Source organism: Chitinibacter bivalviorum, assembly GCF_013403565.1.
GTDB lineage: Bacteria > Pseudomonadota > Gammaproteobacteria > Burkholderiales > Chitinibacteraceae > Chitinibacter > Chitinibacter bivalviorum.
In genome coordinates, this window is the sequence record NZ_CP058627.1 from 1612522 (window position 1) to 1670192 (window position 57671).

Sequence of the window (57671 nt, forward strand, 5' to 3'; positions counted from 1 at the left end):
TCTTTTCTATGGCCGCCTACGCCGGTGATAGCGAAGATATCCAGCAGCTCATTCGTGCCAAGCAGTTTCCACAAGCACTCGAGCGCGCCGACAAAGCGTTAAGCAAATCACCCAAAGATGCGCAATTGCGTTTTTTGCGTGGGATTGCATTGAGTGAATTGGGCCGCACAGACGAAGCGATTAAAGTATTTACTAAATTGTCGGAAGACTATCCGCAATTGCCCGAGCCTTATAATAATTTAGCGGTGCTTTACGCCAATAAAGGCCAGCTCGACAAATCTCGCGCCGCCTTGCAAATGGCGATTCAAACCAACCCAAGCTACGCGATTGCCCATGAAAATCTGGGTGATTTATATGCGCGCTTGGCGTCACAGGCTTACGACAAGGCTTTGCAACTTGAAGGCGCTAACTCGCAAGTACAAACCAAGCTCAAACTCGTTGATTCTCTATTTAGCCAGCAAGGAAATCGATCACCGATCGCTCCTGTTGCCGCGCCAGTTGCGCCAAGCCCAGTAGCGAAGCCTGCGCCAACGACGGCGGTAGTCAGCAAACCCGCGCCAACTGCCACACCAACAGCAGTGGTCACCGCCAAACCAACGGCGGCACCGAAAGCGACTGCAACGCCAAAACCAACAGCCGCACCGACAACAGCCCCAACAGCCAAGGCGACAGCGGCACCAACCGCGACGCCGAAAGCCAGCCCAGCACCAAGCGAAGCGCCAAAAACGGATAACGCAGCTCGCCAGCAGGTCATTGCCAGCGTCGAAGGTTGGGCCAGCGCGTGGAGTCGTCAGAATGTGAATGGCTATATCAATAGCTATTCGAAAAACTTCAAAGCACCAGGCGGCCGTGCGGCATGGAAAAAAGATCGCCAAGCCAAAATCAGCGCGCCCAAGTCGATTGACGTGAATGTGCGTGACATCAAAGTAGACATGGTGGACGACAATACGGCGAAAGTTCGTTTGCGTCAGGACTACAAATCAGATCGACTCTCAACAAGTACGACCAAAACCCTGATTCTAGAAAAATCAGGCGGCCGCTGGCTCATTCGTGAAGAACGAATCGGTGGTTAAACAGATGTCTGCACCTAATCGAACGCCAGTGGTCAATTGAATGTTGAGAATCACCCGCCGCACCAAGCGCCTGATCTGCTTGGTGACTTTGCTTTTGCTCGCCCCTGCGGCTCGACCTCTCTTTGTTGACTCAGGCAACCCCTACTTTACGCTCACACCAGAAAAAGTGGGCACGGCCGCGGTCGGCACGCCTGAAGAGCGCATTCTGGCGGCACTGGATGCAATACGCGCAGGTAAAATGGCCGACGCGCGTGCCACCGTCGACGCCCTACTCCATGAGCATCCAAATTATCGCTTAGCACATTTACTCAGTGCCGATCTGTATGCCATGCGCGCCATGCCGCTCGATACGATTGGCGGCGGCGCAGATGCTGCATTTGCCGAAAAGCTCGCCGATTTGCGCAAAGAGGCCTTGGTGCGGATGAATTACCGCAATATGCCGACGCCGCCCAACCTGCTTCCGGCCAATATTCTGCGATTTGACGAGCAGCAGAAATTTGCCGTCTTGGTCGATGCTGAAACATCGCGCCTTTACTTATTTAGCAATGACAATGGCGTACCCAAAATGGTCAAGGATCATTACGTCACCGTCGGCAAGCTCGGGATAGGCAAGCAATACGAAGGTGATCAGCGCACGCCGATTGGTGTGTATTTTGTCAACAATCACCTGTCACGCCCAGCGCTCGATAAAACCTATGGTGCATTGGCTGATTTATATGGAGTGGGCGCTTGGCCGATTTCCTACCCCAATGAGTGGGATAAGAGCAAAAAGAAAACAGGCCACGGCATTTGGCTGCACGGGAGCCCCGCTGCGACCTACTCGCGCCCGCCACAAGCGTCCAACGGCTGCGTCGTTCTCACCAATGAAGAAATGCTCGATGTCGCGCAGTATTTGGACATTGGCCGCACCCCTGTCATCGTCACGCCCAAAGTTGAATGGCTGACTCGTGAACAATGGCAAACCCGCCATGAGCAAGCGAGCCAAACCATCACGCAATGGAAAACAGCGTGGGAATCACTCGATAACGAGCAATATCTTAATTTCTATGGCAATGATTTTGTCAGCGGCGAAGGTCAGAACATTACAAGCTGGCGCACCCAGAAATCAGCCGTGAATGCGAGTAAAAAATGGTCCAAAATCGAGCTGACTGAGCTGTCGATCTTTGCCGTCACGGGCGGGGAAAAAACACAAATGGTCGCGACATTCGTGCAAGATTACCGCAGTAATAATCTCGACAATAAAATGCGCAAACGTCAGTATTGGCATAATGAAGCGGGCAACTGGAAACTAAGCTGGGAAGGCAATGCCAGCAACTAATACCCTCCAGACGTATTGGCTCAAACTACTCTATTTTGAAAAATTTCAGACATATACCCAATAAAAAACCCGCCGCAGCGGGTTTTTTTATGCGCTAATTTGCAATTACAAGGTTAAACCACCCGTCACTTCAATGGCCGCACCGTTGATATAGCTAGCGTCATCGGAGGCCAAGAACGCATATACGCTGGCGATTTCCGAAGGCTGTGCCAGACGTTTCATTGGCACTTTCTCTTCCATGCCTTGCAATACTTTTTCAGGCATGGCTTTAACCATAGGCGTTGCGACAAAGCCTGGGCATACCGCGTTGGCGCGAATGCCTTTTTTGCCTAATTCTTTCGCCCAAGTTTTCACAAAACCGATGACGCCAAATTTAGTGGCGGCATAGTTAGTTTGGCCAAAGTTACCGTATACACCCACCACGGAAGAGGCATTGAGGATCACACCTGAGTTTTGCTCAATCATCGTATCAACCACCGCTTTGGTGCAGTTGTAAACGCCCTTCAGATTGATATCAATCACTCGATCAAATTGATCATCGGTCATTTTATACAGCTGAGCATCCTGCGTAATGCCTGCGTTATTGACCAGAATATCAATGCGACCAAACTGGGCCTTAACCGCATCCACCATGGCAACAATCGATTCTTTATTTGTTACATCCACCACAAAACCAGCTGCCACCGCGCCAGTTGCCACCAAATCAGCGACAACACGGTCAACACCTGCTTGGTTCACATCACAGACCACCACTTTTGCACCATCAGCAGCAAAGCGAATTGCAGTCGCTTCACCAATACCACTAGCCGAACCAGTAATGATTGCTACTTTATCTTTGAGTTTCATGGTATTCCCCTAGACAAGAAAAAGCTGAACCCAAGTTGGGCATCCCAGTAAGAGAATAGGCTCTTTGCTGCATTGCAGCAACTTTATTAGTACATATTCACTGACAATAGTTACAAAAAAGCCAATCGGATAGTAGGCTATCGGATTGGCTAGATTGGCAGGGGTGAATTCGCTTAGCGCTGCACGCCCTGAATCAGTGAACGGCAATCAACAACTTGCAAATCGTTATCACGCGCAAAAGTCATAATGAATTCAAATACCCGGGGATCGATCTTTTCCAGTTGCTTGTCGACCGCCACACAGCGCACATTGTTATGCACCATCGGGCGTACATAGGGCGCATAAGAGAGTTTTTGATCGACGCCAAAAGTGGAAAGAATGCCAGACAGACGCTCCGCCCAGTCACTAGGGCGAAATTCACGTCCAGAACTCGTAATGCCCTGAATGATAATTTCGTATGGATTGCAGATCATAAGCGGGTGCCAAGCGTAAATAATGAATACGGCGACCAGTACGCGATCACCAATATGGGCGATTATAGCATTGAGCAGGCACTTGCCGCGCACAAATGTAGCGCCGCTTGACTTAGTACAAGTCACTATTGCGATTTAAGGCAGAATGAACAGCACTTGCCAGAAATGGGTAAAACACTGAATAATGTTCGTTTTTTCAGCCATTTGAGCCACGTATATAAAATACGGCTCGGGACCCAATCCGATGCGCCATTATTTGAAGTTCAGCGATTTCACCCTAGAAGAATACCAATACCTGTTCGAACGTGCGGCCAAGCTCAAAGCACGCTTGCGATCTGGCCAACTGTATCAGCCTTTGCCTGGCAAAGTGCTGGGTATGATTTTTGAAAAATCGTCGACCCGAACTCGCGTTTCGTTTGAAGCTGGTATGTTCCAGCTCGGCGGCCACGCCATGTTCCTTCAATCTAAAGACACCCAATTGGGTCGTGGTGAACCGATCGAAGACGTTGCCAAAGTCATCAGCCGCATGGTTGATATTGTCATGGTGCGCACTTACGAGCAGTCGATTATCGAGCGCTTTGCCGATAACTCCTTGGTGCCCGTCATCAATGGCCTGACCAATGAATACCACCCTTGCCAGATCATGGCCGACATCTTTACCTATATCGAGCGTTTTGGCTCTATCGAAGGTAAAACCGTCTGCTGGATTGGCGACTCAAACAATGTTTCGCGCACGTGGCTGCAAGCAGCAAAAACCTTTAATTTCAAGCTCAATCTGGCCTGCCCTGCTGGCTATGAAATGACGGTATTGGATGGTGAAACCTACAGCAGTGATAACTTCGAAACCTTCCGCGATATTTACCAAGCAGCACGCGATGCCGATATCGTAACGACGGACGTTTGCACCTCGATGGGTTATGAGCGCGAAACACTGCAACGCAAGAAAGACTTCTTAAATTACAAAGTTTCTGAAAAAGTCATGTTGCAAGCCAAAGCCAATGCCCTATTTATGCATTGCTTGCCTGCGCACCGTGGCGAAGAAGTCGATCCAGAAGTAATCGATGGCCCACAATCAGTGGTCTGGGAAGAAGCAGAAAATCGTATGCATGTGCAAAAAGCCGTCATCGAATTCTTGCTGCTTGGCCGCATTGACGATTAATCCAGTGTACACCGCATGTTTGGCATAACTGATCTTTGGGCGTATTTACTGGGCACGGTGCTGATTATTTTGGCACCTGGCCCCAACTCGCTCTTTGCGCTGACCACGGCCGCGACTCGCGGCCGGAAAGCCGGTTTTGCCGCAGCAGCAGGAATTGTGGTGGGTGATTTTATCTTGATGCTGGCGGCCGTGTTGGGTGTTGCATCTTTGATGAAAACCCATCCAGTCGCTTTTGATGCAGTCCGCTATCTGGGTGCGGGGTATTTACTCTGGATCGGTGTAAAGGCTTTATTTGCACGCAATACCCCCAAGGCCACCACGGAAGTTGCGAAAGGCAACCCTGCCCATGCATTCCGTTCGGCGCTGGGGATTTCACTGATTAATGTGAAAGCCATTTTGTTTTTTATGGCCTTTTTTCCGCAATTTGTCGACCCGAGCTACCCGCATGTTTGGCACAGCTTTGCTGCGCTGGGTTTGATCGTACAAATTGTCAGTATCAGCTATTTAACGACGCTGATTTTGGCGGGCAGCGCACTCTCGCGCCGCCTCGCTGGCGTCACTTGGTTGAAAACAATATTGAATAAACTGATCGGGACGCTATTTGTGAGCTTTGGCTTACGATTAGCACTGGACTAATCGACGAACAACTATCGACTAGTCACGCTCGACATATCCTAGTAATTGATTACGTAATCGAGGATCTTTATGTCTGATGTAAAAAAAGTAGTTCTGGCTTATTCCGGTGGTTTAGATACTTCCGTAATTCTGAAATGGTTGCAAGACACTTACCAATGTGAAGTAGTGACCTTCACTGCCGACTTGGGCCAAGGTGAAGAGCTGGAGCCAGCACGCCAAAAAGCGCTGAAATTTGGCATCAAACCAGAAAACATTTACATCGACGACCTGCGTGAAGAGTTCGTGCGCGATTTCGTATTCCCAATGTTCCGCGCCAATACCGTCTACGAAGGCGAATACCTGCTCGGCACATCAATTGCTCGTCCATTGATCGCGAAACGCTTGATCGACATCGCACGTGAAACGGGTGCCGACACGATCAGCCACGGTGCAACGGGTAAAGGTAACGACCAAGTTCGTTTCGAATTGGGCGCTTATGCCTTGATGCCAGAAGTTAAAGTGATCGCGCCATGGCGCGAATGGGATCTGCTGAGCCGCGAAAAACTGATGGCGTACGCTGAAGCCAACGGTATTGAAGTGGACATGAAGCACAAAAATGGTGGCGCACCGTACTCGATGGATGCCAACCTGCTGCACATCTCTTACGAAGGTCGCCACCTTGAAAACCCATCTGCTGAAGCTGAAGAAAGCATGTGGCGCTGGACGGTGAGCCCAGAGCAAGCACCTGACGCCCCAGAATATCTCGACGTTGAGTTTGAAAAAGGCGACATCGTGGCGCTCAATGGCGTTCGTTTGTCACCAGCTCAAGTGTTGACTCAATTGAACCAATTAGGCGGCAAACACGGCATTGGCCGCTTGGATCTGGTTGAAAACCGTTATGTCGGCATGAAATCACGCGGCTGCTACGAAACCCCGGGCGGCACGATTATTCTGAAAGCGCACCGCGCCATCGAATCAATCACCCTCGACCGCGAAGTAGCGCACTTGAAAGACGATTTGATGCCACGCTACGCCAGCATGATTTACAACGGCTACTGGTGGGCGCCTGAGCGTAAAGTATTGCAGACACTGATCGACGAAACGCAAAAAACCGTGAATGGCTGGGTACGTCTGAAGCTGTACAAAGGCAATGTCATCGTTGTGAGCCGTGACTCGAAAACGAATTCATTGTTCGATATGAATATCGCCACATTTGATGATGACGGCGGCGCATACAACCAAGTTGATGCGGGCGGCTTTATCAAACTGAACGCATTGCGCATGCGCATTGCGGGTCGTTTGAATAAGTAATTGTGTATTAACACTGGCTCAAGCTCACCAGCTTGAGCCGCTAATTGATAAGCGATATGTTAGAAGCCTTTATTAATATGGATGAAGAGACGTTTACCACGCTCTCGACCAGTATTTTATGTACCGGCCTTATTCTGTATATGGGCTTTATTATCTACAACCTCGCCAAAGAATCTAAAGCGGGTAAATATGGCACCTTAGTGCTTTTTTTTACTTTAGGCTTTGGCATGGTTGGATTTATCGCCAAAACGATTTTGACCGAAGTTCTACAAAAATAGGATATTGACCTGATGAGCCAATTTAATAATGTTTCGGTACTGAAACAAGGTAATGTTTATTTTGACGGTAAATGTGTGAGCCACACCGTTGTGTTTGCTGATGGCACAAAAAAAACCGTTGGTGTTATTTTGCCTTCTACGCTGACTTTCAACACTGGTGCACCAGAAATCATGGAAGTGGTTGCCGGGGTATGTCGCGTTAAACTGGCTGGTGAAAGCACTGCAACCGAATACGGTGCAGGTGTATCTTTCAACGTACCCGGCAATTCTAGCTTTGAAATTGAAACCGTAGAAACATTGCACTACGTTTGCCATTTCGGCTAATTCACAAGCAAAATTGAATTTATTTTAAAAGGCAGCGATAGTTTATCGCCTGCCTTTTTGTCTTTTATTATCCAGCGAGGAGTTAAGCATGCCTTCCTTTGACATCACTTCAGAAACAGATATGGTTGCATTGAAAAATGCCATCGACATCGCTGAACGCACCATCGTTAATCGCTACGACTTTAAAGGCACCAGCGCCAAAGTTGAACTCAATGAAAAAGATAAACTGATCACCATTCATGGCGATTCAGAGTTTCAACTCGACCAGATTAAAGACATTGTTTTTCCTGCGCTGGAGAAAAAAGAGCCCGATAGTAGCAAGCGCTTAGAGCAAGGCGATGTGCAAAAAGTCTCTGGCAATAAAGCCAAGCAAGTCTTAACCATCAAAGATGGTATTGATCGCGAATTAGCCGCCAAGATTATTAAAGAGATTAAAGATTCAAAACTGAAAGTTCAAAGTGCGATTCAAGGTGAAGAACTGAGAATTTCAGGAAAGGATAGAGACATACTGCAGCAAGTCATTGCTTTGGTGCGTTCAAAAATTGATTTTCCGTTGCAATTCCAGAACTTTCGCGACTAATCTTCGGTGCAATTGGTGGCAAACAGCTACTATATACATTAGTAAAAGCTGCTAATCCATGTAAAAACCATGCGCTGGACACCACGCAAAACCTCACTGATTACGCTACTGGCTCTGATTTTTGGCTTGGGAATGATTTTCCTGCTCGCCTTTCAGGTCAGTAGCTCGTACAACGCCGAAGTCCGACGCGCGCGCAGCGAAAGCGAGAATCTTGCACGTGTACTCGAAGGACAAATCAGCAGTGCGTTACGGGAAGTTGATCTGGTTCTTTTCGATCTGGGCGATCGAATCAATAGCAGCGATCTAGCTATTAGCAATGCCAATGATGCACAAAAACAAACCATTCAAGGCTTGCTGCTCGATAAGCTGCAACGCATCCGACAAGCAGAGAATATCGGTCTAGTTAGCCCCGATGCGATCATCACGCATCGTGCGCTAGATATCCCCGGCAATCTACTGGAACGCGATTACTTTGCGCTCATCAGTAATAATCCATTCCGCGAGCGAGTTTATTCGCGACTCGTCACGACCAGCCGCGCCCAACATCAGGGACTAGTTATTGCCCGTCGACTTGAAAACGACTCAGGAGAATTTAAGGGACTGATCGTTGCCAGTATTACCAGTAATTATTTTGAGCAGTTACTCGATCAAATTGATCTTGGCCCACATGGCTCAGTCTTTGTGATTGATGATGAGCTCAATGTCATTACACGTTTTCCCAAAACAGCGAAAGCAATCGATTTTGATGCCAAGTTGGTCAATAAACTCGAATCCGAACCAGTTGCCACGGTCACAATCAATACCAAAGCCCAATTTGGTAGCAATCTGGTTAGCTATCGCTCGATTCCTGGTACTCCATTTCTAGTGATTACCAGTAATGCCTCCATCGACTACCTCGCTGGCTGGCAAAGAAATATCGTCTACTACCTCATTGGCGGCGGCTTAATGCTGGGGCTGACCCTCTTGATGACTTACCATTTTTGGCGCGCGCAGCGACTAACCAAAAACCTAAGCGCAAAAGAATTAAAGCTTTCTGCCAGTGAAGCTCGATTCCGGCAAATGATTGAAACCACCCCCGTTGGCCTTGTTTTAGCCCGGATGCCTGATTTTTATATCACCTACATCAATCAGCATGCCGCCCGCATGTTTGGACTCCCCCAAGCGGCCGCCCTTTCAAAACGCGCTTTTGAACTTTATTATGATCGTCTTGATTTCATGAACCAATCGGAAGACGCACTGACTGGCAAGCCGATCAATAACGTCGAATGCATGCTCAAACATAAGGAAGGCACACCATTCTGGGCTAATGTCTCAATGTCTTCGGCCAGCGTTAGCGATGATAAAACGCTAGTCATCGGTATCAGTGACATCACACAACGCAAACGACTCGAAGAAGAATTAAAGCGCAGGGCAACCACTGACAGCCTGACAGGACTCGCTAATCGAGCCTACTTTATGGAATCAGCGACGCAGGAAATCCAAAGAGCCAAAAGATATCAGCGCAAAGTCTGCATCTTGATGCTGGACATTGATTTTTTCAAGCGAGTCAATGATACCTATGGCCACCATGTCGGCGATCAGGTTATTCAGGCCATGGCTTATGTGTGTAAAAACACCTTACGTGATATTGATATTCTTGGCCGTATCGGTGGTGAAGAATTTACAGCATTACTACCAGAAACAAGACTCGATCAAGCTTATGAAGTGGCAGAACGATTACGCTGCAATATTGAAAAACACGTTGTCGTACTCACTGATGGACGTGAAATTTATTTCACAAGCAGTATTGGTGTTAGCGAGATTCGCAATGACGATTTAGCCGTAGATAGCTTGTTAAAGCGTGCGGATGAAGCGCTCTATGAGTCAAAACATGCAGGCCGAAATCGCGTAACCTGCTTTGAGCATATGCTACACCCAAACTAAGTCAAAACAAGTTTGACCTCTATCAAGACTGATTATCCATTTAGCTCTTACATTGAAGTGAACCACTTCGATGGAGATGAAAAATGGAAAACACACCACTCAGCACCCTACTGACATCCGAAATCGGATTACTCAGCCTGTTCACTATTGGCTTTATCCTGTGCATGGCAGTCTATATATTTATGTTTGTACGCAGGCATGTCAAAGCTGATACAGAAGCCAATCAACAAAAAAATTAATAAAAAATGGTGCAGTTTATGCACCATTTTTTTATTTTGCGTAAATCAGAAACTTCTCTTTACTCTCCCCTGATCGATTCGCTTCACCTATGACAGTCCACCCTGAACGTGGAGGATCTTGCCTTAAACGAATCGCGACTTCACACTCGTCAGGATTCATGGTCTTGATAGGATAATCACTGAAGTAGACCATTGCACCCAAGGGCGCTGATGGAATACCTTGGGCATCAATGCAATGGGCTTGGATTTGACTCGCGGCAGAATGCAGTTGCACACCAACGGGGCGATATGATTTACCGCTATCAACCCAATCTTGAAATAGACCGACAAACAAACCCATAACTAGAATTAGCCCACAACTCCAATTCGTTAACGCTTTGCGACCTATCGCACGCGGGCGCAACAAAATCCCACCCCACAATACGGTGACGATCAAAGCAAAACCAAACCCAAGTGGAGAAAATTGCATCAATGATGAGCTGTGGCGGCTTAAACGTAAAAAGAGCTGGGATTGACCTCCCCACATCAAAATACCCCACACCACCCAAATACCGATTGCAGTCAAACCAAAGGTTAAAACTGAGAAAGAATTTAAAGCAGAGGCTGCTCCACGACGCAGATCATCAACACCAGCAACAGCGATTAGACCCAATACAATGAGCAGCGGCAAAACAATAACTTCTGTAGGCTGCCCAGATATAACAATATAGGCGGTAATCGCGACTAAAAACCAAAGTAGGGGCTGCCAAGCAAAGTCTGATTTAAGTTCATTGCGATTAATCCACAACGACCAGGCCGCCAGCGGCAGCACTGGCCATGCAAACCAGACCAAGGTTGCCGGCAAGAAACCCGGTTCATGCAACCATTGAATCGCTGCAGCTCCCCCATATGGACCCCACGCATATTGCTGCCACCATAGCTGAAACATGGCAGGCGAATATTCATTGAGCGCATAGCCCCATAAAGCCGCGAGCGGCAGTGCGATAACAAGTGCGGTGACAAGGGCAACTAAATAACATGACCTGCGCCAGGCAGCAAAACCCAATAAGCCTGCAGCAATGACCATGACCAGTGCAGCATCAGCCCAAGTTGCCCCCAACAACAAAACCAAGAGACTAACACCAAGAACGACTCCCGCTAGTATTGGCTTTCTTAAAGCAAGGATCAGCGCATAAAAAGCCCACGCATAACCTGTAAATGCTAACGCAGCTGGGGCAATGTGATGCCCCCACAACACCAAACCTAAACATCCCAAGATACTCACTACCGCAAGTCGGCCAAAACGCCGACCAAATAGCTCTCGCCCAGCTAGACCGCAACCCCATAATGCCAAAGCCATCCAGAACCCTGTACTCAATCTGGCGGCATCGTGTACAGCGAGTCCAAACCAAGCAAGTGCATTTGCAAATAATGCGGCAGTCCAATAATAAAGTGGCGCGGTATCAAGATATGGACGATCTGCCAGCCAAGTCATAACCCAATTATCTTGGCGCAGCAGATTTACAATCAGTGCTACATTTTCATTCTCTTGCGGCTTCCATGGATCATGCCCAATCAAACCAGGCAACAACCAGAACAAGCACAGTAAGAGAAGCAGCCAAGGTTTTTCTTGGTTTTTTTGCGGGGTAGGAGGTAGCTCAGAAGCTGGCGTATAGGTAAGCATAAGCAATCGTCAGAATTTTGAACAAGTGTGGCACAGCAAAATAAAAAAGGCAGCCTATAGCTGCCTTTTTTTGATTTGCACAGAAATTAACGTGCAAATTTCGCAAATTTAGAATTGAATTTCTCAATACGACCTGCGGTATCAACGATTTTTTGTTTGCCTGTGTAGAATGGGTGGCACTCAGAGCAAACCTCAACGTGCAGGCTTTTGCCCAGCGTAGAAGAAGTTTTGAATGCGCTACCGCATGAACAAGTCACGTCGATTTCGGTGTAATTTGGATGAGTATCAGCTTTCATGATTTTTCCTAAGGTGTCGGGCGCCGGGGTTTTGCCGACGCTACAAAAAGAGCATTATCGCTCAAGAGGCCTATTGCCGCAAGGCCAATTGCGATTGAAATCAACGACGCATTGAATCAAAAAAATCCAGATTCGATTTTGTCGCCTTGAGTTTATCCATCAAGAACTCCATCGCATCGAGATCATCCATTGGGTATAGCAGTTTACGTAAGACCCAAATGCGCTGCAGCTGCTCTTGCTTAATCAGCAATTCTTCACGACGAGTGCTTGATTTATTGATATTAATGGCTGGGAAAATCCGTTTTTCGGCCATTCGGCGATCTAATTGAATTTCGTTATTACCCGTGCCTTTAAATTCTTCATAAATTACATCATCCATGCGGCTACCCGTATCGATCAGTGCAGTCGCAATAATGGTCAAGCTACCGCCTTCTTCAATATTACGTGCAGCACCGAAGAATCGTTTTGGACGCTGCAATGCATTAGCATCCACACCACCAGTCAACACCTTACCTGAAGCAGGAATAACAGTATTGTATGCTCGGGCGAGACGCGTAATTGAATCGAGCAAAATAACGACGTCTTTTTTATGCTCAACCAGACGCTTCGCTTTTTCGATTACCATTTCAGCTACTTGAACGTGCCGCGTGGCAGGCTCATCAAATGTTGAGCTTAAAACTTCGCCTTTGACTGAACGCTGCATCTCGGTAACTTCTTCAGGACGCTCGTCAATGAGTAAAACGATCAGCACTACTTCAGGGTGATTAGCAGTGATCGCATGTGCAATATGTTGCAACATGACGGTTTTACCCGTTTTTGGCGGCGCAACCAATAGCGCACGTTGGCCTTTGCCTATCGGCGCCATTAAATCAATCACGCGCCCAGTAATATTTTCTTCAGCTTTAATGTCTCGCTCAAGATTAAGTCGCTCCGTAGGGAAAAGCGGTGTTAAATTCTCAAACAAGATTTTATTTTTCGCGGCCTCTGGCGCTTCGCCATTGACCTTATCGACTTTGACTAGTGCAAAGTAACGCTCGCCTTCTTTAGGAATTCGAATTTCGCCTTCAATCGTATCGCCGGTATGCAGATTGAAACGGCGAATTTGGCTGGGGCTAATGTAAATATCATCCGGCCCCGCCAAATAGGAAGTATCTGGACTGCGCAGGAAGCCAAACCCATCGGGCAAAACTTCTAATGTACCCTCGCCAAATATACTTTCCCCCTTCTTCGCTCTATTTTTGAGCAGCGCAAAAATGACGTCTTGTTTGCGCATACGACTGGCACCGTCAATCTCAGAAGCAATCGCCATGTCGACGAGCTGAGAAACGTGCAGATGTTTTAATTCGGACAAATGCATAATGATTACGCTTAGAAATAGTAAAGAGGGGAAATTCGAAAGGATAATGCAAGGGAAAAGTAGCAACGATGCTCAACGCACCGTTGCTATTGTACAGCAGCAGACTAAATCAAAAACAGCCAGAATGTCAAATATTACTATCCAAGAATGCGGTTAGTTGTGATTTTGACAAAGCACCTACTTTGGTTGATTTCACTTCACCATCCACAAACAACATCAGTGTTGGGATGCCACGAATACCAAATTTTGGTGGGGTAGCCTGATTTTCATCGATATTCAATTTAGCAATTTTAAGGCGTCCGGCGTATTCAGTGGCCACTTCGTCCAAAATTGGGGCAATCATTTTGCATGGACCGCACCATTCCGCCCAGTAATCAACCAATACAGGGCCAGCTGCTTGCAGTACTTCAGCATCAAAACTAGCATCAGTAACTTGGATAATATTTTCACTCATACTTTATCTCCGGGGTGGTTTGGGTGCGCTTAAGATCAAATGCTAACTAAAAACTGGCTTTGATAAAAGCTGAATATAACTAATAGATAGGGGCGACAAATTCTTTTTCAAGCATGTGAAGCATGGAATCCGTTTTTTTTTGCCTCACCAATTGCCAAAAAACCTGATCAAAACGCGGCATCAACCGCTTGATCCAATCGATCTACTGCCGTTACTGTCATTCCTTCAATTACTTGCCGGGGTCGATTAGCCTTTGGCACAATTGCATGGGTGAAACCTAATTTGGCAGCTTCTTTAAGTCGCTCCTGCCCGCGCTGAACGGGCCTTACTTCACCCGCCAAGCCGACTTCACCGAACACCACCATTTTGTTGGGCAGCGCTTTATTCTTTAACGAAGAAACGATCGCAATCAACATTGCCAAATCGGCAGCAGGTTCAACAATACGCACACCACCAACAGCGTTGATAAATACATCTTGATCAAAAGCGGCAATACCTGCGTGCCGATGCAATACAGCCAATAGCAAAGCGAGCCGATTCTGCTCCACACCTACAGCTAGACGTTTTACTTGAGCCGCATGCGCGTCATCCACTAAAGCTTGCACCTCAACCAACATGGGACGCGATCCTTCTTGCGTCACCATCACACAAGAACCAGGCACCGGCTCATCATGCTGACTTAAAAACAAGGCAGATGGGTTTGCAACCTCGCGCAAACCTTTATCTGTCATCGCAAACACCCCGAGCTCATTCACTGCCCCAAAGCGATTTTTAATGGCACGTATCAAGCGAAAACTCGAGTGGGTATCCCCTTCAAAATACAGTACAGCATCCACTATATGCTCAAGCACGCGCGGCCCTGCCAAAGCCCCTTCCTTGGTCACATGGCCAACCAATAAAATCGAAGTACCATGGCGTTTGGCAAATCGAGTTAATTGAGCAGAGCACTCCCTCACTTGAGCAACACTACCAGGAGCGCTGGTTAATGCCTCGGTATAAATGGTCTGAATCGAGTCAATTACCACGACTTTTGGCGCCTCACGCTCCAATGCATGCAGTATTTTCTCTAGGCTGATTTCGGGGTACAGCCTGACTTTGGCGGCAGGGACACCTAAGCGGCGAGCGCGTAATGCAATTTGCTGCGCCGATTCTTCACCACTGACATACAAAACAGCTAAAGACTCAGATAATTTTGCCAATGCTTGTAGTAACAGGGTCGATTTGCCAATACCTGGATCACCACCAATTAGCACCACACCACCCGGCACTAAGCCGCCACCCAACACTCGATCAAGCTCGGCCAAATTAGTCGGCGTGCGAGGCAACTCTTCAGCCTCAACATCGGATAAATTTTTAATGGCACCATCAGCCGCCAGACTTTGAAATCGTCCAGTTGTCACAGCAACCTGAGCCACTTGCTCTTCAAGGCTATTCCACTCCCCGCACTGCGGGCATTGACCTTGCCATTTAGGTGATAATCCACCACATAAACGGCATACAAACTGACTTTTAGCTTTACTCATACACACCCAATAAAAACGGCTCGCCTAGCGAGCCGTTATTTTGCCTCAAGTTGCGCAGTGAATTAAATATACTTAAACAGGCTTAAATCCTGAACTTGAGAAAATGATTTTCGCGCAGCATCGAGTACCATCTGATTTTGCGCGAAATCACTAATCGCCGAAGCATAATCCAAATCACGCAATCCGGATAAGGTCTTAGCATACTGTAGTTTCAAATCTTCAGTGGTGTCCTGCACCGAAGATGTTTCATTCATTCTGGCTCCCAAATAGGCTTGGGTAGTTACCACATTGCCAAGCGTATTGGAAAAATTTGATAACGCAGTATTGAGCTGGTTCTGAAAAACTGCAGCCCCCGTAGAGCCTGTCGCATAGCTATCCAGCGCAGTAGCAAAGGCGCCTATCGTCGAAAATAAATCAACATTGCTACTTGGTTTTAAAGAAAAGCTATCGCCTGCTGCAGGAGATCCTTTTACATTTGTTTTTACGCCGTAGTCCCAAGCTAGTACAGCAACTTCACCTGGCAGCTGTTTAAATTCGATATCTGCATTTTCACTATAGGTGCGAGGAAAAGGCGTACCCACAGCTCGCGGAATAGCCGCACCATCAATCAGTGACGTGTTAGTCGTTGAGTTCACTAAATCATAAGTGGTTATTGTTTTGTTGGGATCTGCAGGATTAGGTAATACCTGAAATTGCACCTTAAAATCTCGCGGCGTAGGAGCTGCAGCCCATTTTAAAGGATCGACCACCGTCCCGGGATCGACAATGCCAGCCCCAGTATTAGTTGGCGTTGCGGCAGTAACAAATGTGCCATTGCCATTTTTAACCCGTTGAAACACGTCTGCGCCCGATTCGGAAATAGGGATTTGGCGACCATCAGAAATCTGCACCAGACGCTGCCCATCATCACCGTTGTAAGTCACGTTACCAAATGCAGCTTCAGAAAAAGGCTTTGTGTCGCCTTTAAATCCTGAAAACAAATAGTTGCCATTCCCATCGGTGGTATTGGCCAATGCCAATAGCTCTTCATAGCGCCCTTTCAATTCAGCGCTCTTCATTTTCTTTTCTTCAGGGCCTAAAGCTGGGTTACCAGCGCTGACAGCCAGCTCCTGAATATTCTGAATAACGCCAACGACTTGATGTAGCGTGCTTTCGCTCGTGCGCATAAACGAATCTGCGGTCTCGCTATTTGTTTTATATTGCTCATTTGTCGCACGCGCCTGCTCAATCGTCAGAATACGTGCAGAGGCAATCGGGTCATCTGATGGCGTCAATATTTTTCGCATAGACGATAATTGACTTTGCAATTTCGCTTGATCGGAAATGTGGCTTTGCAAGCTATTGGCGCCAATATTAAAAATTGTGGTAGTGGCAATGCGCATAATTTAGTTACTCCTACAAACCACTGTCTTAGCGACCAATATTCAAGATTTCTTGAAATGCGCTTTGAGCAATTTGAATTACTTTACTTGAGGCTTGATACGCCTGCTGGTACCGCAACAAATTTGCAGCCTCTTCATCCAGATTCACGGCAGACACCGAGTCGCGACTATTTTGGGCATTCGTTAACAGTTGATTCTGTGCTTTACTCATAATGGTCGCTTCATTGGTTTGAGTACCAATGGTGCTGACCATACGACCATAAGATTCTTGATAGGTTGCCGATCCACCATCTAAAATCCGCGTGGATTGTAATTTACCCAGTGCCAGCGCATTACGGTTATCCGCATTCGATCCAATATTGGGGTTAACTGCGATCGAATCGCCTGCCGCAGGCACCCCATCTAATTTCATACTCCAACCGTTTACACTCAGAGTCATCCCCGCATTATAAGTTTGGGCGGCAGAGGTTACACCCGTCACTGTGTCGGTATAGGTAAAGCTTGAAGCTGACGTAAAATTAATCGTTACCGGATTACGAATAGCGGGATTGACCGCAGGATCAGTACTCGTCACTGACGGCGTATCGACCAGATGTTGGCTCACTTTCAGCGAGCCGGTATTAGCCGCTCCAACGGTCGCCAACATCGGGGCGGCAGCGGCGATTTCTTTCGGATCGGTAGTCCGCACCGCCATCGTATTGATCATGCCTTCCAGCGGCTTAATCACAAAGCGATCACCTGCATTCATCGCGCCAACATTGGGCGATAACTGCAAATTCATCCCATCCAGATTAATGCCTTGAGCCACCTGTGCGGCAGAATAAATCGTGCGTGCACCATCGCTTTGGCGGTACATCGTATAGTTTGTACCATCAAAACTAAATTCGTAATTACTGGTACTGAGCTTGCCAACATCAGTAATATATCCAGTTAGCTGTGCCGTCCCTGTGTTATTGGTATTTGAATTGATCGTACTCACGGCAGGTGGAAATGAAAAGCCGTTTTGGGTTGGTGGTACCGTACCAGCAGGCGCAGCAGCCAGAGTCAAACCGGTAATCGGATCGGTACTACCCAAATTCACCACCCCGCTGGTTAAGCCATCGGACAGGCGCTTAATGACAAAACCTGCCCCACTGGGCGTAATGGAAAAATCACTACTTTCACTGGTGCCATTGGGTGAAGTTACGCGGATATTCGTTCCGGGTGCAGTACCTACATTTAAGTCGACATAATTGCTGCGCTTAATATCAAACAGATTGCGCCCCATATTGCCGTACAGATCCTGACCCGCTTTATGCTGCTGATTAAACGTATCGACAAAGCCCAGCGCAGTGCGCTCTAGGCTATTTTGGGCCAGATCAAGCGATTGGCTGCGAAAATCTAGCAAAGCACCTAACTGACCGCCCGACAATTGGTTTTCAGGCAAAAAGATGGTTTGGTTATTCTGCGTAAAGCCAACAGTAATGCGCTGCGGATCAGCAGGGTTCGGGGCGGCAATCAGTTTATTGACGCTGCCGCCGACCACCAAACCTTGGCCGTTACCGATAAACACATTAATACTGCCATCCGACAGAGTCAGCGTATTGGCTTTGACCAATTTATTGAGGTCTTTCACCAGCAAATCGCGCTGATCGAGCAAGTCATTGGGCGGTTGACCAGAGGTTTGGGCGATCACAATTTTGCCGTTGAGATCGGCAATCTGTTGTGAATAGCTATTGATACTCGTAATCGTGTCAGTCACTTCGCCATTGAGCGAGTTGCGCTGCTCTTCCAGCCGTTGCGAGAAAACTTGAAAACGATTGACCAGCGTCTGAGCGCTCGAAATCATTGCCTGACGTGAGGGAGGATCGGCTGGATTGGTCGCCACATTTTGCACAGACTTGAAAAAATCTTGCAAAGCAGGCGACACGCCGGCACTGGGGTCGGCCACAATATTATCGATTTCGGATAGGTGCGATAAGCGGGTCGCTTGGTAACTAGCTTGAGATTGTGACACTTCAAGTGATTTAGTCAGAAACCGATCGTACATGCGGACAATTGAATCAACCTGAACGCCCAGACCATTAAAACCGCTACCCGACAATAATGGATATGGCGCGCTTTGCTTCATCACTTGGCGTGAAAAACCATCCGTGTTCACGTTGGCAATATTATGCCCCGTGGTTGTTAAACCCAAATTTGCTGCATTTAGGCCAGAAACGCCAATCCCAAAAACTGATGATGCCATGATTTAACCCCTTATTTGAATATCGGCATTACGCGCCAGTTCTTGAATTAGCCGAGATCAGCTGGTCTGCGACCCGTTCGGCGACTTTCGTTAACTTTTGCACGTATTGCGGATCGGTTGCATACCCTCCTGCAACCAGGGCTTTTGCAAAGCCCACTACATCATTGCCTTGTGATAACGCGCCACTAAAGCGACGTTTCACTAAGCTGGCATAATCAGCCATCGAATCGGCATACGAATCATAAGCACGAAATTTTTCGATTCGTTTTTGTGCTACACCATCGACATATTCAGTCGTCAGAACATCCACGGTTTTGCCCTGCCACTGACTACCAGCTTTAATACCAAACAAATTGAATGACTCATTGCCATTACTATCTTTAATCCCTTTTTTGCCCCAGCCCGTTTCCAGTGCGGCATGCGCCAGCAAGACATGGGGCGACACACCTAGGGTTTGGGCGGTTGCTTGCGCAGCTTGCCCCAACTTACTCACAAAATCGGTAACGCCATCACCCTTAGGGGCAACATTCGCGGCAACAGTCGCAACATCGGCGGCAGGTTTTGCCGCCACCGCGGCAGCATTCAGTGATAGCGGTTTAGTGGGCACACGATTCACGTCACGCCGCAAGGGCTGCTGCAACAGCGCAGGATTTTCAAGCACACTGAGCTGACGCTCGATCAGCTTGGCAAAACCAATGCCGCCACTTTGCGCCCAGTTTTGGGCAAGCTGTTGATCGCGCATGCCTTTGAAAGTCTCAATTGCAGGGCTTTGATCGAGCTCATTTTTCGGGCTGGCGTTACGCATCGAAGTGAGCATCTGCTGTAATAGCAAGGCTTCAAACTGCTGCGCAGCGCCTTGTGTTGCCGCCGCTTTATTGGTCGCCATGCTGGCACGCAGGCGATCCAAACTACGTGGATCAGCTGAAATGCTTTGCTGGTCATATTTGGCGAGTGGCAACATGGTCTTGCTCCGATTAAATTCAACTCTATTAAAGCAAGGTTCATGCCCAAATGAATAAAGCCCCATCAATGATGGGGCTTAGAAATACAACATCTGGGTATATGAGCAAAAATCAATCAATAAAAAGACTTCAGAGCAATACCCGCCAAGGTATAGTTAGGCTTAGATCACTTCCAATTCAGCATTCAGTGCGCCAGCGGTTTTCATCGCCTGCAGAATCGCCAACAAATCTTGGGGCGTGGCACCCACGGCATTCAAGGCACGCACCACTTGATTCAGATTTGTCGCTTTGGGCAATTTCACCACGGGGCCCTTGCCCATTTCAATATCGATCTCGGCATTTTGCACTTTGGTCGTACGGCCATTGGCGAGTGGTTTAGGCTGCTCGACTTTATTATCCGCCAAGATCGTCACCGTTAAATTGCCATGCGCAATGGCACAAGGCTCGATGGTGACCGCCTGATTCATCACCACCGAACCAGTACGGGCATTGATAATCACCTTGGGCGACACTTCACCTTGCGTGATATTGATACCTTCGAGCTTAGCCAAAAAAGCCACCCGTTGATTCGGGTCGAGTGGCGCACGAATCTGGATAACGCGACCATCAAGCGCCGCCGCTAGCGGCCCGATCTGACTATTAATCGCATTCACAACCCGCGTCGCGGTTGAAAAATCAGTTTTCAGCAATTCGAGCTGAACAAATTCACCATTCCCCAATAGCGTGGGCACAGCGCGCTCGACCGTCGCACCATTGGGAATACGACCCGTTGCCAGCTGATTAATTTGCGTACTTGAACCACCAGCCGATGCACCCGCTCCAGCCACAATCAAATTTCCCTGCGCCATCGCATAAATCTGACCATCCGCCCCCTTCAGTGGCGACATCAGCAAAGTGCCGCCGCGCAGGCTTTTGGCATTACCAATCGAAGACACCACGATATCTAGCGGTTGACCTGGTCGCGCAAACGGCGGCAGCGTGGCGGTGACAGTAACAGCGGCAACGTTCTTCAGCTGCATATTGCCGCCTACTGGAACTTGTACCCCCGAATTGGTCAGCATATTAATAATCGATTGCACAGTGAACGGTGTTTGCGTGGTTTGATCACCGCTACCATCCAGACCGACCACCAGGCCATAACCCACCAGCTGATTGTTACGTACGCCGGAAAAACTCGCCAAGTCTTTCAAACGCTCGGCATACACAGGCAGGGTATACACACAAAGTGCAATCATCAAAATCAATTTACGCATATACCCACCTATTAAAACGGCCATACCGATAGAAACACGCGCTGCATCCAGCCCATGGTGTTCGCATCACTGATCGCGCCCTGCCCAAGCTGCTCAATCCGCGCATCTGCAACGCGGGTTGAGGAGATTTTATTGCCTGCCGTAATATCATTGGGGTTCACAACACCAGTAAATCGCAGCACGGTGTTATAGCCATTGATCGCAATTTGTTTTTCGCCGCCAATCGCCAAATTGCCATTAGCAAAGACATCGGTCACCGTCACAGCAATCGAGCCCTTGAAGGTATTCGAGCTATTGGTTTCGCCTTTACCAGAGAATTTATTATTCGCACTCAAGCTAGCATCAGCACTAAACAATTTGTCCAACTGCGGTACATAGGGCAATGATCCCGAACCCGAGAGCGTTAGGCCACCATCACGATTGGTATTGCTATTGGCTTTATTGACCGCAGAAAGATTTTCTTCAATGGTTACGACCAGAATTTCACCAATGCGTCGCGCTACCGGTTCTTCAAACAGCATACGGGCTGTGCCTTGCTGGAAAATAGCGCCATTGTTTGCCGTGACCACGACCGTGGGTTGTGAGCGGGCAGTCGTAGGCTGCGTCACAATCGTTTGCGGTGCCACGCACGCACAAAGAGACAGCACCAGCAGACTAGCCAGAGCACGACACAGAGCTTTCATGCTTACATGGTCCCCAATTTGGCCAACATCTGATCTGATGTCGTCACGGCTTTTGAATTTAGCTCAAACGCACGCTGCGCCTGAATCATATTGATTAATTCTTCGGTGGCATTGACATTCGAAGTTTCAACATAACCCTGATCAACCGCACCCAGACCATTTGTCCCCGGAATACCGACTGTAGGTGCGCCACTGGCGGAAGTTTCTTTATAAATATTCCCCCCCATTGACTCCAAGCCTGGGGGATTAATAAAGGTCGCAGTTTGAATCTGCCCCAGCAAAATAGGCGCGGCAGCATCATTATTGACCACCGCCGAGACCGTACCATCCTTCGCTACGGTCAAGCTGGTCGTTCCTTGTGGCACTTGCAGTGCTGGCGATAATTCATAGCCACTGCTATTGACGATCGTACCCTGACTATTCACCTGAAATGCACCGTCACGCGTGTAACCGATCGTGCCATCCGGTAGATTAATCTGAAAAAAGCCTGCGCCATTAATGGCCATATCCAAAGGAGCATCGGTTTTTTGCAGATTACCCTGCGAAAAATTGCGTGCAGTCGCTACAACTGCCGTACCTGTACCGACATACAGCCCTGTAGGTAAGGACGTTTGCTGACTACTCGCCCCGCCAGCCTGACGCAGATTTTGGTACAGCAAATCTTCAAATACGGCGCGCTCGCGCTTATAGCCATTGGTGTTGACGTTGGACAGGTTATGAGAAACGACATCCACATTAAACTGCATGGCATCCATACCGGTTTTTGCAGTCCACAGCGATCGCATCATGATGCTAATTCCTAGTAATTATTCTTATTAACCGTTAAGGGACATAATCGAGCTTGCTGAGCGCGAATTTTGCTCAGCAGTCTGTAATAACTTCACCTGCAAATCAAAATGGCGCTGCGTCGAAATCATATTGACCAATTGCTCAACCGAATTGACGTTGCTACCCTCGATACCACCGCTGGCTAGTTGTACCGCCGGATCTGTCTGCGCGGGCTCACCACTGCGCAAGCGAAACAGTCCATCCAGACCTTTTTCAAGTTGATCGTTAGCCGGATTCACCAATTTCAATTTGCCAACTTCAACCGATTGCGTCGGATTTTGCACATCGATAGCTGTCACGGTGCCATCGATACCAATCGAGGCACGGTTATTTTCTGGGATCGTTAAGGGGCCATTTTCGCCCTGCACGATTTCGCCAGCCCCGGTTTTCAACAAACCCGCGCTATCTATCTGAAAACTGCCATTGCGGGTGTATGCCTCGCCAGTTGGCGTCTGAATGGTTAACCAGCCTTGCCCCTTTACCGCCACATCAAGATCGCGCCCTGTTTGCTGAAACACGCCCGGCGACATATCGGCGCCAGGTGTTTGCTGCAAAACATAGGCCCGCGTGCCTAAACCTGGACCGCCCAATGCGGGTACCGCACGAGCGGCTGCCAATTCAGCACGAAAACCTGGCGTGGTGACATTGGCTAAATTATTCGCAATTGTCGCCTGACGCAGCTCACTGTTTTTCGCGCCCGACATGGCCACATAGATTAAACGATCCATAAACTAGCTATTACCGTAGGTTAACAATCGTTTGCATAATCGTGTCTTGCGCCTTAACCGACTGAGCATTGGCTTGGTAATTGCGCTGAGCAGTAATCAGATTTACCAATTCGGCAGTCAAATCGACGTTAGAGTCTTCCACCGCAGCCGCTTGCAACAAGCCTGTATTGCCTTGCCCTGGACCATTAGTCAGCGGCTGACCAGAAGCAAAAGACTCTGCCCAACGGTTATCACCCAAAGGTTGCAAGCCTTGTGCATTATTGAATGTCGACAACACCACTTTGGCGACATTGCGGCTCTGACCATTGGAATAACGGCCTTGCACCACGCCATCTTTACTCACCGAAATACCGGTCAAAACACCGTCGGTATAACCGTCTTGCGTTAAGGTATTGACGTTGTATGGGCTACCAAACTGAGTGGAGGTATCGAAATACATTTGGTAATTCAAACCGCTAGAGCCATTATTGAGTGCAGCTGCGGTCACATTGAAGGTAGAGCCGCCCACAGGCAAACCAACAGGCTTACCGTTTGCATCAAACGTTAGTGTCGTCCCAAACAACGGATCACCAGCCGAAGGCACACCCAAAGCACCTGAGGTCAATACATCTTTGCCATCCAAATTGTATTTCACATCCCACGTACCGACGGTGCCGCCTGCGGCAGGGTCTTGTTTACGGAAATACATCGTTTGCGTGTGAGCAACGCCCAGTGAGTCGTACACCGTGGCAGATGTCGAATAATTGTAGGTAGTCGGGTCCGAAGACGAGAATGCCGTACCTGCAGGAATCACTTTATCCGCCGCATTCAGATTGAGACCCAAATTCAGGCCCGCACCTGTCACGCCAGAAGCACCCGTTGCCCGAGCACCAATATTTGAAAACTGCAATTGAATCGGCTGTGGGGTAGAGCCTTGCAAGAAAATGCCAGTACCTTGATCCACACCCCAGCCAGTCAAAAATTGGCCGTTATTAACGATGTAGCCATTTTTATCGAGCTGAAATTGGCCATTACGCGCATAGCTAATACTGCCGGTCGTGTCTTGCATCCGGAAAAAGCCATTGCCCGTAATCGCGATGTCGAGCGGATTATTCGTCGAGGTCGTATTACCTTGCGAAAACTGCTGTGAAATCGTCGTCACGCGTGCACCGATACCGGCAATATTGGATGCAGTACCAAAGGTGCTGGCATAAATATCTGCAAACTCAGCACGAGAGCCCTTAAAACCGACGGTATTCACGTTAGCTACATTATTACCGATCACATCCAAATGCTTGGCCGATGCATTTAAACCACTTAAACCTTGTTGGAAACCCATGATGTACGCTCCTAACCTTAACCGTTTGCTGACTGAATCTGGATCACACTGCCAAAGTTGGTTTTATTCCCATTGGCCAGATACACACCGACACCGTCGCTACCAAACTCAACCGATTTAACCACCTGCCAAGTCGTCGTATTCAAAGCAATTTCCTTGCCATCTTTTTGGCCTACTGCGCTTATTGAATAATTTCCCGCTGGCGCAGTCGTACCGTCGGCCTTTTTGCCATCCCATTCAACCTTCGCCAGCCCTGCGCCGGTGTTATTGACAGGCACTTTAGCGACCTCAAGACCTTTTTCATTGCGAATCGTGACCATGCCGTTGGTGACACCTTCACTCAGCTGCACGCGTAGATCAGCGGGCTTGCTGCCGTCAAAACGGAAACCATTGCCGGGGGAAAGGACTTCTTTGCCGATCAAGCCTGCCGCCTGCATCACTTGCGTGCCCGCATACATCCCGGTCATCTGGCTCATCGTCTGATTGAGCTTATCAATCCCGGTCACGGTATTGATCTGTGCCAATTGGCTGGTCGTTTGCGCGTTATCCATTGGATTCATTGGGTCTTGCGATTGCAATTGTTTGACCAGCAATTTCATAAAGCGATCTTGCTGCTCTTCAGCGCTGGTTTTTTTAACCGTATTGCGTGCATTTAATGAGGTGTAGTCAAACTGACCTGATACGGGAGATGTCGCCATGATGTCCTACTCCTATTAAACCTGACCGAGTGACAAGGTGCGCAGCAGCAATGTCTTGGCCGTATTCATTACATCGATATTGGTTTGGTATGAACGTGACGCTGAAATCATATTTGTCATTTCATCCACCACATTCACATTCGGCATCGCCACATAGCCATTGGCATCGGCAAACGGGCTCTTTGGGTCGTACATCAATTTGGGCGGCGACTGATCTTCGAGCACGCCAGCGACTTGCACCCCAACCGATTGCGCATTTCCGGTCGTCATTGGCTGCGCCTGAAAAACAACTTGCTTGGCACGATAAGGCTGGCCATTAGAGCTAGTTACCGATTCGGCATTGGCCAAATTACTCGCCACCGCATTTAAACGCGCCGATTGCGCGCGCATTCCGGAAGCGGCTACATCAAAAACTCGAAACATCGACATTGCTATCTTCCTTATTGGCCGGTTAACGCGGTTTTCATCGATTCAATTCGGCGCTGCATAAACATCACGGATGCCTGATAGCGAATCGCGTTATCGGTAAATTCTTTCATCTCGGTATCCATATCGACTGTATTGCCATCGATCGATGGCTGACGCTCGTTGCGATACTGCAAATGAGGCGCAAACGGATCGATTTTGGCCGACGCAGGCTGCAAATGACGCTGATCGCTGGTGGCCAAGGTGGCACTTTGTTGCTGAGTACGCGCCGCCTGATAGGCACTTTTGAAATCAAAATCACGTGCTTTGTAGTTGGGCGTATCGGCGTTGGCGATATTGGACGCCAGCACTTCTTGGCGATAGGCGCGCATTTTTAATGCGGTTTCCTGATTGCGAAAGTAGTCGTCGATTTTGCCCAGCATGCTGCACTCCATAAGAATGCACTCATGCAAGCACGATTTATGCCAAGTCAAAAATACCCATCAATGGCGAATTACTTGGCTTTGCGAGGGGAAAATGGGGGAAATGAAAAACAAAAGCGGCAAGGATTGCCGCTTCATACTGCCAGACCAATTACTCAGGAAACTTTCTCTAGTCCATAAACATACTCTAGTCTAGTATAAACACCTAAGCCAATTAAATATTAGCTTTTAGATAGATACCCATCAAAATCGACACTTCCTCGCAGCACAACTTGCCGAGTCACTTGCTCAGGTTGCAAAGCCGCTTGCAATACCGCCAGTGCCGCATCGGCATTCGCTGCGCCGCACATAAATAAATCAATCGCCGCGTAGCCGTGCTCGGGCCAGGTGTGGATGCTGATGTGTGACTCCATCAGCAGCAACATGCCGGTCACGCCCTGCCCCACGCCAAAGTGATGAAAATGCTGTTGCAATACTGTGGCTTGCCCGGCTTTTGCTGCGGCCAACATGACCTGCTCAATCTTCGCGGGGTCAGACAATACCGCAGCCGGGCAGCCTTGAAAATCGGCGATCAAATGCCGCCCCAAGGGCATCACGGGCGTTGGTGCCAAGCTAGCAGCAGCTTCAATATTCATTTGTGACCACCGCCCGAGCTCCAACCGCCGCCAGATGAATAGCCACTGCCCCAACCACGGCTGCCCGATGAGCCGCTAGAACCGCCGCTGCACGAGGACAGATTAAACAAAGTGCAAATGGTGATAATCGCAATCGCGTAAATTTTGTAAAAACCATTACTCATTCGTCGGCCTCAGCAGATTTATTCAAGGGCCAATGCAATAAATACGCCGCAATCGCAGTCCAAATGACATTATCCCAATCCCCCGCAAACCACAGCGGCAGATTGAGCACCAATAAAATCAAGGTATAACGCCATGCGGTACTGCGTGTCAGCTCACCATCGACGGTATCAGATTGAATCGTTTGCACATCGAGCTTGCCAAACCACTGCCCGATTTGCGCATTGCTCACCTTGCTCGATTTTGACCACACCACTTCAGCGGTATTTTTTTCGCGGCTTAATCGCGAATCACCCTGCGCGTATTCCCACAGTTGTACACGATCGCCCACACTGACCCGCCAATTGAACGCACCCGCAGCGTAAATCACTTTGGCGTGATAACTGTCGTAGAGCTTGTTGTAACGTTGCCCCGCCAACACGGCATGGCCATCGCTCCAGCTTTCGGGCAATTGATTGAGCACTTCTACCCGATACCAGCCGTCTTTGGCCTCGACCAACCAAAAGAAACCGCGGTTCCAGCTATAGAGCAGATATTCAGTCCAGTGCGAATCGGGGTCTTCGATTTCGGCCATTTCGATCAAGCCGATGACAGTCCATTTGACCCCATGGCCAGTTCGTTCTTTATCGCCTTCGGCGATGGTCGCACTATCACCCACGTCAAGTGTCGCGTGATAACGCTCGGCCTCAGTGTGCTTCGTCAGCACCAGCGCCCGATCGCCTGAGCAATCGACTTCCGAGCCACAGGCTTTACACACGATTTGCGTCGCCACGCCTGCCTGATATTGCAATTGATTGCCGCAACTTGGGCAATCGAGCACATTGGCAGTCCCTTTGAGCCGACCCGCGCTGCGCTGAATTTCCTCGTCGCTACGCAATGTGTGCGCCTGCAGGGCTTTAAGCTCAACCGCTTCACCCACATACAAAGCGGGATGAGGCTTGCTTTCGCTGACATCAGAATAATCCAAGGTCAAAAAGCGATCGGCATTGCGGCAATCGACCACCTTGGCAACATAACCATTGCCCACCACAAACGGCAACTCACCTTGCCCGCCGACACACTGCGCCGTGCGCTTATCGGTCACGACAAAAGCGCGACCGCCATGCTCATAGCGCATTTCGGGTGATAAATCATCGAATGCTGGCGGATTGGCCGCATCGCCGAGCGACAGTGTAAACATATACTGCCCACAGGTATCGCCCAGCCAGCCATATTTTCCGTCGTCGAAGGACACATACCACTCATTCCACAAACCAGCATCGTAGCGCAGCTGAATGCGGCCAATTACGGTGAACGCGCGCCCCGCAAACACCCCCGACGTGCCAATCTGGATCGGCGAATAGTCTTCGAGCACTTTGCCGATTTTGCCGATGTCTTTGACTTCATCGGCGCTACGCAGCACGGTGCTTTGGCAATACTCGCACACGGCGATCGCCGAAATCGTCGAGCGGAATAACACCTCAGCGCCACACGAGGGGCAAGCGGTACGGAACATTAAAGACGATCCCAATCAGATAGTTTATTTTTCCGCGCTTGATAGCGACAATAAAAGGTCGTAAATATGGAGATAAAAAAGGCCGTTCCGAGTATTTGTCCCATTCCTTCAGCAAACATATTCGCGTTAAGGAAATAGCCTACTACCCACTTCAACAACACCATAGCCATGGCAACCTCAAATGTGTTACCTATTATCACAGCGATTGGATTTGAATAATGTGGGGGCCGTAATTGCAAACCGAAAAACCAAGCACATAACAAATACAATGGTTGAGCATATCCACGCACTATTGAAGAGGCTTTTAATTCAGCCAAAGCCGCAGCTTTTTTGCGTTCAAATTCTGCATCATGCGCCATCTTTAGCTCCTCCCCGGCTGCCATTCTTCATGCTCAGCCAATCCTTCATACGCCAGCCATGGTTTGCGCTGCGACGCCCAAATATGCATCGCAGGGCGAATGCCCGGATCTTCTTTTAGCGTACCCACACGTACGATGAGTCGATCTTGCCCGGCTTTTTCACCATACAAATGCGTACCGCACTCGCCGCAGAAATAGCGCGATTTGCCCGGCGACGACTCAAAGAATTTGAGCTTATCTTGCCCGACCACCACGCGAAAATGCTCGCGCATCGCCCCCGCCACGCTATTGAACGGCGTACCAAGCACCCGACGGCAGGTGTCGCAATTGCAATGAATCACTGGCGTAAAAAACTCATCGACTTCATATTGCACCTGACCGCAGGCACATGCTCCGTGAATACTCATGAACTATCCTTGCTTAACCAATCAGTTTTTTCAGCACTTCCGCTTTGGCGCTGTCGTAATCGGCTTGGCTAATCAAACCTTGATCGAGCAAGCCTTTGAGCTGACCGAGTTTGGCTTGTGGACTGTTGGGGTCAGCAGGCACAGCTTGTGTGGGTATAGGCTGCTGTACAGCACCCGCCATTACGCCCACACCCATACCCCCATCAGCACCCATTACCACGCCAGCGCCGACTGGCGCTGCAGCGCCGCCTAAGCCTAGCGCATTGGTCATTGCGCCCGGATTGATTGCTGTATTCATGGCATTTGCCATAGCTTGGCCAACGCCAACACCTGCAGCCATGCCCGCGCCGATGCCGGCCAAGCCGCCTTCGTTTTGAGCCGCGAGCGGAATCGCGTTGGCGGCCTGATATTGCGTGTAGGTTTGCATATTGCCGATCATGCCCATCGAAATCCGTGTGTCGATGGCTTTTTGCAGCTCTTCGGGCAAGCTGATGTTTTCAACGGCGAAGTTATCGAGCTCAAGGCCGTATTTAGCAAACACGGGCACCAGCGCCTCGTTGATCTTCTGCCCCATCAGGCCTTGATTGCCGGCCATGTCGAGGAAAGGCACGCCCGAACCACCGAGGACGGATGTCATCGTTGATACAACCAGATTACGCAATTGCAGTTCTAAATCATCGCGGGTATAGACTTCGCGCGTACCGCTGATTTCGCTGAAGAATAATTTCGGATCGACCAGTTTGTATGAATACACCCCAAACGCGCGCATGCGCACCATGCCAAAATCAGCGTCGCGTATCGTGATCGGCTGCGGCGTACCCCATTTGCGGCCAAGTTGCAGACGCGTGCTGAAGAAATACACATCTGATTTGAATGGCGATTCAAACAGCTTGTCCCAGTTTTTCAGGTAAGTCAGCACCGGCAACGTTTGCGTGGAGAGCTTATACATGCCCGCGCCAAACACATCCGCGACCTGACCTTCATTGATAAACACCGCCGCTTGCGACTCGCGCACCGTCAGGCTCGCGCCATACTGGATCTCGAAATCAGCCATCGGATAGCGATAAGCCAGCACGCCATCGCTGTCTTCATTCCACTGCAGGATATCGATAAATTGCTTTTTAATAAATGAACCGAGACTCATGATGGGCTCCATCTGCTGCGCAGAAAAATATTCAAAACTTAGTTTAATCAGAACAGGGTGCTAATCACTTCACAAACCCATTCCCAACCTACTTCCATACCAATATCAACAACACCTTCGAGCAAATCGGCATACCAAGTCTCTTCTTTTTGCTGATTCATGCTGTCTTTTCCTCAAGTCAATTGGTCGGCTAAACCTAGCTTATTTACGCTCAATCAGGCGCGCGAGCATGGCGGGTAATTTGGCCTGCGTTTTCGCTAAAGCTTTGGATGGATTGATCACACGCAAGCCATCGTCTTCGGTACGGGCTTGAATCTTGCGACCCAGAACAAAACCATTGATATGAAAATCGCCACCTAAATTGATGATATTACCCAACACAAACCCATCTATTCGGACGCTGGCGCCAGCGTGGATTTTGATGTCGCCATACACAAAACCATCCACCTTCAGCGTTTGCCCCGGATGCACTTCCACCTCGCCGACGTGAAAACCATCAATTTTTTGCTTGCCACTGCCTGCTGAACGCTGAAAACTCATTTTGAATCTCCTGACAACTAATTAAGACAAACATCCCGCATTAATCACGCCGACAGCCAGCGAAATACTCCCCACTAGTAATCCCACCGCAACGTTATTTTCAATGATGGCCGAAGGCATACCCTTGATGCATTTTACCAAGAAGGCATACACCACGATCTGTACCAGCCCCGCCAATGCGCCCCAGAGCAGAAAAAACTCCAGTTGATTCAAATGCCATGCGCTGGAGGCCAGCGCAAATGAAAACCCCATCAGCGCGCCGCCCAATGACAGCGAGGCCGCCACATTGCCCTCACGAATGAGCGTTAACTCGTCGTAGGGCGTGATTTTGATGTAGAGCATGGCAAAGACAATCAACAGCGCCACACCACTGGCGAGGTAGCTGAAATAGCCAATTAATGGCGGCAGGTAGCTTGCTAACATGCGTAATCCTTACTTGTCTCAGGCATAATGCTGTCATTCTTACCCATTTCCGATGAAAAAACCATGCGAGATAAACTGCTGATCCTTTCGGTTTTTATTGTGGCTTCGTGTGGTTTGGCGTACGAATTGATCGCAGGCGCGCTGGCGAGCTATTTGCTGGGCGACTCTATCCTGCAGTTTTCATCGATTATTGGCTGCTATTTATTCGCGATGGGTGTGGGCTCGCATCTATCTAAATACGTCAAAGACGAACGCACGCTCGATACCTTTATCGAGATCGAGCTGCTGGTCGGCCTGATCGGCGGTTTATCGGCCACGGTGCTATTTCTGGTTTTTGCTTGGGCGGCCGCGCCGTTTCGCTCGGTGTTGTATGCCTTAGTGTTTGCCACTGGCGTTTTGGTCGGGCTGGAAATTCCCTTGGTCATGCGGGTACTCAATCAACGTCAGAATGACTTTGCCGAGATTGTGAGCCGTGTACTGACCTTTGATTATCTGGGCGCGCTGGCGGTTTCGCTGATCTTCCCGCTGGTCTTGGCGCCCCATTTGGGCTTGGCGCGCTCGGCACTATTGTTTGGCCTGATCAACGTTGGCATCGCGCTGATGACGACCAAAATATTCCGCGCCCAATTGGCGCAACCCTCATTACAACTAATGCGCGGCGGCGTGGCTTTGTTCGTGTTGCTTGGCGCGATGTTTAGCGCCGACCACCTGACGCGCTGGAGTGAAAAAACGCTGTATGGCGATGAAATCATTCACGCGCAAACGACGCCCTATCAACGCTTGCTGATCACGCAGTGGAAAAACGACACTCGCCTGTATATCAACGGCAATCTGCAATTTTCCAGCCGCGACGAATACCGTTACCACGAAGCCTTGGTGCATCCAGTGCTGGAAAAATTGCCGCAAGCTAAATCGGTGTTGGTACTTGGCGGTGGCGATGGGCTGGCGGTGCGCGAGATTTTGAAATACCCGAATATCGAGCACATCACGCTGGTCGATCTCGACCCTGCGATGACGGGGCTGTTTACCCATAATGAGCGCTTGACGGGCTTTAACCAGCATTCGCTTTCCAACCTGAAAGTCAAAGTCATTAATGCCGACGCGGCACAGTGGATCGAGCAAAATCAGAATGTGTTTGATGCCATCATCATCGACTTTCCCGATCCGAGCAATTTTGCGCTGGGCAAATTGTATTCGGTGCCGATGTATCGCTTGGTCAAAAAGCATTTATCCGAGAACGGCCTGATGGTGGTGCAATCTACGTCACCGCTACATGCCCCCCGCTCGTATTGGTGTATAGACCAGACATTAAAAGAAGTTGGGCTCTATACCACCCCTTATCATGCCTTTGTACCTTCATTTGGCGAGTGGGGTTTTATTCTGGCGAGCAAGCAGCCGGGCTACACGCCGCCGAGCTCGTATCGCGTGAAAACGAAATTTCTCGATGCCGAAACCACGCGGCAGATGTTCTTTTTCCCGCCCGATATGCAGCCAGTCAAAGTTGAAGCTAATCAATTAAACAATCAATCGCTGGTGCATTATTTTGAGCAAGATTGGTCGCAGGTGATCCGCTGATGAGTTACAGCTTTGGCATCAGCCGTCGCCAATTTTTGCAAACCAGCGCGGCACTCGGTCTGGCCACGATGCTGCCCGCCTGTCGTGAGCTCAGCCACCTCGGCATACCGATCAAGGTGTATTTGCCCGGAATGCAATCAGGGCATGGATTACGTCAGCATACCTCCTACCCAGCCCCATCGAGCGAAAGAAAAGTTGGCGTCGCTATTCTGGGCTCGGGCGCGGCGGGCTCGTTTGCGGCTTGGCGCTTGAAACAAAGCGGGCGATTTACGTCGCCCAATGATGTCGTCATTGTCAGCGGCCCAGAGCGTTTTGGTAATGCTGCGGCCGGCACAATGAATGGCTTGGCCTACCCGCTGGGCGCCCATTACTTGCCACTGCCATCGCTCGCATCGCGCCATGTTCGCGAGCTGCTATTCGATATGGGCGTTATTGAGTCCGACCCCTACAGTGAAAAGCCGACATACAACGAGACTGTGCTCATTCATTCGCCCGAGGAACGCATTCTGCTTAATCGCCAGTGGCAAGACGGCGTCGTACCGCGCGCAGGGATCAGCCAGGATGAGTTGGCGCAGCAGCAAAAATTCTTCGCCTACACTCAGTCATTACAACACGCACTCGGCAATGATGGCCGCAAGGTGTTTAGTATTCCGCTGGCGCTATCGAGTGTAGATCCGGCTTGGCGCGCGCTGGATCAAATCAGCTTTGCCACTTGGCTGACGCAGCACGGCTACACTGCGCCGAGTTTGTTGTGGTATCTCGATTACGCCTGCCGCGACGATTACGGCATTGGCATTGCGCAAACGTCAGCGTGGGCGGGTTTGCATTATTTTACCGCTCGGGGTGGTGAAGCGAAAAACGCCAGCGCCGGCGCAGTTTTAACGTGGCCATCGGGGCTCAACCCCATTTTGCAACATTTGCAACACGGCCAGACGCTGCTCGACGGCATGGCCGTCAAAATCAGCAAGCAAAATGAGGGGGTGCAGATTGATGTGTTTGACGGGCAAAAGACCACGCGCCTGATTGCCGAGCACCTCGTTTGCGCGATGCCGCTGCATGTGGCGGCCAAAATCATCGACCTAAAGCCACTGGGTTTTGACCCCGCGCTTCATTTAGCGCCGCATGCGGCGTGGCAAGTGAGTAACTTTCTGATTGATCGCTTCCCGGCCGAGCCAGCGCAGATGCCTTTAGCGTGGGACAATGTCGTTTACGGCAGCTCAAGTCTGGGCTTTGTAAATAGCACGCATCAACTGATTCGCATCGCCAAACCAGCGCAGACCGTCTTCACGGCCTACCACGCCTATGCTCATGAGCAGCCTGCCGCAGTTCGCCACCGGCTCGAACACGCCAGCGCGGCCGAGCTATACGAAACAGCAATCGCCGATCTGGACGCCGCCTACGGCTGGGGTAATCCAATCAAGGCGCGGCAATACATTAAACAAGTTGAAATCACGCTGCGCGGCCACGCAATGGCCAGCCCGACGGTGGGCTTTTTGAGCAATCAAGGCGTAGCCGCGCTGCAAAAGCTCGACGGCCGTATCCAATTTGCGCACAGCGATCTAAGTGGCCTATCGGTATTTGAAGAAGCCAGTTGGTGGGGCGAACAAGCGGCGTTAAAAATACTCAAGCAGTCCGCTTAAACTATTGCCTTAGAGTTGGCATACAACAAAAAAGCCATCTCGGAAGATGGCTTTTTGTCTTGGCGCGAAGCGGATTATTTTTGCAGCGCTGATTGCTCGTTGCGCGCACGCTCGTCCAGATCGATCGGCTCTTTGTCCCACAACAGCGCACGACCTTCAACTTGGCCTTTAGCAACTTCTGGGTTTTCTTGCAGAAATTGATCCATGAATTTTGTGTAATCTGATACGTAATTGCGATCAACCATCTCATCAACCTCGTCTAACTATTCTATGAATTGCCGCTATTATATGCGAAGCACTGCAAAACTGCGCGAGCAAAATACATCATCGGGTATTAGCCCGTAGATCAATGGATCAAATATCTACAGGCTAATACCCATCAAGAGTTATGCCTCCATCGCCTCGCGCAGCACTTCAATAAAGCGCGCATTTTCTTCTGGCAGGCCGATGGACACGCGCAGGCTATTGGGCATTTTGTAGCCCGAGAGTGGGCGAACGATGACGCCGCGCTCGAGCATAAATTGATTGAGCATCGCCGCATCACCGCAATGAAAGGTGACAAAGTTGCCGTAGCTTTCGATAAAACTCAGGCCGAGTTCTTGCAGCGCGGCGGTGATTTGCTGCATGCCGGCGGCGTTCACTTCAACCGATTGCTTTAAAAATTCCAGATCATCGAGCGCTGCGCAGGCGGCGGCTTGGGCGAGGCTATTGACGTTAAACGGCTGGCGAATGCGGTTTAAGATATCGGCCACTTCAGGGTTGGCCAATGCAAAACCGACGCGCAAGCCAGCTAGGCCGTAGGCTTTGCTGAAGGTGCGCACGACGATTAGATTTGGGAATTGCTTCAACCAGCCAATCGAGTCACTGCGTTTTTCACGCGGTAAAAATTCGGTATAGGCTTCATCGAGCACGACTAAGACATTCTTCGGGCACAGCTCCAAAAACTCGATCAAATCGCCGGGGCGCGCCAGAGTGCCGGTTGGATTATTCGGGTTGGCAATCCACACCACTTTGGTATCAGGCCGAATCGCGGCGCGCATCGCGTCCAGATCGTGGCCGTAATCGATCGCTTTCACGCAGATATTGGTAGCGCCAACGGCTTGGGTTGCCAGTGGATACACCGCAAAAGCGTATTCAGAAAACACCGCCGAGTCACCTTCACGCAAAAAGGCATGCGCGATCAGCTCCAGAATATCGTTTGAGCCATTGCCCAAGACGATCTGATCTAGATTGACGACAAATTTTTGCGCGATCTTGGCTTTGAGCTCAAAACCATTCCCATCGGGGTAACGCGCAAGCTCGGCAAGTTCCTTTTCCACCGCCGCACGCGCCATCGGGCCCATGCCGAGCGGGTTTTCATTCGAGGCCAGTTTGACGATACAGGCTGGGTCCAGCCCCATTTCCCGCGCCAGCTCGGACACCGGTTTGCCTGGCTGGTATGGCGCAATCGCGCGGATGTAATCGGGGGCCAGTGAAGCTAAAGACATAAACACATTCCTATGATTAACACGCGCGCTAAGCGCGAAACACGATTAAAGAGACTTCACCAGTCGCAGACTGGCGGGAAATGAAAAGGCGGTCAGGTTGCGCACTTTGGATTCGACCAAAATTTCAAAACCATGACGGGTATAAAATTTCACCGCGCCGGGGTTGCCGCTATCGACATCGACATGCAATTGCGTAAAGCCTTCTTCACGCGCGGCGTAAATAACCTGCCCCAGCATGCGCTCGCCCAAGCCATGTCCGCGGTGAGGTTCATGCACCGCGATCGTGCGCAAATACCATGCATCCGATGGCACATGGGGAAATAGAAAATCGAGCTGGCTTTGGCGGCTACGTAGAATATCTAAATCTAACGCCAGGGTATTGAGCTCTATACCATCATCAATCTGCAGTTGCGCCCCATACCCTGCGGGGTAATGAAATACCAGCGCGATAACTTCTTCGTCGCTATTGCGCAAAACTTGCGCATTGCGATAGCTGTAACTACCCGTTGGCGCATGCCAGAGCTGAGCCAGATTGATCAGGGTCAGCTCGCGCGGCAAGGCAAACCAATAGTCGTAAAAAGGGGCGTCGGATTGATAAATCAACTCCGCCGCCCTTTTGGCATCACTGGGTAGTGCTAAACCTAAATTTTCCACCATTCACCTGCTGCTTGGCTGGGCTCGTCTTGCAAAATATCGAGTAGTGCCGCGCTGTAGTTAGCCATCAATAATTTGGCCGCATCACGCTCGCCGACAAAACCTTCCCGTACGGCATGCGCGACCATGGCGCGCAGCGGCACAAAATAGTCATTCACATTCAATAGCCCGATTGGCTTGCTGTGCAGGCCAATTTGCGACCAGGTCAAAATTTCAAATAACTCGTCAAACGTGCCGAAACCACCGGGCATGGCGATAAAGCCATCGGTCAATTCGGCCATCCGCGCTTTGCGCGTGTGCATCGAATCAACGACTTCCAGCGTTGAGCACGCGCCGTAACCGAGCTCACGCTCGACCATAAATTCTGGAATCACGCCAATCACCTGCCCGCCCGCTTGCAGCGCAGCTTCCGCCACCGCGCCCATCAAACCGACATGCCCACCACCATACACCAGCGTCAGGCCGCGATTGGCGATTTCTTTGCCCAACGATTGCGCAGCTTCACGATAAATCTCACGCGCGCCCATGCGGGCACCACAAAATACGGTTACGGCTTTCATAGGCTTCCTTTGTTTGGCTGATTAACTCGCCTAGCGACTGAAACACGTAGCGAGAAGCACGAGGACAAGGCATAAAAAACGCGAAAAACCGGAATGTACTCAAGTACATGAGGATTTTGAGCTTTTTTATAACGCAGTCATCGTGCTTCGCAGTAGTGTTACAGCATTAGATGACAGCTTGTGGATAGGAACCGAGCACCTTCACAAACGCCGCCACCTGTTGCAACTCTGCCAACGCCGTTTGCATATTGTCGTCGTCGATAAAACCTTCCACATCGGCAAAGAACACGTATTCCCACAAGCCAGTTCGGCTGGGGCGTGATTCAAATTTGGTCATCGACACGCCATTGCGCGCCAAAGGCTCGGCCACCGCGTGCAGTGCACCGGCGCGATTGGGCGCTGAAATCACCAAAGACGTTTTATCGCGGCCTGAACGAGCGGCAGTCTGCTTGCCCAAGACGAGGAAACGCGTGGTGTTATTGGGTTCGTCTTCGATATTTTGTGCCAGTTTATTGAGCACATATTTTTCCGCCGCCGCATCGCCGGCAATCGCCGCGCAGCTTGGATCCAGACTTGCCAAACGTGCGGCTTCGGCATTGCTCGACACCGAAATGCGCTCAACATCTGCGGGCAGATTTTTATTGAGCCATTCGTGGCATTGCGCCAGACTTTGCGCATGCGAATATACGCGCTTGATCCCGTCCAAACCTTCGCTGACCCGCAGCAAATGGTGGTGAATACGCAGCACGACTTCACCGCAAATCTGCAGCGAGCTGGCCACCATCAAATCAAGCGTGCGACCCACGGCGCCTTCGGTCGAGTTTTCGACCGGCGCAACGGCGTAATCGGCACTACCCGCTTCAACAATGCGGAATACTTCATCAATCGACGCGCAAGGCAAAGTCGATGCCGCATGACCAAAATGCTTCACCGCCGCCGCTTGGGTAAATGTGCCCTCTGGCCCGAGATAAGCAATGGTCAGTGGTTTTTCCAGCGCCAGACATTCGGACATGATTTCGCGAAATAAGCGCGCCGCAGCCTCACCTGAAAGCGGGCCTTGGTTCAATTCTTTAATGCGCGTCAGCACTTGGGCTTCGCGCTCTGGGCGGTACACCACACCACCACCTTTTATGACGCCGATCGTGTGCGCATGCTCGGCGCGCTGATTAATCAGCTTGAGTATCTGCGCGTCGATCGCGTCAATCGCATCGCGGTGCTGCTTTAGCAAATTCAGTTGTTCATCAGACATTCATGTTTACTCGAATCGAGGTTTGATTAAATCAGGCTTTACTCGGATCAAATTTCGCAGCGTCTAGAATCGACCACAAATGAATAATCCAGCCCAGCCAGATCACCCACAGTGCACCAGCGGCAACAAACATCAGTGCAGCTTTGAGCAAGCGGCCTTGCAAGAGTTGCCCCAAACCGGGGATAAAGAAACTGCATAAAGCAGCAATCACATTACCGCCAGAACCTTGACCCGCCATGTTTTAGCCCTTTGTCCGTGCAAATTCATTCATGTAATCGGCCAATGCCTGGCAACCTGCCAGTGGCATCGCGTTATAAATCGAAGCGCGCATCCCGCCGACTGAGCGGTGGCCTTTGAGTTGCAACAAATGACGCGCTTCTGCGCCCGCCAAAAATTCCGCATCGAGCTTGCTATCGGCCAGCGTAAACGGAATATTCATTCGCGAGCGATCCGCCAGTGCCGTTGGGCAATGGTAGAAACCGCTTGAGGCATCAATCGCGGCGTACAGTACGTTCGCTTTCTCGATGTTTTTCGCTTCCATCGCCGCCAAGCCGCCTTGCGCCAATACATGCTTGTACACCAAGCCAGCCACATAGATACCGAACGACGGCGGCGTGTTGTACATCGAGCCATTATCGGCAAAGGTTTTGTAGTTCAACATCGTGGGTGTCTCGCTGCGCGCCTTACCCAGCAAGGCTTCGTCAACGATACTTACCGCCACGCCCGATGGCCCCATGTTTTTCTGCGCGCCAGCATAGATCATGCCGAACTGGCTCACATCGACTGGGCGCGACAAAATATTCGACGACATATCGCAAATCAAAGGCACGCCGTTCGATTTGGGAATGAAATTAAATTCAACGCCGCCAATGGTTTCATTGCTGCAATAGTGCAAAAACGCCGCGTCTTTGCTGCGCTGCCAAGTGGACTCGTCTGGCACATAGCTAAAGTTTTTATCTTCACTGCTCGCGGCGATATTGACCTTGGCGTAACGGCTGACTTCTTTGATCGCTACTTTCGACCAATGACCTGTATTCACAAAATCGACGGTGCTATCGGCGGCAGCAAAGTTAAATGGCAACATCGCAAATTGCAGGTGCGCGCCGCCTTGCAAGAACAAGACTTTGTAATTGGCGGGAATCGCCAGCAAAGTGCGCAAATCAGCTTCGGCTTCGGCCAAAATTTGACCAAACTCGGGGCCACGATGGCTCATTTCCATCACGCTCATGCCCGATCCATGCCAATCGAGCAATTCAGCCTGTACTTGACGCAACACTTCGGGCGGCAATACCGCAGGACCAGAGGAAAAATTAAAAACCTGAGTCATAAGCCAATCTCTTTAACAAATATTTCTACAAATCAAATCTAGGGTGTTAACCGCAAAGACGGCGCAGCAGCCTTGTGCGATTAAGCCAATAAAAAGTGTGCCCGCGCCATAGCCACGGGTTTAGCAGGATCATCTTGCCATGCGGTCATTAACACGTTCGCGACGCGCTTGCCTTGACGCACAATTTCACAACGACCGTACAAATCGAGCGCGCGCGCCGAGCGCAGATAATCGATCGAGAAATCCACAATTCGCGGGATGCCCGCCGATTCGCGCGCCCACATCAGATGCAGCACGGCGGCGTTTTCCAAAAAGCCGCCAATCACGCCGCCATGTATCGCCGGCAGCAAAATATTGCCAATGTTTTTTTCGGCAAATGGCAGATAAAACAGCGGTTGACCCTCATGCTCTCGCACCTGAACACCCAATAATTTTGCATAGGGTATTTGCTCCAAAGCTTTTTCCAGCAAAGCGCACGAAGACATACCCGCACATAATTCAGTAAATGGCTGTTCCATTTAGGCCTCGCTCTTGTCAGTTGGAGAAGTACGGGCAAAAGTCGCAACAGAATGTGCAACGGGTTTGGCGGGGTCTTCTTGATACGCCGTCGCCCGCGTAAAGGCGATTGAATCGGTCAGGCGATAGCATTCGGCCGTGCAATACAGCGGCAAATCAGGCTTGGCAGGGCGCAAATAATCAATGCGCAAATCCAAAGTTGCCGCCGCTTCAGGGGCCAGCAGCAAGGTATACAGCGCAACGCCCGATGAGGTATCAATCAGTGAGGTAACCACACCACCGTGCAGAACGCGGGTTTCGGGGTTGCCGATCAATTCGGGTTTGAAAGGCAACTTGATGGTCACTTTGCCTTTTTCGGCGGCAACCAGTTCAAGGCCCAATGTTTTGCAATGCGGTAAAGCCATAAACCACGGCCCAACTTGGGCAAAAAAATCGGGATTTGCCACGGGTAACCATAAGCTATTCATCGCAAACCCCTCTTTCGTGATTTTATTTACTACTAATTAATTACTCGTCACCATCACCAGCAGGTGCTGCATCTGCGGCTGGGGCTGCGTCATTTTCTGTGACATCCGCAACCACTTCACCCTCGATGCTCTCTTCGTCCTCTTCCGGCTCGCAGACTTTTTCCAGACCAGACAATTGCTCGCCGTCATCCAGATTAATCAAGCGTACGCCTTGCGCCGAACGGCCAGTTTCGCGGATTTGCGATACTTTCGTGCGGATCAGTACGCCACCGGTGGTAATCAACATCACGTCGTCGGTTTCTTCAACCAGACTAGCCGCAACCAGTTTCAAGCCAGTCTTGTCGGTCAAGTCCATCGCGATCACGCCTTGCGTGCCACGACCAGACAAGCGGAAGTCGCCAACTGGCGTACGTTTACCGTAACCACCATTGCTGGCAGTCAGTACCATTTGTGTATCAGAGTTTGCAACAAGCAGAGAGATGACCTTCTGATCTTCACCCAGCTTCATGCCGCGCACGCCTTTTGAGTTACGACCCATTGGGCGAACTTTACTCTGACTAAAACGAACAGATTTACCCGCATCAGAGAACAGCATGACTTGATCATCGTCGATGCCAACTGCATCGCCAGCATCTTCTGCGCTCTCATCATCAATAATGACGTCTTCGTCAGCGGCGTCATCGTCGAGCACCGCACCACCTGCTCCGCGTGTCAATGCCACACCAACGAGATAATTACCTTCTTCCAGATTGATCGCAATAATGCCGCGTTTCATTGGGCGAGAGAAATCAGTGAGAGGGGTTTTCTTCACCGTACCATCGGCGGTCGCCATAAAGACATATTTATCTTCGCTAAAGTCTTTGATCGGCAAGATCGCATTAATCTTCTCGCCCTCTTCCAGCGGCAACAAATTAATAATCGGCTTACCACGGCTAGTGCGGCCGCCTTGTGGCAACTCATACACTTTGAGCCAGTACACGCGGCCGCGCGAGCTAAAGCACAAAATGTAATCGTGGGTATTGGCAATAAACAGGCTATCGATGAAGTCATCGTCTTTTGTTGCTGCCGCTTGCTTGCCGCGGCCACCACGTTTTTGCGAGCGATATTCTTCCACCGGCGTGGTTTTCATATAGCCGCCATGCGTCAGCGTCACGACCATATCTTGCGGTGTAATCAAGTCTTCCAGACAAATATCTTCGCCGTAGGCGACGATTTCAGAGCGACGCGCATCGCCATAATTGGCTTTCACTTCAGTCATTTCATTGAAAATGATTTCAGTCACACGCTCGGCACGGGCAAGGATGTCGAGCAAGTCGAGGATTTTATCCATGACTTCTTTATATTCACCGACAATTTTGTCTTGCTCTAGGCCAGTCAAACGTTGCAGACGCATCTGCAAGATTTCTTGCGCCTGAACTTCAGACAGACGATAACCAGTACCAGTCAAGCCAAACTCTAGACTCAAGCCATCAGGGCGTGATGCGTTGATGTCAGTGCGAGACAACATGTCTTCGACCAACTCAGAGCGCCATTCACGATCCATCAAGGCGATTTTGGCTTCCGGTGGCGTTGCCGCCGCTTTGATCAGTGCAATCATCTCGTCAACGTTCGACAAGGCAACAGCGAGGCCTTCGAGCACATGACCGCGCTCACGCGCTTTACGCAATTCGAATACGGTGCGGCGCGTTACAACTTCGCGGCGGTGTTTGAGGAAACACTCGAGGACTTGCTTCAGATTCAACAGACGCGGCTGGCCATCGACCAAGGCCACCATATTGATACCGAAACTGTCTTGTAATTGAGTATGTTTAAAGAGGTTATTTAGGACAACGTCGGTCATTTCACCGCGTTTGAGCTCAATCACCACGCGCATACCGGATTTATCCGACTCATCGCGCAGATCAGAAATACCTTCGAGTGTTTTTTCACGCACCAGCTCAGCAATACGCTCCAGCAGGCGTGCTTTATTGACTTGGTATGGCAACTCATCAACGATAATCGCTTGGCGATCACCATTTTTACCGCATTCTTCGATGTGAGTACGCGAGCGCATCACGACGCGGCCGCGCCCGGTGCGATAACCTTCACGCACGCCATGCACACCGTAAATAATACCGGCCGTTGGGAAATCAGGCGCAGGGATAATATCGATCAACTCATCGATCGACATATCTGGATTGGCCAGTAGCGCCAAACATGCATCAATGACTTCGGTAACATTGTGTGGCGGGATATTCGTCGCCATACCAACGGCAATACCTGAGGAACCATTGATTAATAAATTAGGAATACGAGTCGGCAGAACTGTTGGCTCTAGCTCTTTTTCATCGTAGTTCGGCGTGAAATCAACTGTTTCTTTATCAATATCAGCCAGCAACTCACTCGACACTTTTTCCAAGCGGCACTCGGTATAACGATAAGCAGCAGCGCGGTCGCCATCAATCGAGCCAAAGTTACCCTGCCCGTCAATCAAGTTGTAGCGCAATGAGAAGTCCTGCGCCATCCGCACCAACGCTTCATAAGCCGCCAAGTCACCGTGCGGGTGATATTTACCCAACACATCACCAATCACCCGCGCACATTTCACATAAGGGCGATTCCAGACATTACTGCTTTCATGCATCGCAAACAGGATGCGGCGATGGACAGGCTTTAAGCCATCACGGACATCAGGTAGCGCACGACCTACGATGACGCTCATCGCGTAATCGAGGTAGGAATGCCGCATTTCCTCTTCAAGGCTAACGGGGATGGTTTCTTTGGCAAAACTAAATTGTTCGGACATGCGTTTGGCGTTTTCTTTAAGTTTGTATCAGACTGTCGAGCTGCGCGGCCATGCGAAAGGCAAAACCACCCTGCTATCGCGTACAATCCAAAATTGGATGGACAAAATACCACTTAGAGCAGCTCGCGATTTTAACACAGCGCTCTTATTCAACCAACGCCAGCACGCCCTGTAAGCAAAATGTGCATTTGTTTACAGAAATAAAGTTGCCCAATACTTCACAATGCTTCTAAAATATCAGTCATAGAAAGTTTAGCTTAATTGCTTGAGCTGTTTCTTGTGTCTCATTGCTATCCAAATCAATGGGTTTTACTTTGAAACATTGATCAATTACTGCTAGATTTCATTAGGTAGTAGTCTGCGCCCCCACCATAGTCCACAGACACAGCCTCAAATTTATTATTTGTGACTTTATTAACGGAGAATCTTCATGATCAAGCAAACTATTGCTTCTCTCGCAGTTGTTGCCGCTTTCGCATCTTTCGGCGCACAAGCAGCTACTGACGCTTATGTAACTAATGGCACCAACGTTTCTGAAGCTAATCCAGAAGGTGTTGTTAAAAACGGTTTGGGTGAATGCTGGCAAACTGGTTCATGGTCTGCTGAAAAAGCAGCGACCATCAAAGGTTGCCCAGGCTACGTAGAACCAGCAGCAGCTCCAGCTCCAGCTCCAGCTCCAAAACCAGCGGTTGTTCCAGCTCCAGTTAAAACAGACAAAAAATTCAACTTGAAATCTGATGCATTGTTTGACTTTAACAAAGCTACTCTGAAACCAGCTGGTAAAGACGCGCTTGACGCTCTGTACGCTGAAGTTCAGAAAATGGATCCAAAAGAAGGCCGCGCAGTAGTTGTTGGCTACACTGACCGCATCGGTTCAGACAAATACAACCAAGCTCTGTCTGAGCGTCGTGCTAACACAGTACGTGACTACCTGATTTCTAAAGGTGCTCCAGCTGACAAAGTAACCGCCGAAGGCCGTGGTGAAGCTAACCCAGTGACTGGCGATACTTGCAACAACATCAAAGACTCTAAGAAAACTCGCGCTAAACTGGTTGAGTGCTTGGCTCCAGATCGTCGCGTTGAAGTTGAAGTTGATGGCGTTCAAGAAGTTACAGTTCAGCAATAATTGCTGTCTGATTGAAAAAAGCCCCGCTGCTGCGGGGTTTTTTTTTATGGGTAATTCACCATAAAAGGATCAATTACATGTTTCACCTCAACAATATAATTCGCACTTCATTTTTGATTATTGCATTCATTTTACCGACAACTTCACACGCAGATTCAGTGAATGATTTACAAAAATATCTGAATGAAACCAAAAGCTTAAGCGCCAATTTTAATCAAACTGTACGCAGCAAATCTGGAAAAACAGAAAACTCAAGCGGTCAATTTTATTTAATTCGGCCTGGTAAATTTAAATGGATTTACAAGCAACCTTACAACCAAGAAATTACAAGCAATGGCCAGCAGCTTTGGCTGTACGACATTGACCTCGCCCAAGTCACCATCAAACCAATTAATAAAGCTCTAGATGCCAGCCCTGCAGCAATTTTGACGGGCAACAACAACCTAGCGCAGAACTTTAACCTGCAATCTCTCCCCACCAAAGATGGAGCCAATTGGGTAGCACTCACCCCCAAATCAAAGGATGGTAGCTTTGCTCAAATTCGCATAGGCCTCGTCAATGGCGCCATTGATCGCATGGAACTGGATGACCATTTCAATCAGACAACAATGATTAGTTTTAATAAAGTGCAAAAGAACGCACCAATTTCAGCGCAAATGTTTACCTTTACACCACCAGCTGGGGTTGATGTCATCCGTGAGTGATTTATTTGCCACCACCAGTCACGAGCCGCTTGCCGAACAGCTGCGCCCAAAGCGGGTTGCAGATGTTGTAGGACAGCAACACTTACTTGGAGCTGGCAAGCCTCTTTCTCTCGCCATTGTAAGCGGGCAAGCACACTCGATGATCCTCTGGGGCCCACCCGGCGTTGGTAAAACCACTTTAGCTCGTCTGCTTGCGAATGAATTTGGCGCAGAACTACTTGCACTCTCTGCGGTATTTTCTGGCGTCAAAGACATTCGCATGGCCATGGAGCAAGCTCAGCAATATCAAGCTTTAGGCAAACGGACGATCTTATTTGTCGATGAAGTGCATCGCTTTAATAAAGCCCAACAAGATGCCTTCTTGCCCTATGTCGAATCTGGCTTGGTTACCTTTATTGGCGCCACCACTGAAAACCCATCATTCGAAGTCAATGCGGCCTTGCTCTCACGCGCTCAGGTTTACGTTCTGCAGTCGCTCAGCTTAGATGAGCTTGATCTGCTGATTTCTAGAGCAATCACGAAAACAAGCAATGCAATCGATATTGAAGCGGATGCACGCGCAACGCTATGTCGCATGGCCGACGGCGATGCTCGGCGGCTACTTAATTTGTGCGAACAATTACAGCAGGCAGCAGTCGCGGCAAAAATTGACATCATTAGCACTGAATTTCTTGCCCAAGCCCTCAGCAGCAACGGACGCCGTTTTGACAAAGGAGGCGATGCTTTCTATGACCAAATTTCGGCTTTGCATAAATCGGTTCGTGGCTCCAACCCTGATGCCGCGCTGTACTGGCTAACCCGCATGCTCGATGGAGGCGTAGATGCCCGCTATTTGTCCCGACGCCTAGTGCGGATGGCTTGGGAAGATATCGGCCTTGCCGACCCACGCGCGATGCAAATTGCCAATGATGCAGCCACAACATTTGAGCGACTTGGCTCTCCAGAAGGTGAATTGGCCCTTGCCCAAGCCGCGATCTATCTTGCCATCGCGCCAAAATCGAATGCGGGCTACAGCGCCTACAAGAGCGCCAAGGCCTTAGTTGGCAATGACAGATCGCGCGAAGTGCCGATGCATTTACGCAATGCGCCAACCAAACTGATGAGTAAACTGGGTCATGGTCACGAATATCGCTATGCGCACGATGAACCTGAAGCCTATGCCGCAGGGGAAAATTATTTCCCGCAAGGCTTGGAAAACAGCCAGTTTTACCACCCCACACCACGTGGCCTTGAAGGCAAGATTGGAGAGAAGCTAAAGCACTTAAAAATGCTGGATGAACTCTGGCGCGAACAAAACAAATAATACCCAATACGGTATATGCTTGAAGTCTATTATTTAAATAATCTTTATTGATATACCCCTAAAGGCCGTTTCATTCCGTTTGCACGACGGCACTACGATGGACGGCCTTCATGGTGTAAAATCACTCTAATCCAATTTAAATCACAGAACATACTTACATGCTCGACATTCAATTACTTCGTACTGATTTAGCTGCCGTTGCCGCACGACTGGCCAGCCGCAAATTTGAACTTGATACAGCGGCATTCCAAGCCATGGAAGACGAGCGCAAAGTATTGCAAACGCGCATGCAAGACCTGCAAGCCAAACGCAATAGCAGCTCCAAGCAAATCGGCGCCGCCAAGGCAAAAGGCGAGGATGTCAGCGCCATCATGGCTGAAGTTGCAAATTTGGGTGATGAGCTCAAAGCCGCCGAAGCAGCATTTGCTGCACTCGCCGACAAACTGAACGCACTACTTCAAACTATTCCCAACCTGCCTGCAGAAGAAGTGCCGACTGGCAACGATGAATCGGGAAACCTCGAAGTTGCGCGCTGGGGCGAACCACGTCAATTTGATTTTGAAATAAAAGACCACGTTGATCTGGGCGAGCCGTTAGGCCTTGATTTCGAAACGGGCACCAAGCTCTCAGGTAGTCGCTTTACGGCATTGCGCGGCCCCATTGCACGCCTGCACCGCGCACTAGCACAATTCATGCTCAATACGCATACGCTTGAGCACGGCTACGAAGAAGTCTACGTGCCCTACCTCGTCAATAGCGCCTCAATGATGGGTACGGGTCAACTCCCCAAGTTTGAAGAAGACTTGTTTAAAGTGCCGCGCGCTGATGCTGAGCCTTTGTATCTCATCCCCACCGCGGAAGTACCAGTCACTAACTTTGTGCGTGATGAGATTGTAAAACTCGACTCGTTGCCACAAAAATACGTTGCCCACACTCCATGCTTCCGCTCTGAAGCAGGCTCCTATGGTCGTGACGTACGCGGCATGATCCGCCAGCACCAATTTGATAAAGTGGAGCTCGTCCAAATCGTTCATCCAGATCAATCAAATGAAGCGCTGGAGCAACTAGTCGGCCACGCCGAAAAAATTCTGCAATTGCTCGAATTGCCCTACCGCAAAATGCTGCTGTGCACGGGTGACATGGGCTTTGGTAGCACTAAGACGTACGATCTTGAAGTGTGGTTGCCCGCACAAAATACTTACCGCGAAATCTCGAGCTGCTCAAGCATGGGCAGCTTCCAAGCACGCCGCATGCAAGCGCGCTTTAAAAATGAAGCCGGCAAAAACGAACTCGTTCATACCCTGAATGGCTCTGGCCTTGCCGTTGGCCGCACTTTAGTTGCCGTACTCGAGAACTATCAAAATGCGGATGGCTCAATCACTGTACCCACGGCGCTGCAGCCATATCTCGGCGGTCAAACGCTGCTTAAAGCTTAATTAGGCACGCTAAATGCACAAGCGCACCCACTGGGTGCGCTTTTTTTGCGTCCAGAGTCAGATTACATTAGGCTAGAACTGTCTACATTGTTTGCCCGAGGTTAAACAAAATGTCAGTCACCACCATTTGGCTACTTGGCACATTGGGTCTCGCTGGGCTAGAGATGCTCACCGGCACCTTTTATCTAATTGCCATTGCAGCTGGGCTTGCGATTGGCGCGCTGTGCAGTGCGCTGTCTTTGCCATTCTCAGTGCAAATCATCAGCGCAGCCATTGCCGCATTGATCTCGGTCGCAATCATCAAAAAATGGAAACAAAAAAACTTAGCTGCGGCCAGCGCTCCCGATGCTGATGATGTGAATCAGGTCGTTACTCTGGCTCATTGGATCGATGCCAGTCGAGCCAGAGTGAATTATCGAGGCAGTCAATGGGATGCCATTCTCGCCGAAGGCGAAACCCAGCAAAACTCAGAATATTGGCTCATTTGCGCTCGTCATGGCGCCACCCTCATTATCCGTTCGCAAAAATCGTAATTTACTCGTCCGGGAGGACATCATGGAAATGCCTTTTGCACTTGCATTGCTCATCGTCGTCGTTATATTTATTGCCCAATCTTTCAAAATTGTCCCTCAGCAACATGCATGGATTGTCGAGCGCTTAGGTCGCTTTCATGCTGTTCTTAGCCCGGGTCTCACCGTGGTTATTCCGCTGATAGATCGAGTTGCCTACAAACATATCCTGAAAGAAATCCCGCTCGATATTCCCAGCCAAGTTTGTATTACGCGCGACAATACTCAGCTACAAGTCGATGGCATTTTGTATTTTCAAGTAGTTGACCCTCGCCTCGCGTCTTACGGGGCTTCAGACTATGTCCTCGCGATCAGTCAGCTCGCACAAACCACACTGCGCTCAGTGATTGGACGGCTGGAGTTGGACAAGACATTTGAAGAACGCGATGAAATCAATCGCACCGTAGTGTCGGCACTTGATGAAGCCGCGACGAGCTGGGGAGTCAAAGTATTACGTTACGAAATTAAAGACCTCGTACCGCCTCAGGCCATTTTGCACGCAATGCAACAGCAAATCACCGCCGAACGTGAAAAACGTGGCCGCATCGCACAATCGGAAGGTGTTAAGCAAGAACAGATCAATCTCGCAACGGGACAGCGCGAAGCGTCTATTCAAAAATCACAAGGCGATATGCAGGCCAATATCAATCAATCTGAGGGTGAGCGCCAGGCACAAATTAACCGTGCCACAGGGGAAGCCGAAGCGCTGCGCCTCGTTGCTCACGCGACAGCAGAAGCCATTCAAGTCGTTGCCAAAGCCATTGAAACCCCAGGCGGGATAGAAGCGATTAATCTGAAAGTCGCCGAACAATATGTTGGTGCGTTTAGCAATATCGCCAAACAAGGCAATACCATGCTACTTCCTAATAATGCAGCTGATGTCGCTAGCATGGTGGCCACTGCAATGAGCGTAGTACAGACAGCAAAAAAGGAAAAAACCACCTAAGCTAATATCAGTTTAAGCTGGAGAGAGAACATGTCCGACACTACGAATAAAAAATACCGCCTTGTCACCCGTAGCGATTTTGATGGCCTAGTTTGCGCCGTATTGCTCAATGAACTTGAAATGATTGATGACATCTTATTTGTGCATCCAAAGGATATGCAAGATGGGAAAATTGAGATCAATGATCACGATATTACAACCAATTTGCCCTATGTCGCAGGTGCCTACCTAGCTTTTGATCATCACCTATCTGAAACGCTGCGCAATGAAGGCGAACGCAAAAATCACATCATTGATCCAGCCGCCCCCTCTGCTGCACGGGTGGTTTACGACTACTATGGCGGGAAAGAGCGATTTGCCAATATTTCTGATGAAATGATGCTTGCAGTCGATAAAGCAGACTCAGCAGAGTTTACGCGCGATGAAATTTTAAACCCAACTGACTGGGTTTTATTAAATTACCTAATGGATGCCAGAACTGGCTTAGGTCGTTTCCGCAGCTTTACGATTTCAAACTATCAATTGATGATGGATTTGATCGAATACTGTCAAAACCATAGCATCGAGGAAATATTGCAACTACCCGATGTCGTCGAGCGTATCGAGCTATATCACGAACACGCTCCACTCGCGAAAGAGCAAATAAAACGTTGCAGTCGAATTTACGACAATCTGGTTATTCTCGACTTACGCGAAGAAGACACTATTTACGCCACGAATCGCTTCATGGTTTATGCCATGTACCCACAATGCAATATTTCGATTCACGTGATGTGGGGCGTGCAGCAGCGCAATACGGTATTTGCAACGGGTAAATCAATTATCAATCGCTCATCGCAGACCAATATCGGTGCGCTGATGCTGGAATATGGCGGTGGCGGTCATGAAAACGCTGGCACTTGCCAAATCAATAATGATGACGTCGATAACAAACTGCGTGAAATCACCCTCAAGATCACCTCGGAAGGCTAAAACTATCTCAATAAAAAAAGCCGGCATATCTATGTCGGCTTTTTTTATTGTACTTATTTAATTATGGGTAGGGTTCACCCTGCACCGCCGCCTCCCCAACCCGACCCCGAATCGATTTTTGCTCGACATGATGATAAGGAAGGAGCGCCAAATCGAGGCCAGCATACATTTGCCCCAAGGAAACCACTTGATAACCTTGCGCCAGCCAGCCATCAAACAAACGCTCTAACTGAGGTATAAAATTCGCATCCAAGTCTGCGGCCAGATTAAATACATGAGTTTCACCCACTGCACTCAACTGCAATATCTCATCAACAGCCTGATCCGTACCCATCTCAGGGAGCAAATCTTCTAACATGGGCAAGGTCACAGGAATTTGCACACAACGCAGATATTCGCCCTGCACGATCGGCCAAAAAGGCGAAAGACCACGGCAATCGCTGGCAAATTTGAGACCATTGAGTTGGTGCAATCGAAATGCCGTGCGATTCATTTGCGCGCCAAATGCAGCGTGTGCGACAGGTTTTTCTCCCACAATACGCTCAAAACAGTGCAAGGCCTTTTCATAGGCGAGTTCGGTTTCACTCGCATCCCACTGTCTTATACCACGTTGCCATTCATAGCGATTAAGGGGCCGTAGAGCATGCTCGTATCCAGCATCCTTCAATTCTCCCACGCAGGCTTTGACCATCTTCTCAAGCCGACGTACAGGTCTAAAGCTACCCAATAAGAGCGCAGCTGTACCATATCGTTGCTTTAATGAAATTTTGCTCGCGCCAGGCATTTTTTTAAGTCCCAGAGCCGGGCGAAGAAATTGGCCATTACGTTCGCTGCCAAGTGACCAAAAAAAAGTCGCCCCCATCGCGCGTGATTGCAACAGTGGAATTATCCTGGGCAAGCCAGAACGAATGGCTTGAGCCGTATCTACATCAATCTTTAGTGCAATCAGCTTCATGAATCCATTTAAACCGTGAGCCAGGCCCACTTGGGCGCAAAGGCGTTAGTTTAATGGATTTATCCATTTACCTGAATAATCTCAAGACCCAATTCATAAAGAGAAGACGAATCAAGTCGATGACTACGCCTGACCTTGACGCGAGCCGAAAATGGCTCTCGGCGCATATTGCCTGCCCGTGCGGGCATCACATAGATATCAAACTCTTCATCTGGACGCGGCACATAACTGGTTTGCACGGTCATTCCTGTGACGCTGAGATCCGTACAATCGCCATAAAAAGGCAAGCCAAGATCCATGGGGCGAATTTTGACCTTGCAACTCACCGAAACCCGCAAAGCACCGCGCTGATCGCGCTCCTTCAAACCCAAATTCATACTTAACTCATCTTGCACCGCATCGAATAGAAGCAAAATCTTAACTTGCCTAAGAAGTGACGCAAAGTACCGAATATCAGTCCAGTTGGTTTGCGTCATTTGCAGGATATATATTGGCTCTATCAGCATCAAATGGGGAGATCAACATGTCAAGCATTAGTAGCGCGATGAATTTCAGCTCTAGCCTATCTCAAACCTTAACGCAGGGCGCGCAACAGACCGCACGGGCGATCGGCGAGGGCAGCGAAAAACTAGATAGAAAAAAAGAGCAAATTTCCCAACAAGCACTTCAAGACATTCAAGCCAAACAAGCTATTGCGCAAAAAATGGACTCAGCCAGAAATAAAATTGATACTTACGCCTAAAATTAATCGCTTTTTGATTCAAATGCTTAGCTCAAAAGCGCCGTCAATGGCGCTTTTTTCTTTGGTTTTTTGGCTCAAAGCTGTTGACGCGATTTAAGTGGCATGTTTTAATGCTGCCTCTCTCAAGCGAGGGGTCGTTAGCTCAGTTGGTAGAGCGTCTGCCTTACAAGCAGAATGTCGGCGGTTCGACCCCGTCACGACCCACCACCTCACTTAAGAGAAAATGTTTATACCACTGCGGAGTGGTAGTTCAGTTGGTTAGAATACCGGCCTGTCACGCCGGGGGTCGCGGGTTCGAGTCCCGTCCACTCCGCCAAGTTGTATAGCAAGCAGGGTCGTTAGCTCAGTTGGTAGAGCGTCTGCCTTACAAGCAGAATGTCGGCGGTTCGACCCCGTCACGACCCACCACTCTTCTTTATCGAAGAGTGAGTAGTTAAATTTTACCACTGCGGAGTGGTAGTTCAGTTGGTTAGAATACCGGCCTGTCACGCCGGGGGTCGCGGGTTCGAGTCCCGTCCACTCCGCCAAGTAGTAAAGCAAAATTGTTGCACATTGGGTCGTTAGCTCAGTTGGTAGAGCGTCTGCCTTACAAGCAGAATGTCGGCGGTTCGACCCCGTCACGACCCACCACTCTTCTTTATCGAAGAGTGAGTAGTTAAATTTTACCACTGCGGAGTGGTAGTTCAGTTGGTTAGAATACCGGCCTGTCACGCCGGGGGTCGCGGGTTCGAGTCCCGTCCACTCCGCCAAGTAGTAAAGCAAAATTGTTGCACATTGGGTCGTTAGCTCAGTTGGTAGAGCGTCTGCCTTACAAGCAGAATGTCGGCGGTTCGACCCCGTCACGACCCACCACCTTCCTTTGGAAGCGCAAGACTGGAGAATAAGTGCCTAATCAGGCATTTTTTTTCGCCTCAAATTTATACCACTGCGGAGTGGTAGTTCAGTTGGTTAGAATACCGGCCTGTCACGCCGGGGGTCGCGGGTTCGAGTCCCGTCCACTCCGCCATCAGTTTCACCCTTCCCCCGAAAAATCCATTCAAAGCTGTTGCTGCAATTTATCGGCATTGATTCTTTCGTCGCCAATTTAGTACTTTAGCGATACACTCTGCACGACTACCCAACACCACTTGCTGCATGAGCACGGCTAATTATGGCGCAGACTTCACCAGATCAAAGTAATACCATTCAGTGCCTTGGCCTACAATGCCACCTTGGGCAAGCTATTGCTCTCATCCTTAGCGCCTTGATCCTAATGATCATCTGGCTAGCCGATAGCAGCGAAAACACCAGCACCCCGATTGTTCTGACTTGCCTGTCTCTACTCAATATCATCATGCTGATCTGGTCAGCAGTGGTATCAAAGCCAAAAGAAAAAAAGACCTATACAGAAAATCAGACCACCATTGTTCCCCCAGCCGACCCTCTTGATGTCCTCGCTGGAGTGCCGGATTTACTCTGGACAATCGACTACGCCAGCCGCCGCGTTACTTCACACAATAATAATCAGATTCCGCACCATCCAGAAGGCAGCCAATTTGCAAAATTAGCCGCTATTTTTCCGGCTCGCGTTTCTCGCCAGTTTCTGGAAGCCCTGATTGAGCTACAAGACAAGCAAACTGCGCTGCGTTTCGAATACACCCTCGGCAACGAGCAAGTTCAATATACATTTGAAGCAAGGCTAACCCCGCTGAGTCATCGCGACTGTGTCGTTATCATTCGTGATATTTCACACATCAAAGCCACCGAGGCGGCACTATTCCAACAGCAAATGTTCACGCAACAAATCATCGATTCCAGCCCCAATCTGGTCTTTATTCGCGATCAGCACGGCCGCTTTTTGCTCGTCAATCAAACTACGCAAAAATTGCTGGGGCATGACCTGCTAGTCCACTCCCACATGGGGCTAGATGAAGATACCCCTATCTTGAGTGCAGGCGATCAATCTGTACTCAATCATGGAGAAACCATCCGCATCGAAGACAGTTGCACTTTGCCCAATGGCCGGACCCACTGGTTTGACATTACAAAGCTAGCGGTAGAGCGTGAAGGCAAAACCTACATATTGAGCATTGCCAACGACATCACCCTGCAAAAAGAAAATAACTTGGCACAAACTGACAGCGGTTTGCTGGTTCGTGCCATCGCCAATGCATTGCCACACGCCTTCTTGCTGGTGCAAAACGAGCAAGTTCTTTTTGCCAATCGCGCAGCCTGCGCACGACTGGGCTTAGAGCCTGAGCAACTGATTGGCGAAGCATTAAGCCGTCTCAACCCACAATCCGTCAATTTACAGCAATGCAGCAGCTATCAATTGCATACCCCTGACGGTCAATGCCTCGATTGCTCAGTTTGCCCAGTCGAGATTATGCAAACTCAGGGGCATTTACTCACTTTGCAGTAAATCATTGCGCCTAGCGCCTGCGTGATAAAATCGAGGATTGATTGTAATCCTCCGATTTAGCAGGCAATGACCATTTCGATTCGCGAGCTTCGCACCCAGCTTTCCGACTGCCAGAGCAGCGACTATCACCATCTTTCGCGCCTACTGAGCCAAATCAGCGAACGCCTGAAACGGCAACAGCCGATCGACCAATTGCAGGCCCAATTTGCCGCTGGCGTAGAAAAATCGCTCGCGAAAACGGCGATCCGCCGTGAAAAGTTGCCCACGCCCGAATACGATGATTTTCTACCGGTTAATCAGCGCCGCGATGAGCTCAAAGCCGCGATCGCCAAGCACCAAGTCGTTATCGTCTGCGGCGAAACCGGCTCGGGTAAAACCACACAGCTGCCGAAAATCTGCCTCGAACTCGGTCGCGGCATCCATGGCTTAATCGGCCACACCCAGCCGCGTCGTCTCGCTGCGCGCTCGGTGGCCAGCCGCATTGCGCAAGAATTGAAATCCGAAATCGGCCACTTTGTCGGCTACAAAGTTCGCTTTACCGATAAAAGCTCGCCCGCCAGCTACATCAAGCTGATGACCGACGGTATTTTGCTCGCCGAATCGCTCTCAGATCGTTTCCTGAATAATTACGACACCATCATCATCGACGAGGCGCACGAGCGCAGTCTGAACATCGACTTTTTGCTTGGTTATCTCAAGCAAATCTTACCGAAACGCCCCGATTTAAAAGTCATCGTCACGTCGGCCACGATCGATGCCGATCGCTTTAGCAAGCATTTCAATGGCGCGCCAGTGCTGGAAGTGTCGGGTCGAACCTATCCAGTTGAGGTGCGCTACAAACCGCTGGCCAGCACCGACGAAGACGATCAAGAAATCGAGATGGAAGAAGCCATCGCCAATGCGGTGGATGAGCTGTGGCGGCGCGATGGCAGCGGCGATGTTCTGGTGTTTTTGCCCGGCGAGCGCGAAATTCGCGAAACGATGGAAGAGCTACGCAAAGCCAAGCTGCGCGATGCCGAAGTGCTACCGCTGTTTGCCCGATTATCCAATGAAGATCAGCAACGCATCTTCCGCCCCAGCAGTACTGGCCGACGTATCGTGCTTGCCACCAATGTGGCCGAGACTTCGCTGACGGTACCCGGCATCCGTTATGTCATCGACAGCGGTCAGGCGCGCATTAACCGCTACAGCCCGCGCGCTAAGGTTGAACAACTCTTAATCGAAAAAATCTCGCAAGCCTCCGCGCGCCAGCGCTCAGGTCGTTGCGGCCGCGTTGCCAGCGGTATTTGCGTACGCCTGTATTCGGAAGAAGACTTCAACCTGCGCCCACCGTTTACCGACCCCGAAATCGTCCGCTCCAGCCTCGCTGGCGTCATTCTGCGGATGGCCGCGCTGCGCCTTGGTCGCGTTGATGAATTCCCATTTTTGGAAGCACCATCGGGCAAGCTGATCGCCGACGGCTACCAACAATTGCGCGAACTGGGCGCGGTGGATGAGCAAGACCGGCTCACGCAAATCGGCCAGCAACTCGCACGCCTGCCGATCGACCCGCGCGTAGGCCGCATGTTGCTCGCCGGCCAAGACGAAGGCTGCTTGAAGGAAATGCTGATTATCGCCTCGGGCTTGTCACTGCAAGACCCGCGCGAGCGCCCGTTCGATGCGCGCCAAGCGGCCGATCAAGCGCACGCCAAGTTTACCGAGGAAAAATCGGATTTCCTGTCCTACCTGCGCCTGTGGGATTTCTTTGAAAAACTGCTCGCCGATAAAACCTCGAACCGCCAGCTGGTGCAGGAATGCCACCGCAATTTCCTATCGTACTTGCGCCTGCGCGAATGGCGCGAGCTGCACAAGCAACTTTCCGAAATGGCGAGTGAGCTGCGCCAGAATGAAAAGCCCGGCACTTTCGAGCAAATACATAAGGCACTGATTACCGGCCTGCTCGGCAATCTGGGCTTTAAGCAGCCCGAAAACGATGAATACCTCGGCGCACGCGGGATCAAATTTAACGTTTTCCCCGGCTCGAATCTGAAAAAATCGCGCCCCAAATGGATCGTCGCCGCCGAGCTGGTCGAAACCAGTAAGCTCTACGCGCGCTGCGTCGCCGCGATTGAGCCAGAATGGGTCGAAAAGCTCGCGCCTCATCTGATCAAGAAGCAATATTTCGATCCGCATTGGAGTAAAGACAACGCCCAAGTCAGCGCATCGGAACGTATTACGCTGTACGGCTTACCGATTGTGGCGCGCAGAAAGGTACACTACGGGAGTATCAACGTCGCCGAATCACGTGAGATTTTCATTCTCGAAGCTTTGGTGCGTTTCAATTACAACAGCAAAGCCAAATTCTTCGATCACAACTTTGCCTTGCTACTCGACGTGGAAGAGCTCGAACACAAAGCCCGCCGCCAAGATGTATTAGTCGATGAAAACGCTTTGTTCACCTTTTTCGACGCCAAAATCCCCGCCGACATTGTCAACGGCGCGGGTTTTGAAGCGTGGCGCAAACAGGCCGAAAAACTCAATCCTACGCTGCTGTATCTGAGTAAAGAAGACCTGATGCAGCACAGCGCTGCGGCGGTCACCGAGGAGCAATATCCAGAGTTTTTCCGCCTGCAAGACGCCAAGTTACCACTGGGGTATCGCTTTGAGCCCGGCCATTTGCTTGATGGTGTAACGATTACCCTCCCCCTGCATTTACTGAATCGCGTTAATCACGCAACGTTTGACTGGCTGGTG

59 protein-coding genes, 8 tRNA genes and 1 pseudogene (2 of these 68 only partly in view) are annotated in these 57671 nt (G+C 49.8%); 30 read left to right on the plus strand and 38 right to left on the minus strand.

The window, feature by feature from the left end:
- Together HQ393_RS07515 and HQ393_RS07520 are read left to right on the plus strand one after the other, a co-directional pair.
- Positions 1-1073: the 3' portion of a tetratricopeptide repeat protein gene (locus tag HQ393_RS07515; RefSeq protein WP_218871332.1), read on the plus strand. Its footprint begins 40 nt before the window's first position; the window shows 1073 of its 1113 coding nt (coding positions 41-1113); its start codon lies off the left edge, out of view; it ends in the stop codon at positions 1071-1073.
- A gap of 40 nt (positions 1074-1113) precedes the next feature.
- A complete protein-coding gene (locus tag HQ393_RS07520; RefSeq protein WP_179358194.1) occupies positions 1114-2391 on the plus strand; it encodes a L,D-transpeptidase family protein in 1278 nt (425 codons plus the stop codon).
- 105 nt (positions 2392-2496) lie between these two features.
- Here the strand turns inward: HQ393_RS07520 and fabG are convergent, their stop codons facing one another.
- Positions 2497-3237 carry a 3-oxoacyl-ACP reductase FabG gene (fabG, locus tag HQ393_RS07525; protein WP_179358195.1) on the minus strand — a complete coding sequence of 247 codons (741 nt, stop codon included), beginning with the start codon at positions 3235-3237 and terminating at the stop codon, positions 2497-2499.
- A 188-nt stretch (positions 3238-3425) separates the two neighbouring features.
- Positions 3426-3710, minus strand: a pseudogene (locus HQ393_RS07530) (DUF3579 domain-containing protein); the annotation flags it as partial.
- Between the two features lie 244 nt (positions 3711-3954).
- Here HQ393_RS07530 and argF point away from each other — a divergent pair.
- From argF to HQ393_RS07570, 8 genes are all read left to right on the plus strand, one after another.
- Positions 3955-4869, plus strand: coding sequence for an ornithine carbamoyltransferase (argF, locus tag HQ393_RS07535; RefSeq protein WP_179358197.1), 915 nt, complete (start codon positions 3955-3957; stop codon positions 4867-4869).
- A gap of 15 nt (positions 4870-4884) precedes the next feature.
- Positions 4885-5505: a leucine efflux protein LeuE gene (leuE, locus tag HQ393_RS07540; protein WP_179358198.1), complete on the plus strand. Its 621-nt coding sequence runs from the start codon at positions 4885-4887 to the stop codon at positions 5503-5505.
- A gap of 69 nt (positions 5506-5574) precedes the next feature.
- A complete protein-coding gene (locus tag HQ393_RS07545; protein ID WP_179358199.1) occupies positions 5575-6795 on the plus strand; it encodes an argininosuccinate synthase in 1221 nt (406 codons plus the stop codon).
- Positions 6796-6872: 77 nt separating this feature from the next.
- Entirely contained in the window at positions 6873-7073 is a 201-nt protein-coding gene (locus tag HQ393_RS07550; protein WP_179358436.1) for a DUF2788 domain-containing protein, read from the plus strand.
- A 12-nt stretch (positions 7074-7085) separates the two neighbouring features.
- Positions 7086-7397 (plus strand): pyrimidine/purine nucleoside phosphorylase, encoded by a 312-nt coding sequence (ppnP, locus tag HQ393_RS07555; protein ID WP_179358200.1) that lies wholly within the window; start codon positions 7086-7088, stop codon positions 7395-7397.
- 88 nt (positions 7398-7485) lie between these two features.
- The gene (locus HQ393_RS07560; RefSeq protein WP_179358201.1) at positions 7486-7977 is read left to right on the plus strand and encodes a YajQ family cyclic di-GMP-binding protein; all 492 of its coding nucleotides are present in this window, start codon (positions 7486-7488) and stop codon (positions 7975-7977) included.
- A gap of 69 nt (positions 7978-8046) precedes the next feature.
- Complete coding sequence (locus HQ393_RS07565) at positions 8047-9900, plus strand: sensor domain-containing diguanylate cyclase (protein ID WP_179358202.1); 1854 nt, start codon at positions 8047-8049, stop codon at positions 9898-9900.
- An 83-nt stretch (positions 9901-9983) separates the two neighbouring features.
- Positions 9984-10139, plus strand: a complete 156-nt coding sequence (locus HQ393_RS07570) for a DUF3149 domain-containing protein (RefSeq protein ID WP_179358203.1) — start codon at positions 9984-9986, stop codon at positions 10137-10139.
- 31 nt (positions 10140-10170) lie between these two features.
- Here HQ393_RS07570 and HQ393_RS07575 read toward each other — a convergent pair whose 3' ends face one another.
- From HQ393_RS07575 to HQ393_RS07690, 24 genes are all read right to left on the minus strand, one after another.
- The gene (locus tag HQ393_RS07575) at positions 10171-11403 is read right to left on the minus strand and encodes a hypothetical protein (protein ID WP_179358204.1); all 1233 of its coding nucleotides are present in this window, start codon (positions 11401-11403) and stop codon (positions 10171-10173) included.
- Positions 11404-11888: 485 nt separating this feature from the next.
- Entirely contained in the window at positions 11889-12098 is a 210-nt protein-coding gene (gene rpmE, locus HQ393_RS07580) for a 50S ribosomal protein L31 (RefSeq protein ID WP_179358205.1), read from the minus strand.
- A 100-nt stretch (positions 12099-12198) separates the two neighbouring features.
- Positions 12199-13455, minus strand: coding sequence for a transcription termination factor Rho (gene rho, locus HQ393_RS07585; protein ID WP_179358206.1), 1257 nt, complete (start codon positions 13453-13455; stop codon positions 12199-12201).
- Between the two features lie 127 nt (positions 13456-13582).
- A complete protein-coding gene (gene trxA / locus HQ393_RS07590) occupies positions 13583-13909 on the minus strand; it encodes a thioredoxin TrxA (RefSeq protein ID WP_179358207.1) in 327 nt (108 codons plus the stop codon).
- Between the two features lie 167 nt (positions 13910-14076).
- Complete coding sequence (radA, locus tag HQ393_RS07595) at positions 14077-15432, minus strand: DNA repair protein RadA (protein WP_179358208.1); 1356 nt, start codon at positions 15430-15432, stop codon at positions 14077-14079.
- A 62-nt stretch (positions 15433-15494) separates the two neighbouring features.
- Positions 15495-16814: a flagellar hook-associated protein FlgL gene (gene flgL / locus HQ393_RS07600; protein WP_179358209.1), complete on the minus strand. Its 1320-nt coding sequence runs from the start codon at positions 16812-16814 to the stop codon at positions 15495-15497.
- A 28-nt stretch (positions 16815-16842) separates the two neighbouring features.
- Positions 16843-19041 carry a flagellar hook-associated protein FlgK gene (flgK, locus tag HQ393_RS07605; RefSeq protein ID WP_179358210.1) on the minus strand — a complete coding sequence of 733 codons (2199 nt, stop codon included), beginning with the start codon at positions 19039-19041 and terminating at the stop codon, positions 16843-16845.
- A gap of 28 nt (positions 19042-19069) precedes the next feature.
- A complete protein-coding gene (gene flgJ / locus HQ393_RS07610) occupies positions 19070-20002 on the minus strand; it encodes a flagellar assembly peptidoglycan hydrolase FlgJ (protein ID WP_179358211.1) in 933 nt (310 codons plus the stop codon).
- A gap of 162 nt (positions 20003-20164) precedes the next feature.
- Positions 20165-21256, minus strand: a complete 1092-nt coding sequence (locus HQ393_RS07615) for a flagellar basal body P-ring protein FlgI (protein WP_179358212.1) — start codon at positions 21254-21256, stop codon at positions 20165-20167.
- 11 nt (positions 21257-21267) lie between these two features.
- A complete protein-coding gene (locus tag HQ393_RS07620) occupies positions 21268-21939 on the minus strand; it encodes a flagellar basal body L-ring protein FlgH (RefSeq protein ID WP_179358213.1) in 672 nt (223 codons plus the stop codon).
- Between the two features lie 2 nt (positions 21940-21941).
- Positions 21942-22727: a flagellar basal-body rod protein FlgG gene (gene flgG / locus HQ393_RS07625; protein WP_179358214.1), complete on the minus strand. Its 786-nt coding sequence runs from the start codon at positions 22725-22727 to the stop codon at positions 21942-21944.
- A gap of 27 nt (positions 22728-22754) precedes the next feature.
- Complete coding sequence (gene flgF / locus HQ393_RS07630) at positions 22755-23495, minus strand: flagellar basal-body rod protein FlgF (RefSeq protein ID WP_179358215.1); 741 nt, start codon at positions 23493-23495, stop codon at positions 22755-22757.
- 10 nt (positions 23496-23505) lie between these two features.
- Positions 23506-24813 carry a flagellar hook protein FlgE gene (gene flgE, locus HQ393_RS07635; RefSeq protein WP_179358216.1) on the minus strand — a complete coding sequence of 436 codons (1308 nt, stop codon included), beginning with the start codon at positions 24811-24813 and terminating at the stop codon, positions 23506-23508.
- A gap of 17 nt (positions 24814-24830) precedes the next feature.
- The gene (locus HQ393_RS07640; protein WP_179358217.1) at positions 24831-25511 is read right to left on the minus strand and encodes a flagellar hook assembly protein FlgD; all 681 of its coding nucleotides are present in this window, start codon (positions 25509-25511) and stop codon (positions 24831-24833) included.
- 15 nt (positions 25512-25526) lie between these two features.
- Complete coding sequence (gene flgC, locus HQ393_RS07645) at positions 25527-25940, minus strand: flagellar basal body rod protein FlgC (RefSeq protein WP_179358218.1); 414 nt, start codon at positions 25938-25940, stop codon at positions 25527-25529.
- 11 nt (positions 25941-25951) lie between these two features.
- Positions 25952-26359: a flagellar basal body rod protein FlgB gene (gene flgB, locus HQ393_RS07650; RefSeq protein WP_179358219.1), complete on the minus strand. Its 408-nt coding sequence runs from the start codon at positions 26357-26359 to the stop codon at positions 25952-25954.
- 221 nt (positions 26360-26580) lie between these two features.
- Entirely contained in the window at positions 26581-26994 is a 414-nt protein-coding gene (gene speD, locus HQ393_RS07655; protein WP_179358220.1) for an adenosylmethionine decarboxylase, read from the minus strand.
- On the minus strand, positions 26991-27158 hold the full coding sequence (locus HQ393_RS07660; protein WP_179358221.1) for a hypothetical protein: 168 nt from the start codon (positions 27156-27158) through the stop codon (positions 26991-26993). The genes speD and HQ393_RS07660 overlap by 4 nt, the downstream gene beginning before the upstream one ends.
- A complete protein-coding gene (locus HQ393_RS07665; protein ID WP_179358222.1) occupies positions 27155-28651 on the minus strand; it encodes a DUF4178 domain-containing protein in 1497 nt (498 codons plus the stop codon). Before HQ393_RS07665 ends, HQ393_RS07660 begins: the two co-directional genes overlap by 4 nt.
- Positions 28651-29010 carry a DUF6404 family protein gene (locus HQ393_RS07670; RefSeq protein ID WP_179358223.1) on the minus strand — a complete coding sequence of 120 codons (360 nt, stop codon included), beginning with the start codon at positions 29008-29010 and terminating at the stop codon, positions 28651-28653. The genes HQ393_RS07665 and HQ393_RS07670 overlap by 1 nt, the downstream gene beginning before the upstream one ends.
- A gap of 2 nt (positions 29011-29012) precedes the next feature.
- Entirely contained in the window at positions 29013-29417 is a 405-nt protein-coding gene (locus HQ393_RS07675; protein WP_246307979.1) for a GFA family protein, read from the minus strand.
- A gap of 13 nt (positions 29418-29430) precedes the next feature.
- On the minus strand, positions 29431-30561 hold the full coding sequence (locus HQ393_RS07680; RefSeq protein WP_179358224.1) for an SPFH domain-containing protein: 1131 nt from the start codon (positions 30559-30561) through the stop codon (positions 29431-29433).
- Between the two features lie 201 nt (positions 30562-30762).
- Positions 30763-31101, minus strand: coding sequence for a hypothetical protein (locus tag HQ393_RS07685; protein ID WP_179358225.1), 339 nt, complete (start codon positions 31099-31101; stop codon positions 30763-30765).
- A gap of 21 nt (positions 31102-31122) precedes the next feature.
- A complete protein-coding gene (locus tag HQ393_RS07690; RefSeq protein ID WP_179358226.1) occupies positions 31123-31524 on the minus strand; it encodes a DUF350 domain-containing protein in 402 nt (133 codons plus the stop codon).
- A 63-nt stretch (positions 31525-31587) separates the two neighbouring features.
- Here HQ393_RS07690 and HQ393_RS07695 point away from each other — a divergent pair, with 63 nt between their 5' ends.
- Both HQ393_RS07695 and HQ393_RS07700 read left to right on the plus strand, forming a co-directional pair.
- Positions 31588-33099 (plus strand): polyamine aminopropyltransferase, encoded by a 1512-nt coding sequence (locus HQ393_RS07695; RefSeq protein ID WP_179358227.1) that lies wholly within the window; start codon positions 31588-31590, stop codon positions 33097-33099.
- A complete protein-coding gene (locus tag HQ393_RS07700; protein ID WP_218871335.1) occupies positions 33099-34739 on the plus strand; it encodes an NAD(P)-binding protein in 1641 nt (546 codons plus the stop codon). Before HQ393_RS07695 ends, HQ393_RS07700 begins: the two co-directional genes overlap by 1 nt.
- Before the next feature lie 74 nt (positions 34740-34813).
- On the opposite strand, the gene HQ393_RS07705 is transcribed toward HQ393_RS07700, so the two are convergent.
- The 10 genes from HQ393_RS07705 to gyrA form a co-directional block, all read right to left on the minus strand.
- Entirely contained in the window at positions 34814-34984 is a 171-nt protein-coding gene (locus HQ393_RS07705) for a DUF3460 family protein (RefSeq protein ID WP_179358228.1), read from the minus strand.
- 141 nt (positions 34985-35125) lie between these two features.
- The gene (gene hisC, locus HQ393_RS07710; protein WP_179358229.1) at positions 35126-36226 is read right to left on the minus strand and encodes a histidinol-phosphate transaminase; all 1101 of its coding nucleotides are present in this window, start codon (positions 36224-36226) and stop codon (positions 35126-35128) included.
- A 45-nt stretch (positions 36227-36271) separates the two neighbouring features.
- Positions 36272-36883 carry a GNAT family N-acetyltransferase gene (locus HQ393_RS07715; RefSeq protein ID WP_179358230.1) on the minus strand — a complete coding sequence of 204 codons (612 nt, stop codon included), beginning with the start codon at positions 36881-36883 and terminating at the stop codon, positions 36272-36274.
- A complete protein-coding gene (locus HQ393_RS07720; RefSeq protein WP_179358231.1) occupies positions 36868-37440 on the minus strand; it encodes an LOG family protein in 573 nt (190 codons plus the stop codon). Before HQ393_RS07720 ends, HQ393_RS07715 begins: the two co-directional genes overlap by 16 nt.
- 166 nt (positions 37441-37606) lie before the next feature.
- Positions 37607-38689, minus strand: a complete 1083-nt coding sequence (gene pheA / locus HQ393_RS07725; protein ID WP_179358232.1) for a prephenate dehydratase — start codon at positions 38687-38689, stop codon at positions 37607-37609.
- Between the two features lie 31 nt (positions 38690-38720).
- Positions 38721-38927, minus strand: a complete 207-nt coding sequence (locus tag HQ393_RS07730; RefSeq protein ID WP_179358233.1) for a DUF6677 family protein — start codon at positions 38925-38927, stop codon at positions 38721-38723.
- A gap of 3 nt (positions 38928-38930) precedes the next feature.
- On the minus strand, positions 38931-40016 hold the full coding sequence (gene serC / locus HQ393_RS07735) for a 3-phosphoserine/phosphohydroxythreonine transaminase (protein WP_179358234.1): 1086 nt from the start codon (positions 40014-40016) through the stop codon (positions 38931-38933).
- A gap of 80 nt (positions 40017-40096) precedes the next feature.
- A complete protein-coding gene (locus tag HQ393_RS07740; RefSeq protein WP_246307981.1) occupies positions 40097-40534 on the minus strand; it encodes a PaaI family thioesterase in 438 nt (145 codons plus the stop codon).
- On the minus strand, positions 40535-40999 hold the full coding sequence (locus HQ393_RS07745; protein WP_179358235.1) for a PaaI family thioesterase: 465 nt from the start codon (positions 40997-40999) through the stop codon (positions 40535-40537). It abuts the gene before it with no gap.
- A 40-nt stretch (positions 41000-41039) separates the two neighbouring features.
- On the minus strand, positions 41040-43784 hold the full coding sequence (gene gyrA / locus HQ393_RS07750) for a DNA gyrase subunit A (RefSeq protein ID WP_179358236.1): 2745 nt from the start codon (positions 43782-43784) through the stop codon (positions 41040-41042).
- A gap of 430 nt (positions 43785-44214) precedes the next feature.
- On the opposite strand from gyrA, the gene HQ393_RS07755 reads away from it, so the two are divergent.
- The 7 genes from HQ393_RS07755 to HQ393_RS07785 all read left to right on the plus strand — a co-directional run bounded on the left by HQ393_RS07755 (position 44215) and on the right by HQ393_RS07785 (position 50840).
- A complete protein-coding gene (locus tag HQ393_RS07755) occupies positions 44215-44910 on the plus strand; it encodes an OmpA family protein (protein ID WP_179358237.1) in 696 nt (231 codons plus the stop codon).
- Between the two features lie 77 nt (positions 44911-44987).
- The gene (gene lolA, locus HQ393_RS07760; RefSeq protein WP_179358238.1) at positions 44988-45614 is read left to right on the plus strand and encodes an outer membrane lipoprotein periplasmic chaperone LolA; all 627 of its coding nucleotides are present in this window, start codon (positions 44988-44990) and stop codon (positions 45612-45614) included.
- Positions 45607-46917 (plus strand): replication-associated recombination protein A, encoded by a 1311-nt coding sequence (locus HQ393_RS07765; RefSeq protein ID WP_438833119.1) that lies wholly within the window; start codon positions 45607-45609, stop codon positions 46915-46917. Before lolA ends, HQ393_RS07765 begins: the two co-directional genes overlap by 8 nt.
- A gap of 158 nt (positions 46918-47075) precedes the next feature.
- Positions 47076-48353: a serine--tRNA ligase gene (serS, locus tag HQ393_RS07770; RefSeq protein ID WP_179358240.1), complete on the plus strand. Its 1278-nt coding sequence runs from the start codon at positions 47076-47078 to the stop codon at positions 48351-48353.
- Positions 48354-48463: 110 nt separating this feature from the next.
- A complete protein-coding gene (locus tag HQ393_RS07775) occupies positions 48464-48886 on the plus strand; it encodes an NfeD family protein (RefSeq protein ID WP_179358241.1) in 423 nt (140 codons plus the stop codon).
- 28 nt (positions 48887-48914) lie between these two features.
- Positions 48915-49868 carry an SPFH domain-containing protein gene (locus HQ393_RS07780; RefSeq protein WP_438833122.1) on the plus strand — a complete coding sequence of 318 codons (954 nt, stop codon included), beginning with the start codon at positions 48915-48917 and terminating at the stop codon, positions 49866-49868.
- A gap of 30 nt (positions 49869-49898) precedes the next feature.
- Positions 49899-50840, plus strand: a complete 942-nt coding sequence (locus tag HQ393_RS07785) for a DHH family phosphoesterase (protein ID WP_179358243.1) — start codon at positions 49899-49901, stop codon at positions 50838-50840.
- A gap of 61 nt (positions 50841-50901) precedes the next feature.
- Here the strand turns inward: HQ393_RS07785 and HQ393_RS07790 are convergent, their stop codons facing one another.
- Positions 50902-51795, minus strand: coding sequence for a polysaccharide deacetylase family protein (locus HQ393_RS07790; RefSeq protein WP_179358244.1), 894 nt, complete (start codon positions 51793-51795; stop codon positions 50902-50904).
- Positions 51796-51854: 59 nt separating this feature from the next.
- Positions 51855-52172 (minus strand): PilZ domain-containing protein, encoded by a 318-nt coding sequence (locus HQ393_RS07795; RefSeq protein WP_179358245.1) that lies wholly within the window; start codon positions 52170-52172, stop codon positions 51855-51857.
- A 56-nt stretch (positions 52173-52228) separates the two neighbouring features.
- Between HQ393_RS07795 and HQ393_RS07800 the strand changes: the two genes are divergently transcribed.
- From HQ393_RS07800 to hrpA, 11 genes are all read left to right on the plus strand, one after another.
- Positions 52229-52537, plus strand: coding sequence for a hypothetical protein (locus HQ393_RS07800; protein ID WP_179358246.1), 309 nt, complete (start codon positions 52229-52231; stop codon positions 52535-52537).
- Between the two features lie 131 nt (positions 52538-52668).
- Positions 52669-52744 (plus strand) — tRNA-Val (locus HQ393_RS07805).
- 32 nt (positions 52745-52776) lie between these two features.
- A tRNA-Asp gene (locus HQ393_RS07810) sits at positions 52777-52853 on the plus strand.
- A 16-nt stretch (positions 52854-52869) separates the two neighbouring features.
- Positions 52870-52945, plus strand: a tRNA-Val gene (locus tag HQ393_RS07815).
- A gap of 42 nt (positions 52946-52987) precedes the next feature.
- Positions 52988-53064 (plus strand) — tRNA-Asp (locus tag HQ393_RS07820).
- Between the two features lie 27 nt (positions 53065-53091).
- Positions 53092-53167: transfer RNA gene (locus tag HQ393_RS07825), tRNA-Val, on the plus strand.
- A 42-nt stretch (positions 53168-53209) separates the two neighbouring features.
- Positions 53210-53286 (plus strand) — tRNA-Asp (locus HQ393_RS07830).
- A 27-nt stretch (positions 53287-53313) separates the two neighbouring features.
- A tRNA-Val gene (locus HQ393_RS07835) sits at positions 53314-53389 on the plus strand.
- 77 nt (positions 53390-53466) lie between these two features.
- Positions 53467-53543, plus strand: a tRNA-Asp gene (locus tag HQ393_RS07840).
- Positions 53544-53789: 246 nt separating this feature from the next.
- The gene (locus HQ393_RS07845) at positions 53790-54938 is read left to right on the plus strand and encodes a PAS domain-containing protein (RefSeq protein ID WP_179358247.1); all 1149 of its coding nucleotides are present in this window, start codon (positions 53790-53792) and stop codon (positions 54936-54938) included.
- A gap of 66 nt (positions 54939-55004) precedes the next feature.
- On the plus strand, positions 55005-57671 hold the 5' portion of the coding sequence (hrpA, locus tag HQ393_RS07850; RefSeq protein ID WP_179358248.1) for an ATP-dependent RNA helicase HrpA. 1233 nt of this gene lie beyond the right edge of the window; only the first 2667 of its 3900 coding nucleotides appear in the window; its start codon is at positions 55005-55007; the stop codon falls past the right edge of the window.

Bases quoted from the DNA above. Each gene is read 5' to 3' on its own strand.
- HQ393_RS07520 (WP_179358194.1), top strand. From the start codon at position 1,114: ATGTTGAGAATCACCCGCCGCACCAAGCGCCTGATCTGCTTGGTGACT.
- fabG (WP_179358195.1), bottom strand. From the start codon at position 3,237: ATGAAACTCAAAGATAAAGTAGCAATCATTACTGGTTCGGCTAGTGGT.
- argF (WP_179358197.1), top strand. From the start codon at position 3,955: ATGCGCCATTATTTGAAGTTCAGCGATTTCACCCTAGAAGAATACCAA.
- leuE (WP_179358198.1), top strand. From the start codon at position 4,885: ATGTTTGGCATAACTGATCTTTGGGCGTATTTACTGGGCACGGTGCTG.
- HQ393_RS07545 (WP_179358199.1), top strand. From the start codon at position 5,575: ATGTCTGATGTAAAAAAAGTAGTTCTGGCTTATTCCGGTGGTTTAGAT.
- HQ393_RS07550 (WP_179358436.1), top strand. From the start codon at position 6,873: ATGGATGAAGAGACGTTTACCACGCTCTCGACCAGTATTTTATGTACC.
- ppnP (WP_179358200.1), top strand. From the start codon at position 7,086: ATGAGCCAATTTAATAATGTTTCGGTACTGAAACAAGGTAATGTTTAT.
- HQ393_RS07560 (WP_179358201.1), top strand. From the start codon at position 7,486: ATGCCTTCCTTTGACATCACTTCAGAAACAGATATGGTTGCATTGAAA.
- HQ393_RS07565 (WP_179358202.1), top strand. From the start codon at position 8,047: ATGCGCTGGACACCACGCAAAACCTCACTGATTACGCTACTGGCTCTG.
- HQ393_RS07570 (WP_179358203.1), top strand. From the start codon at position 9,984: ATGGAAAACACACCACTCAGCACCCTACTGACATCCGAAATCGGATTA.
- rpmE (WP_179358205.1), bottom strand. From the start codon at position 12,098: ATGAAAGCTGATACTCATCCAAATTACACCGAAATCGACGTGACTTGT.
- rho (WP_179358206.1), bottom strand. From the start codon at position 13,455: ATGCATTTGTCCGAATTAAAACATCTGCACGTTTCTCAGCTCGTCGAC.
- trxA (WP_179358207.1), bottom strand. From the start codon at position 13,909: ATGAGTGAAAATATTATCCAAGTTACTGATGCTAGTTTTGATGCTGAA.
- radA (WP_179358208.1), bottom strand. From the start codon at position 15,432: ATGAGTAAAGCTAAAAGTCAGTTTGTATGCCGTTTATGTGGTGGATTA.
- flgL (WP_179358209.1), bottom strand. From the start codon at position 16,814: ATGCGCATTGCCACTACCACAATTTTTAATATTGGCGCCAATAGCTTG.
- flgK (WP_179358210.1), bottom strand. From the start codon at position 19,041: ATGGCATCATCAGTTTTTGGGATTGGCGTTTCTGGCCTAAATGCAGCA.
- flgJ (WP_179358211.1), bottom strand. From the start codon at position 20,002: ATGTTGCCACTCGCCAAATATGACCAGCAAAGCATTTCAGCTGATCCA.
- HQ393_RS07615 (WP_179358212.1), bottom strand. From the start codon at position 21,256: ATGCGTAAATTGATTTTGATGATTGCACTTTGTGTGTATACCCTGCCT.
- HQ393_RS07620 (WP_179358213.1), bottom strand. From the start codon at position 21,939: ATGAAAGCTCTGTGTCGTGCTCTGGCTAGTCTGCTGGTGCTGTCTCTT.
- flgG (WP_179358214.1), bottom strand. From the start codon at position 22,727: ATGATGCGATCGCTGTGGACTGCAAAAACCGGTATGGATGCCATGCAG.
- flgF (WP_179358215.1), bottom strand. From the start codon at position 23,495: ATGGATCGTTTAATCTATGTGGCCATGTCGGGCGCGAAAAACAGTGAG.
- flgE (WP_179358216.1), bottom strand. From the start codon at position 24,813: ATGGGTTTCCAACAAGGTTTAAGTGGTTTAAATGCATCGGCCAAGCAT.
- HQ393_RS07640 (WP_179358217.1), bottom strand. From the start codon at position 25,511: ATGGCGACATCTCCCGTATCAGGTCAGTTTGACTACACCTCATTAAAT.
- flgC (WP_179358218.1), bottom strand. From the start codon at position 25,940: ATGTCGATGTTTCGAGTTTTTGATGTAGCCGCTTCCGGAATGCGCGCG.
- flgB (WP_179358219.1), bottom strand. From the start codon at position 26,359: ATGCTGGGCAAAATCGACGACTACTTTCGCAATCAGGAAACCGCATTA.
- speD (WP_179358220.1), bottom strand. From the start codon at position 26,994: ATGAATATTGAAGCTGCTGCTAGCTTGGCACCAACGCCCGTGATGCCC.
- HQ393_RS07660 (WP_179358221.1), bottom strand. From the start codon at position 27,158: ATGAGTAATGGTTTTTACAAAATTTACGCGATTGCGATTATCACCATT.
- HQ393_RS07665 (WP_179358222.1), bottom strand. From the start codon at position 28,651: ATGTTCCGTACCGCTTGCCCCTCGTGTGGCGCTGAGGTGTTATTCCGC.
- HQ393_RS07670 (WP_179358223.1), bottom strand. From the start codon at position 29,010: ATGGCGCATGATGCAGAATTTGAACGCAAAAAAGCTGCGGCTTTGGCT.
- HQ393_RS07675 (WP_246307979.1), bottom strand. From the start codon at position 29,417: ATGAGTATTCACGGAGCATGTGCCTGCGGTCAGGTGCAATATGAAGTC.
- HQ393_RS07680 (WP_179358224.1), bottom strand. From the start codon at position 30,561: ATGAGTCTCGGTTCATTTATTAAAAAGCAATTTATCGATATCCTGCAG.
- HQ393_RS07685 (WP_179358225.1), bottom strand. From the start codon at position 31,101: ATGAGTTTTCAGCGTTCAGCAGGCAGTGGCAAGCAAAAAATTGATGGT.
- HQ393_RS07690 (WP_179358226.1), bottom strand. From the start codon at position 31,524: ATGTTAGCAAGCTACCTGCCGCCATTAATTGGCTATTTCAGCTACCTC.
- HQ393_RS07695 (WP_179358227.1), top strand. From the start codon at position 31,588: ATGCGAGATAAACTGCTGATCCTTTCGGTTTTTATTGTGGCTTCGTGT.
- HQ393_RS07700 (WP_218871335.1), top strand. From the start codon at position 33,099: ATGAGTTACAGCTTTGGCATCAGCCGTCGCCAATTTTTGCAAACCAGC.
- HQ393_RS07705 (WP_179358228.1), bottom strand. From the start codon at position 34,984: ATGGTTGATCGCAATTACGTATCAGATTACACAAAATTCATGGATCAA.
- hisC (WP_179358229.1), bottom strand. From the start codon at position 36,226: ATGTCTTTAGCTTCACTGGCCCCCGATTACATCCGCGCGATTGCGCCA.
- HQ393_RS07715 (WP_179358230.1), bottom strand. From the start codon at position 36,883: ATGGTGGAAAATTTAGGTTTAGCACTACCCAGTGATGCCAAAAGGGCG.
- HQ393_RS07720 (WP_179358231.1), bottom strand. From the start codon at position 37,440: ATGAAAGCCGTAACCGTATTTTGTGGTGCCCGCATGGGCGCGCGTGAG.
- pheA (WP_179358232.1), bottom strand. From the start codon at position 38,689: ATGTCTGATGAACAACTGAATTTGCTAAAGCAGCACCGCGATGCGATT.
- HQ393_RS07730 (WP_179358233.1), bottom strand. From the start codon at position 38,927: ATGGCGGGTCAAGGTTCTGGCGGTAATGTGATTGCTGCTTTATGCAGT.
- serC (WP_179358234.1), bottom strand. From the start codon at position 40,016: ATGACTCAGGTTTTTAATTTTTCCTCTGGTCCTGCGGTATTGCCGCCC.
- HQ393_RS07740 (WP_246307981.1), bottom strand. From the start codon at position 40,534: ATGGAACAGCCATTTACTGAATTATGTGCGGGTATGTCTTCGTGCGCT.
- HQ393_RS07745 (WP_179358235.1), bottom strand. From the start codon at position 40,999: ATGAATAGCTTATGGTTACCCGTGGCAAATCCCGATTTTTTTGCCCAA.
- gyrA (WP_179358236.1), bottom strand. From the start codon at position 43,784: ATGTCCGAACAATTTAGTTTTGCCAAAGAAACCATCCCCGTTAGCCTT.
- HQ393_RS07755 (WP_179358237.1), top strand. From the start codon at position 44,215: ATGATCAAGCAAACTATTGCTTCTCTCGCAGTTGTTGCCGCTTTCGCA.
- lolA (WP_179358238.1), top strand. From the start codon at position 44,988: ATGTTTCACCTCAACAATATAATTCGCACTTCATTTTTGATTATTGCA.
- serS (WP_179358240.1), top strand. From the start codon at position 47,076: ATGCTCGACATTCAATTACTTCGTACTGATTTAGCTGCCGTTGCCGCA.
- HQ393_RS07775 (WP_179358241.1), top strand. From the start codon at position 48,464: ATGTCAGTCACCACCATTTGGCTACTTGGCACATTGGGTCTCGCTGGG.
- HQ393_RS07780 (WP_438833122.1), top strand. From the start codon at position 48,915: ATGCCTTTTGCACTTGCATTGCTCATCGTCGTCGTTATATTTATTGCC.
- HQ393_RS07785 (WP_179358243.1), top strand. From the start codon at position 49,899: ATGTCCGACACTACGAATAAAAAATACCGCCTTGTCACCCGTAGCGAT.
- HQ393_RS07790 (WP_179358244.1), bottom strand. From the start codon at position 51,795: ATGAAGCTGATTGCACTAAAGATTGATGTAGATACGGCTCAAGCCATT.
- HQ393_RS07795 (WP_179358245.1), bottom strand. From the start codon at position 52,172: ATGAATTTGGGTTTGAAGGAGCGCGATCAGCGCGGTGCTTTGCGGGTT.
- HQ393_RS07845 (WP_179358247.1), top strand. From the start codon at position 53,790: ATGATCATCTGGCTAGCCGATAGCAGCGAAAACACCAGCACCCCGATT.